This window comes from Halobacillus halophilus, assembly GCF_020171985.1.
GTDB lineage: Bacteria > Bacillota > Bacilli > Bacillales > Halobacillaceae > Halobacillus > Halobacillus halophilus_A.
Genome location: NZ_JAIVAL010000002.1, coordinates 344,097 through 401,767, shown reverse-complemented (window position 1 = coordinate 401,767; position 57,671 = coordinate 344,097). Strand labels below are relative to the sequence as shown.

51 protein-coding genes and 1 riboswitch (2 of these 52 cut by a window edge) are annotated in these 57,671 nt (G+C 42.3%); of the genes, 32 read left to right on the top strand and 19 right to left on the bottom strand.

The features are described from left to right. Positions 1–634, bottom strand: partial view of a recombinase family protein gene (locus LCM11_RS06595; RefSeq protein WP_224893451.1) — the 5' portion only. The gene continues 791 nt to the left of window position 1, outside the view; the window shows 634 of its 1,425 coding nt (coding positions 1–634); it begins with the start codon at positions 632–634; its stop codon lies beyond the left edge, outside the window. A 222-nt stretch (positions 635–856) separates the two neighbouring features. Beyond that, positions 857–997, bottom strand: a complete 141-nt coding sequence (locus tag LCM11_RS06590) for a hypothetical protein (protein WP_224893450.1) — start codon at positions 995–997, stop codon at positions 857–859. A gap of 383 nt (positions 998–1,380) precedes the next feature. Here LCM11_RS06590 and LCM11_RS06585 point away from each other — a divergent pair, with 383 nt between their 5' ends. From LCM11_RS06585 to LCM11_RS06545, 9 genes are all read left to right on the top strand, one after another. After that, the gene (locus tag LCM11_RS06585; RefSeq protein ID WP_224893449.1) at positions 1,381–4,089 is read left to right on the top strand and encodes a class I SAM-dependent DNA methyltransferase; all 2,709 of its coding nucleotides are present in this window, start codon (positions 1,381–1,383) and stop codon (positions 4,087–4,089) included. 1,050 nt (positions 4,090–5,139) lie between these two features. Continuing rightward, complete coding sequence (locus LCM11_RS06580) at positions 5,140–5,685, top strand: hypothetical protein (protein WP_224893448.1); 546 nt, start codon at positions 5,140–5,142, stop codon at positions 5,683–5,685. A gap of 20 nt (positions 5,686–5,705) precedes the next feature. Next, positions 5,706–6,167, top strand: coding sequence for a protein-export chaperone SecB (locus tag LCM11_RS06575; RefSeq protein ID WP_224893447.1), 462 nt, complete (start codon positions 5,706–5,708; stop codon positions 6,165–6,167). Beyond that, complete coding sequence (locus tag LCM11_RS06570; RefSeq protein ID WP_224893446.1) at positions 6,168–6,911, top strand: hypothetical protein; 744 nt, start codon at positions 6,168–6,170, stop codon at positions 6,909–6,911. It begins immediately after the preceding gene. Between the two features lie 197 nt (positions 6,912–7,108). Next, positions 7,109–7,483, top strand: coding sequence for a hypothetical protein (locus LCM11_RS06565; protein WP_224893445.1), 375 nt, complete (start codon positions 7,109–7,111; stop codon positions 7,481–7,483). 28 nt (positions 7,484–7,511) lie between these two features. Next, positions 7,512–7,961, top strand: coding sequence for a hypothetical protein (locus LCM11_RS06560; protein ID WP_224893444.1), 450 nt, complete (start codon positions 7,512–7,514; stop codon positions 7,959–7,961). Positions 7,962–8,165: 204 nt separating this feature from the next. After that, the gene (locus LCM11_RS06555; RefSeq protein ID WP_224893443.1) at positions 8,166–8,366 is read left to right on the top strand and encodes a hypothetical protein; all 201 of its coding nucleotides are present in this window, start codon (positions 8,166–8,168) and stop codon (positions 8,364–8,366) included. Positions 8,367–8,583: 217 nt separating this feature from the next. Next, complete coding sequence (locus LCM11_RS06550) at positions 8,584–8,871, top strand: YkvS family protein (protein WP_224893442.1); 288 nt, start codon at positions 8,584–8,586, stop codon at positions 8,869–8,871. Positions 8,872–9,175: 304 nt separating this feature from the next. After that, positions 9,176–9,799, top strand: a complete 624-nt coding sequence (locus LCM11_RS06545) for an RQC-minor-1 family DNA-binding protein (protein ID WP_224893441.1) — start codon at positions 9,176–9,178, stop codon at positions 9,797–9,799. Positions 9,800–10,042: 243 nt separating this feature from the next. On the opposite strand, the gene katG is transcribed toward LCM11_RS06545, so the two are convergent. Next, on the bottom strand, positions 10,043–12,283 hold the full coding sequence (katG, locus tag LCM11_RS06540) for a catalase/peroxidase HPI (protein ID WP_224893440.1): 2,241 nt from the start codon (positions 12,281–12,283) through the stop codon (positions 10,043–10,045). A 374-nt stretch (positions 12,284–12,657) separates the two neighbouring features. Between katG and LCM11_RS20375 the strand changes: the two genes are divergently transcribed. Next, complete coding sequence (locus tag LCM11_RS20375; protein WP_263622350.1) at positions 12,658–12,783, top strand: hypothetical protein; 126 nt, start codon at positions 12,658–12,660, stop codon at positions 12,781–12,783. 211 nt (positions 12,784–12,994) lie between these two features. Beyond that, complete coding sequence (locus LCM11_RS06535) at positions 12,995–13,594, top strand: class I SAM-dependent methyltransferase (RefSeq protein WP_224893439.1); 600 nt, start codon at positions 12,995–12,997, stop codon at positions 13,592–13,594. A 186-nt stretch (positions 13,595–13,780) separates the two neighbouring features. Here LCM11_RS06535 and LCM11_RS06530 read toward each other — a convergent pair whose 3' ends face one another. Both LCM11_RS06530 and LCM11_RS06525 read right to left on the bottom strand, forming a co-directional pair. Further along, the gene (locus LCM11_RS06530; RefSeq protein ID WP_224893438.1) at positions 13,781–14,947 is read right to left on the bottom strand and encodes a DUF4317 domain-containing protein; all 1,167 of its coding nucleotides are present in this window, start codon (positions 14,945–14,947) and stop codon (positions 13,781–13,783) included. Positions 14,948–15,109: 162 nt separating this feature from the next. Next, positions 15,110–15,283 (bottom strand): hypothetical protein, encoded by a 174-nt coding sequence (locus tag LCM11_RS06525; RefSeq protein ID WP_224893437.1) that lies wholly within the window; start codon positions 15,281–15,283, stop codon positions 15,110–15,112. Positions 15,284–15,612: 329 nt separating this feature from the next. Here LCM11_RS06525 and LCM11_RS06520 point away from each other — a divergent pair, with 329 nt between their 5' ends. The 8 genes from LCM11_RS06520 to LCM11_RS06485 all read left to right on the top strand — a co-directional run bounded on the left by LCM11_RS06520 (position 15,613) and on the right by LCM11_RS06485 (position 27,736). Continuing rightward, a complete protein-coding gene (locus LCM11_RS06520; RefSeq protein WP_224893436.1) occupies positions 15,613–17,808 on the top strand; it encodes an ATP-dependent helicase in 2,196 nt (731 codons plus the stop codon). Between the two features lie 138 nt (positions 17,809–17,946). Further along, positions 17,947–18,315 carry a hypothetical protein gene (locus LCM11_RS06515; RefSeq protein WP_224893435.1) on the top strand — a complete coding sequence of 123 codons (369 nt, stop codon included), beginning with the start codon at positions 17,947–17,949 and terminating at the stop codon, positions 18,313–18,315. A 251-nt stretch (positions 18,316–18,566) separates the two neighbouring features. Then, the gene (locus LCM11_RS06510) at positions 18,567–20,066 is read left to right on the top strand and encodes an FAD-binding domain-containing protein (RefSeq protein ID WP_224893434.1); all 1,500 of its coding nucleotides are present in this window, start codon (positions 18,567–18,569) and stop codon (positions 20,064–20,066) included. 119 nt (positions 20,067–20,185) lie between these two features. Beyond that, on the top strand, positions 20,186–20,659 hold the full coding sequence (locus tag LCM11_RS06505) for a divergent PAP2 family protein (RefSeq protein WP_224893433.1): 474 nt from the start codon (positions 20,186–20,188) through the stop codon (positions 20,657–20,659). Between the two features lie 81 nt (positions 20,660–20,740). After that, complete coding sequence (locus LCM11_RS06500; RefSeq protein WP_224893432.1) at positions 20,741–21,580, top strand: hypothetical protein; 840 nt, start codon at positions 20,741–20,743, stop codon at positions 21,578–21,580. A gap of 145 nt (positions 21,581–21,725) precedes the next feature. Continuing rightward, positions 21,726–25,502, top strand: coding sequence for an AAA domain-containing protein (locus tag LCM11_RS06495; RefSeq protein ID WP_224893431.1), 3,777 nt, complete (start codon positions 21,726–21,728; stop codon positions 25,500–25,502). A 92-nt stretch (positions 25,503–25,594) separates the two neighbouring features. Next, positions 25,595–26,206 (top strand): class I SAM-dependent methyltransferase, encoded by a 612-nt coding sequence (locus LCM11_RS06490; RefSeq protein ID WP_224893430.1) that lies wholly within the window; start codon positions 25,595–25,597, stop codon positions 26,204–26,206. 141 nt (positions 26,207–26,347) lie between these two features. Beyond that, positions 26,348–27,736: an MFS transporter gene (locus LCM11_RS06485; RefSeq protein ID WP_224893429.1), complete on the top strand. Its 1,389-nt coding sequence runs from the start codon at positions 26,348–26,350 to the stop codon at positions 27,734–27,736. 46 nt (positions 27,737–27,782) lie between these two features. Here LCM11_RS06485 and LCM11_RS06480 read toward each other — a convergent pair whose 3' ends face one another. From LCM11_RS06480 to LCM11_RS06470, 3 genes are all read right to left on the bottom strand, one after another. Beyond that, positions 27,783–28,349: a LysM peptidoglycan-binding domain-containing protein gene (locus tag LCM11_RS06480; protein ID WP_224893428.1), complete on the bottom strand. Its 567-nt coding sequence runs from the start codon at positions 28,347–28,349 to the stop codon at positions 27,783–27,785. Positions 28,350–28,643: 294 nt separating this feature from the next. Then, complete coding sequence (locus LCM11_RS06475; RefSeq protein ID WP_224893427.1) at positions 28,644–30,605, bottom strand: hypothetical protein; 1,962 nt, start codon at positions 30,603–30,605, stop codon at positions 28,644–28,646. Between the two features lie 33 nt (positions 30,606–30,638). After that, positions 30,639–31,898 (bottom strand): ATP-grasp domain-containing protein, encoded by a 1,260-nt coding sequence (locus LCM11_RS06470; RefSeq protein WP_224893426.1) that lies wholly within the window; start codon positions 31,896–31,898, stop codon positions 30,639–30,641. A 422-nt stretch (positions 31,899–32,320) separates the two neighbouring features. Between LCM11_RS06470 and LCM11_RS06465 the strand changes: the two genes are divergently transcribed. The 4 genes from LCM11_RS06465 to LCM11_RS06450 all read left to right on the top strand — a co-directional run bounded on the left by LCM11_RS06465 (position 32,321) and on the right by LCM11_RS06450 (position 35,653). Then, positions 32,321–32,932 (top strand): TetR/AcrR family transcriptional regulator, encoded by a 612-nt coding sequence (locus LCM11_RS06465; RefSeq protein ID WP_224893425.1) that lies wholly within the window; start codon positions 32,321–32,323, stop codon positions 32,930–32,932. A gap of 18 nt (positions 32,933–32,950) precedes the next feature. Then, positions 32,951–34,435 carry a DHA2 family efflux MFS transporter permease subunit gene (locus LCM11_RS06460; RefSeq protein ID WP_224893424.1) on the top strand — a complete coding sequence of 495 codons (1,485 nt, stop codon included), beginning with the start codon at positions 32,951–32,953 and terminating at the stop codon, positions 34,433–34,435. 278 nt (positions 34,436–34,713) lie between these two features. Beyond that, a complete protein-coding gene (locus LCM11_RS06455; protein ID WP_224893423.1) occupies positions 34,714–35,175 on the top strand; it encodes a YkvA family protein in 462 nt (153 codons plus the stop codon). A gap of 13 nt (positions 35,176–35,188) precedes the next feature. Beyond that, positions 35,189–35,653: a UPF0158 family protein gene (locus LCM11_RS06450; protein ID WP_224893422.1), complete on the top strand. Its 465-nt coding sequence runs from the start codon at positions 35,189–35,191 to the stop codon at positions 35,651–35,653. 878 nt (positions 35,654–36,531) lie between these two features. On the opposite strand, the gene LCM11_RS06445 is transcribed toward LCM11_RS06450, so the two are convergent. From LCM11_RS06445 to LCM11_RS06420, 6 genes are all read right to left on the bottom strand, one after another. After that, entirely contained in the window at positions 36,532–37,581 is a 1,050-nt protein-coding gene (locus LCM11_RS06445; RefSeq protein WP_224893421.1) for a homocysteine S-methyltransferase family protein, read from the bottom strand. 62 nt (positions 37,582–37,643) lie between these two features. Beyond that, entirely contained in the window at positions 37,644–38,843 is a 1,200-nt protein-coding gene (gene metC / locus LCM11_RS06440) for a cystathionine beta-lyase (RefSeq protein ID WP_224893420.1), read from the bottom strand. Beyond that, on the bottom strand, positions 38,840–39,949 hold the full coding sequence (locus LCM11_RS06435) for a methionine biosynthesis PLP-dependent protein (RefSeq protein ID WP_224893419.1): 1,110 nt from the start codon (positions 39,947–39,949) through the stop codon (positions 38,840–38,842). The genes metC and LCM11_RS06435 overlap by 4 nt, the downstream gene beginning before the upstream one ends. A gap of 79 nt (positions 39,950–40,028) precedes the next feature. Further along, positions 40,029–40,133, bottom strand: a riboswitch (SAM riboswitch). Positions 40,134–40,394: 261 nt separating this feature from the next. Next, positions 40,395–40,658, bottom strand: coding sequence for a hypothetical protein (locus LCM11_RS06430; protein WP_224893418.1), 264 nt, complete (start codon positions 40,656–40,658; stop codon positions 40,395–40,397). Positions 40,659–40,899: 241 nt separating this feature from the next. Further along, positions 40,900–41,478, bottom strand: a complete 579-nt coding sequence (locus LCM11_RS06425) for a YdhK family protein (RefSeq protein WP_224893417.1) — start codon at positions 41,476–41,478, stop codon at positions 40,900–40,902. A gap of 264 nt (positions 41,479–41,742) precedes the next feature. Continuing rightward, positions 41,743–42,525: a CAP domain-containing protein gene (locus LCM11_RS06420; protein ID WP_224893416.1), complete on the bottom strand. Its 783-nt coding sequence runs from the start codon at positions 42,523–42,525 to the stop codon at positions 41,743–41,745. 382 nt (positions 42,526–42,907) lie between these two features. Between LCM11_RS06420 and LCM11_RS06415 the strand changes: the two genes are divergently transcribed. Further along, complete coding sequence (locus tag LCM11_RS06415; protein WP_224893415.1) at positions 42,908–43,663, top strand: SDR family NAD(P)-dependent oxidoreductase; 756 nt, start codon at positions 42,908–42,910, stop codon at positions 43,661–43,663. A gap of 92 nt (positions 43,664–43,755) precedes the next feature. Continuing rightward, positions 43,756–44,103: a hypothetical protein gene (locus LCM11_RS06410; protein ID WP_224893414.1), complete on the top strand. Its 348-nt coding sequence runs from the start codon at positions 43,756–43,758 to the stop codon at positions 44,101–44,103. Positions 44,104–44,763: 660 nt separating this feature from the next. On the opposite strand, the gene LCM11_RS06405 is transcribed toward LCM11_RS06410, so the two are convergent. Then, complete coding sequence (locus tag LCM11_RS06405) at positions 44,764–46,431, bottom strand: DUF2207 domain-containing protein (protein WP_224893413.1); 1,668 nt, start codon at positions 46,429–46,431, stop codon at positions 44,764–44,766. Positions 46,432–46,580: 149 nt separating this feature from the next. Here LCM11_RS06405 and LCM11_RS06400 point away from each other — a divergent pair, with 149 nt between their 5' ends. From LCM11_RS06400 to LCM11_RS06385, 4 genes are read left to right on the top strand one after another with little or no spacing between them, the layout of a single operon-like run. Further along, a complete protein-coding gene (locus tag LCM11_RS06400; protein ID WP_224893412.1) occupies positions 46,581–46,967 on the top strand; it encodes a GntR family transcriptional regulator in 387 nt (128 codons plus the stop codon). Then, complete coding sequence (locus LCM11_RS06395) at positions 46,964–47,869, top strand: ATP-binding cassette domain-containing protein (RefSeq protein ID WP_224893411.1); 906 nt, start codon at positions 46,964–46,966, stop codon at positions 47,867–47,869. Before LCM11_RS06400 ends, LCM11_RS06395 begins: the two co-directional genes overlap by 4 nt. Further along, the gene (locus LCM11_RS06390; protein ID WP_224893410.1) at positions 47,853–48,605 is read left to right on the top strand and encodes a hypothetical protein; all 753 of its coding nucleotides are present in this window, start codon (positions 47,853–47,855) and stop codon (positions 48,603–48,605) included. The genes LCM11_RS06395 and LCM11_RS06390 overlap by 17 nt, the downstream gene beginning before the upstream one ends. Then, on the top strand, positions 48,602–49,309 hold the full coding sequence (locus tag LCM11_RS06385; RefSeq protein ID WP_224893409.1) for a hypothetical protein: 708 nt from the start codon (positions 48,602–48,604) through the stop codon (positions 49,307–49,309). Before LCM11_RS06390 ends, LCM11_RS06385 begins: the two co-directional genes overlap by 4 nt. Positions 49,310–49,886: 577 nt before the next feature. Here LCM11_RS06385 and LCM11_RS06380 read toward each other — a convergent pair. The 4 genes from LCM11_RS06380 to LCM11_RS06365 all read right to left on the bottom strand — a co-directional run bounded on the left by LCM11_RS06380 (position 49,887) and on the right by LCM11_RS06365 (position 54,173). Then, positions 49,887–50,117 carry a hypothetical protein gene (locus LCM11_RS06380; protein WP_224893408.1) on the bottom strand — a complete coding sequence of 77 codons (231 nt, stop codon included), beginning with the start codon at positions 50,115–50,117 and terminating at the stop codon, positions 49,887–49,889. A 101-nt stretch (positions 50,118–50,218) separates the two neighbouring features. Continuing rightward, on the bottom strand, positions 50,219–52,015 hold the full coding sequence (locus tag LCM11_RS06375) for an LTA synthase family protein (RefSeq protein ID WP_224893407.1): 1,797 nt from the start codon (positions 52,013–52,015) through the stop codon (positions 50,219–50,221). Next, complete coding sequence (locus tag LCM11_RS06370) at positions 52,012–53,613, bottom strand: GNAT family N-acetyltransferase (RefSeq protein WP_224893406.1); 1,602 nt, start codon at positions 53,611–53,613, stop codon at positions 52,012–52,014. Before LCM11_RS06370 ends, LCM11_RS06375 begins: the two co-directional genes overlap by 4 nt. Beyond that, positions 53,610–54,173, bottom strand: coding sequence for a glycerol-3-phosphate acyltransferase (locus tag LCM11_RS06365; protein WP_224893405.1), 564 nt, complete (start codon positions 54,171–54,173; stop codon positions 53,610–53,612). Before LCM11_RS06365 ends, LCM11_RS06370 begins: the two co-directional genes overlap by 4 nt. A 1,073-nt stretch (positions 54,174–55,246) precedes the next feature. Here LCM11_RS06365 and LCM11_RS06360 point away from each other — a divergent pair. The 3 genes in view from LCM11_RS06360 to LCM11_RS06350 are tightly spaced (at most 16 nt apart) and all read left to right on the top strand, a layout consistent with a single transcriptional unit that may run on beyond the window. Beyond that, entirely contained in the window at positions 55,247–56,068 is an 822-nt protein-coding gene (locus tag LCM11_RS06360) for an ABC transporter permease (protein WP_224893404.1), read from the top strand. A 16-nt stretch (positions 56,069–56,084) separates the two neighbouring features. Next, positions 56,085–56,864 carry an ABC transporter ATP-binding protein gene (locus LCM11_RS06355; protein WP_224893403.1) on the top strand — a complete coding sequence of 260 codons (780 nt, stop codon included), beginning with the start codon at positions 56,085–56,087 and terminating at the stop codon, positions 56,862–56,864. Between the two features lie 15 nt (positions 56,865–56,879). Beyond that, a protein-coding gene (locus tag LCM11_RS06350; protein WP_224893402.1) for an ABC transporter substrate-binding protein crosses the window boundary here: on the top strand, positions 56,880–57,671 show its 5' portion. 297 nt of this gene lie beyond the right edge of the window; 792 of the gene's 1,089 nt are visible here — the first part of the coding sequence; its start codon is at positions 56,880–56,882; its stop codon lies beyond the right edge, outside the window.

Below are 57,671 nucleotides of genomic sequence, written 5' to 3'. Positions count from 1 at the left end.
TGTTAATTAGACTCAACTCTGAGCTACAATTTAGATTCTTTTGATACTCTTTAACTACAGCTCGTAGTTCATCGATTGTATTTACATAAGTTAATGCAGTGAAATATTGATCGATATATTCTTTCTTATTTGGATCTTTACTGTATGTTTTTGTATCCTTATCTTTTTTATAGCCCATTATTTGAGGGGGATATCTTCTTCTAGTTTCTTCACTTCTACGGGCAATGTTTTTTCCTTCAATATCACTAAACATATTCAATAAGCCTTCCACGAATATATCGTTGCTGGCTTGGATGTGGCCGTTTCCTGTAGATGTGTAAATGAGTTTCACATTATATGCCAATCGTAAGTCATTAAATTCCATGCCTTCATAGTGGTCACGAAATAAGCGACTCCGGTCAAAAGCATATAAAGCAGAAACTTTATTTTTTGTGATTAATGAAATCAACTTCTGCATTTCAGGTCTTTCATTTATAGACTTTTTATTGGCTGAAATTGCATTTTCGTTAATGATCATAATGTTTTCTGATTGAAGCTTTTCTCTATAGTAAAGGTCTGCGGCTTCTTGAATGGTTATATCTTGTCCTTTAGTACTGACTCTTCTAAAGAACACATGGAGTTTAGCTTTTTCCATTATTTCACCTCATTTTTAATTTTGGGTAGTGTCTCGTGAAGCAGTTTTGCTTGTAATCGATGTGGCAGCTGTAGTTGTTCAATGACTAAACGTACAGTTAAATGCTGAACCCAGATAGTTGTAGTATTGTTATCTTCTGATATTGAACGTAGTTGAACACGTCTTCTCATACTTTCACCTCCATCTAATTATCATTGACCGATGGAGGTGTTCTTTATACTGCTATTCTTTTTCAGGGGGTTCTTCATCAAATAAATTCAGGCGTAATTGAACGGCTCCTTCTTCTTGTCCTTTTTTAATTAAGATACGAATTATTCCTCTTTCTTGACCTGGAAAAAGAGTATTATCTTTTTGCGGGGGCATGGTTGCTCTTCCTCTTTTTCTGATATTCTATGAAGCTATTAAATAAAAATGGTGATAGTGTACCTTTCTGTAAAGGTTGTTGCAGTTGCTGGGTAAGTTTAGATAGGGAATTATTCATGGTGTTTGCTTCCTCCAATTGTGATTTTGTTCGGTAGTTCATACACCGGCAGAAGAAACATAACCATTTCAGGAAAAAAGTCAATAACAAAATTTAAAACTCTAGTAACTAGTGGATATTAATTATGTAATATAATTACTCGATAGGACAAAATGACCATAGTCCCTGTTCTCAACCTGATTGCTTATGATAAGATTGGTTTATAAAATTTTCCAAAGGCTGATTTAATTCGGCAATGAACATACTAGGGGGAACAAATTAAATCATGTCTCTATTAAGTTGGAACGAAATTAGAGAAAGAGCAGTCAAATTTTCAAATGAATGGGAGGACGCATCTAATGAAAGTGCAGATGCAAAATCATTCTGGGACGCATTTTTTAATGTGTTTGGCATCTCGCGTAGGCGAGTAGCAACATTTGAAAAAAGCGTTAAAAAAGCCGGAGGAGAGCAAGGATTCGTTGACTTACTTTGGAAAGGCATTCTACTGGTTGAACATAAGTCCAGAGGACGTGATTTAGAAAAGGCGTACAACCAAGCAAAAGATTACTTTCCTGGTTTAAAAGAGTCAGAGCTACCTAGATACATATTAGTTTCAGATTTTGAGAACTTTGTGCTTTATGATTTGGAAGATGGCGGAGAACGTCGCATCAAATTAAGCCAGTTACCACAGAACATTGAGTTGTTTGGATTCATTGCAGGTTATCAAAAGCAGGAGATCAAAGAACAGGATCCAGTCAATATTGAAGCTGCAGAACAAATGGGAGAATTACACGACAAATTAAAGACCATTGGATATGACGGGCACAACTTAGAAGTGTTCCTGGTGCGGCTATTGTTTTGCTTATTTGCAGATGATACAGGGATTTTTGAAAAGAATATCTTCAAAGACTACATTGATCAAGAAACACGTGAAGATGGCAGTGATTTAGGGCTTCATTTGGCTGGAATCTTTGAAACATTAAACACACCAGTAAAGAATCGAACTAAAAACCTTGATGTAACACTTAACAACTTTCCTTATGTAAACGGGAAACTATTTGAAGATAGATTGCCTCCGGCTACATTTGACGCAGAAATGCGTGAGCTTTTGCTTGAAAGCTCTGCGTTGAACTGGGGGCAAATTTCTCCAGCAGTTTTCGGTTCTCTATTTCAAAGCGTCATGGATGCAGGGCAACGTAGAGAGCTGGGGGCTCACTACACAAGTGAAGAGAATATTTTAAAAGTGATCAAACCGCTATTCATGGATGAGTTATGGGAAGAATTCAATAAAATAAAAAATTTGAAAACGAATAGACGAAAGCGTTTAGAAGCTTTTCATAATAAAATTGGAGATTTGAAATTTCTTGATCCTGCTTGTGGATGTGGTAATTTTTTGATTATTGCTTATCGGGAGATACGATTGTTAGAAGTAGAAATTGTCAGAGAGTTTTTACGGGGAGAGTTTATTTTAGATATTGATCACTGGGTACGTGTGGATGTAGACCAGTTTTATGGTATAGAAATAGATGATTTCGCTTCTCAAATCGCACAGGTTGCTTTGTGGTTAATGGATCATCAAATGAATATGAAAATAAGTAATGAATTTGGTGAATATTTTGTGCGTTTGCCACTCACTAAACGACCGAATATAGTACATGGTAATGCTCTGAAATTGGATTGGGAAGAAGTAGTATCAAGTAATAAATTAAATTATATTTTAGGTAATCCTCCCTTTGTAGGCAACAGTATGTTGTCTCCTGAGCAAAAAGCTGATTTGAAAGATGTAACAAAAGTGTTGAAAAAATCTGGCCATCTCGACTTTGTCGCAGCGTGGTATTTGAAAGCTGCAAAATATATACGTTTTACATCCATTCAGGTTGGGTTGGTATCCACGAATTCGATTGTGCAAGGAGAGCAGGCGCTTAATATTTGGAAATATCTGATGTATCAAATGGACATAGAGATACATTTTGCTCATCAAACATTTCAATGGAATAGTGAAGCAAAAAAGAAGGCTGCAGTATATTGTGTAATTATTGGTTTCAGCTCAATTAAAGGATTACCTAAAAAGCTCTTTACTTATGCAGACATAAAGGGAGAGCCTACAGCAGTTTCAGTTAAGGAAATCAATCATTACTTATTAAATGCAGCAACTGTTTTTATAGAAAGTAGAAAGAAACCTATTAGTAGTACACCACCTATGATTTATGGAACAAAACCTACTGATGGAGGGTTTTTAATTTTTAATGAAGATGAGATGGAAGAATTTATAAAAAATGAACCATTATCAGAAAAATATTTTCGGCCATGGGTAGGAGCTCACGAGTTAGTAAATGGTTATCAACGTTATTGCTTATATTTGCCCAACTGTCCGCCAGCGGAACTTCGAAAGATGCCGTTGGTTAGGGAAAGAGTGGAATCCGTGAGAAAAATGCGATTAGATAGTGATGCACCTTCTACTCAAAAATGGGCAGAATATCCTGCACGTTTCAAACAAGATAATGCAGTCGATAGCGATATATTGATTATTCCAAGAGTAACTTCTGAAAATAGAAAATTTGTACCTATTGGGTATTTTGAATATCCAACAGTATGCAGTGATTCCGCATTTCAAGTGTTGGATGCAGATGAATACTTGTTCGGTATTTTAAACTCTTCGATGCATATGGCTTGGTTACGTACTGTAGCTGGGCGTTTAAAAGGTGATTATCGTTACTCTAATACCTTAGTTTATAATAATTTTGTGTTTCCTGAACCTACAGAAAAGTTAAGACATACGATTGAAAAGAAAGCACTTGAAATTATAGATATACGAGCAAGCTATCCTGATAGTTCACTAGCCGATCTTTATGATTTAGTTGCAACTCCTCCGGAATTATTAAGAGCACATCGTGAATTGGATAAAGCTGTTGAAAAAGCATATGGAAAGACGTTCAAATCAGATGAGGATAGAGTAGATTTCTTGTTCAAAAAATATAACGAAGCGACTATTTGAAAAGTTAAGAAGAGATATGGCGAATTGATAACTAGCAGGCAGGGATGTTGGGGATACATGCTTTTAGGTAATCGGGTTATTAACTATGATAATACCCCCCCTGTCTCTAGAATTAAAAAGATTTCTAGGACAGAGGAAGTGGTATTTGGATACAGTACTTTAGTACAAACTGGGAACCTGAATGATGCTGCTATTTAATACCTGAATTTCTTCAACTTGTCATGCGCTTAACAATAGCGTATATAGTTTCGCCCATATACATCATCACAAGTACCATTGACCATAATCAATCGAAACTCCACCGAACTGTTACTGCAAGAAGTCGTTCCCACTTCTTTGAGGCTAACAATCCGGTCTGAAAACAGCAGAAAAGACCTTGACTAATGATTGCTACGCTGACTTTCTGCATCGGCTCAGCTCACCTTACCTGTTTATTTATAGTCGCTTTCAGGGCGAATGCGACGTGTTACTTTATTGTTTTTAGTAGTCTTTTATTGTCAAACTACAAAACGACAGCGTTTTGACAGAGGTTTCATCTCTGACCCAATGAGGATTAATTTATGTATCTAATTAAACCCTTTAAATCAATTAATGCAATATTGTTCTTTGTATATTTTAGCTAAGAAGAATAGACGTTTTCTTTTTCTTAAAGATTGGATATAAAGCTTAAATTACGTTATAATTAATATTATAAAGAGCAGTGGCTTTTCATGGAGAAGTGATTAGCGACAAAAAAGTAACCTTACCCAGGTGAGGTTACTTTTTTTGCCCCCAAGTCAAAATTACATATGGAATTGAGTCTAAATATTTAAGGTGAAATTGACGATATTATATATGTAGTTAATATTTGCAGAAATTTAATGTAATGGGTAGAATAAGTTTATAAAGAAACAATGGGTTTTTAAACATTATCTTTTGCTTACTGCATATTCATATAACAATTGGGCAGAATTAATGAAAACATTGACCTATTGAGTACAATAGAAATGTTTGGTAATATTTTAATTCAGGAATACATAGTATTAGGGTGACCAAAAAGGAGGAACTACTATGACCAACACATTATTTAGTTTCATAGGGGTTCACAAGGATATTAACACTGAAGCTGATGAAAAATTTGTTGCAATCGTACAGCAAATAATGACATCAATAGAGAAGTTAACTGGATTTGAGTTAAATGATTACGATAGCCTTCAAGATTTGATAGACGATGCAAAGGTAAATGGAGGAAAACAACGTTATTTTTGGGACTGGTTAGATGAAAAAGGGCAAGGAAGTTTGAAAACTATTTTACGACATAGCCTTCCAGATAATGATGATGTCTTGGATTTACTTGAGTATCGTGAAATGTTATTAGAAATTGATGTACAGAATGGTATATTGAGTAGTTACTTTACTTCAGTTGCTGATACACTTTATGCGATTAGAGAGGTCACTCTGGCATATCTAGAAGAGTCTGCTGCTAGTGAAGGAAAAACCTCCTCCAAAGGTTATAAGGAACCTTTTCAACCAAAGTCAAAAACACGTAATGAAGGAAAATGGGAAATACACTTTGAAAAACCTGCTGAACATCAGCAGGTTTTTTGTTATTATTAGGAATAAAGGAGTTGAAAAAAATGGATAAAGAAAAACTGTTTGAAGATTATAAATATTCTCGTATGAAAATTCAAATGAAAAATACTTATCTAGAAGATGTAACAATAGAAAAAGAAAATGAAGAACTAGAAGGTGACTATATAAACGAAATCACTTTTCAAAAGAAAATCGAATTGAAAGAAGAAAGTTCTGCAAAGGGTTATCTAAGGACCCAAGTGAAAAGCAGAAATTTGGAAACTGATGAAGTTGACGTACATATAGAAGTTACTTATAGTGGGGTTTTTTATTCCGACGATTACATGGAACCCACAGCCTTAGAAAGATGGGTGGATATTCAATTGGTTCCGCAGTTACTTTCCTACAATAGATCCTTAATAACTTCTCTAACATCTCAGATGGATATAGAACCTATTAATCTTCCTACCGTAGATGTATTGGAATCTATAGGAAAAAATATGCCTGAAGAAACAGGAGAGAAGTAGATGAGTATGAAGAAAATATGTTTTGCAACTTCCGATTGGCCTACCCCTACTTTGGATCCTGTTGCAGAAAAGATTGCAGACTTATTGTATTCTTCTAGTTTTTTAGTTGAGAAATTTGCGGATTTAATGAGGATTAGTGAGCCCCGAAATTTACAAAATTATAAACCTGTATTGAAAATGTGGTCTGATAAAATGGTAGGAAGAAGGAAAAAAGCAGCTGCGGATGTCAAGAAGTTAGCTGCTTTAGCAGAAGATTTTTTTTCTGTGTGCTCCACAGATGATGAACTATTAAAAATGAGGGGGTTAGTACCAGAGAAGCTATTCGAAAAAATATTTGAAGAAAGACATAAAGATAAAATCTGCAAAACTGGTTACGGAGTGAAAGTAGTGCTAGATGGAAAAGAAATCAAATATCGACCAGCCAGTGTGATGATTGACAAAGAAAATAATGATGAAGACAAGCCAAAACAATCCGTGGATGCAGGTTTTTGGGATGGGGCAAATGGTGAATTTGTTGAGATTAAACTGAGTCCTAGAAGTTACCAAACAAAGGATGTAAAGTACCTGAAATTACTGGCTGCAGAACTTACCACTGGTAAAGTACCTTTTGTCATTTTTTTAGTTACTTTAGATAATAAAGATTTAACCGAATATCGCTTAAAAGAGCTAAGCCTGGATTTAAAAACTAGTGAATACTTGTTGGTGGGTAGGGACGAGCTATTCGAGTTGAAAAAGACGGGATAGAACTTTAATAGAATTAGACTGTCCATATCTTAGATCGTAATACGTCTTTCATTCAAGACTATTTCTTAATAAACTTAAGCCCTATAATCTAATAGGCTCTCTTCGACCTAAGCAAAAATGCTTAGGTTTTATACTTTAATAAAGGTTTTTTTTTCCTTTTGGCGAATTATTAAATATTCGGGAAAAGGAGGGAAGAAATGGGATACAATTACAGTATGCACGATAAAGATCCACAAGCCAAAGCAATTGTAAAGAAGAGAGAGGAGCGTGACAGGAAACTTAGAGAGAAATCAGAGAAAAAAAACAACGATATTAGTACTAAATCAAAACCTATCCATGAAACTAAATATTGTAAAATATGGAAGCGTGCTACTATCGTTATAGAAGAAGATAGAATAGCAGCTATTGAATTAATTACGGTCAAGGAATTAAATCAGGAAGAGGTTAGGTTTGCTTATTATAAACAAGAACCGAATGAGAAATTGAGATTAATTCTTAGACCGCTAGATGTTACCCCTGAACAATTAGAGAAGTTGTTTCTTAAGGCAAGAGAAGAAAATATTATTAAATAACTGATTCATATTACAATGGGGTGGTAAAATGGGAAAAGGTAAAGTCAAAATTCTTGGAAATATGCACTATGAGATAAATTTAGATAATGCTTTATTTGAAATGCATAAAGAAGATTCACAAGGATTTACAAGACGAGTGACAAATGTATATATGTACGAAGCAACCTTTGGTACTCCTAGCTTAGCTTGGTTAGCTTATCAAGTGTTTTTGAATTATCACGAACCAATTATTGAAACTATTATCGAAAAAAGCACGAAAACTCAAGGACCAATTGAATTAGACTTAATTCATAGCAAATCTAAAACACCTAAAGATCAACAATGCCACGATATGGATCTTATTAGAGAAGAATTAGAAGAACATGTTAGAAAGACTTATAAGGAGTTTGAATCGTCACTCTTACTAAAAGTGAAAAAAGTAATAGATGATTTAAACTTAAGCCATAAAGGGAAATATCCGATTGCAGAAGTTTGGTAGTACAATAAAATTAATTCAATATGATAGAGCAGAAAATTCAAGTTCTAAGCAGTTGGTATGAATTCAACTGTCTTTTTTTTTGAGTGTAAACTCACCAACATCCCATTGTATTGCCACATACACTCCGGACACGTGGAGTGTGTGACGTGGCTTGAGAAAAAAGATAAGTAAGACTTGATAGACATTCTTATAGGAGGTGCTTGAATGGAAGCAAACAAAAAATGGTTAGCCATACCTGAAGATCACAGAAAGCAACTCATAGCAAACGTTTTTTGCCGCTCCTGTATGGATGAAGTCACCATAACAGATTTTATCATCACGGATCATCCTATGGGTGTGATGCTGGAGGGGAAATGCAAAAACTGTGGAAGTAAGGCAGTAAGAGTAGTGGAAATGGATGAATGAAGGAAAGGCAGGGGGAATGCTCCTGCTTTTTTGTTATTTGTATTTGAAACCTGCTCCTTTAGTTGGAAGCGATATCCTCATGATTCTAAAAAAGAATCATGTTAACGTAATACTATAAGAAGAATGAGAGCCCTTAAATAAGGGTATAGATAAAGGAACTCATGGCCTGAATCATGACACAAATGAACATTTACATTCACTAGGAGGGGATTTTTTCATGGCTGATGAAAATGTAAGCAAGAGTTTAATGGATGCTGCGTTTAAAAAGAAAGAGGCAGAAGAAGAGCAAAAAGTAAAAGAGGAAGACAAAGCCACGGAAGGCGATATCATTACTTTCCAAATGGATGGCCAACAGATTGAGGCTGTCGTAACTTCTACTAGATTACAAAACTCTGTTGTTTGCGACATGACCATTATGGAAGATTTCCACGAGCGCAATTTAGAATTCGAAAAAACCGTTGTGGCTCATACAAACTACAGCATTAAAGAACGCCGCGACAGGTAAGTTTAACAATAATAATATATCAGAAAGAGGATCACGCTGATCAAGTGTGCTCCTCTTTTTGAGTGCGAGATTTTTCATTGATAGTTATTCTTAATAGGGTCGTGGGGATGAATGAAGGTAAAGCAGGGAAATTCCCCTGCTCTTTTTTGTATCTGGCTTTAATAAATAAACAAAATTTATTAGCGCAGTGAAAGATGGTTCTAGATTTTTCCGGAAAATAGAATAATAGGTCTGTAAAATCATTTCTTGACGGGGCAACTGAGCATGTAATAATAGGGTTAAAATCATAAGGAGATGAGTATTCATGCCTCCAACCCGACTTAGTCATGAAGAAATCAAAGCGATATTGAGAGCTGCAGATCCAATCATTGCTGAAGGAGGAAGGACACTTCTAGCTAAGATTTTAAAAGGTTCCAAAGAAAAGAAAGTTCTAGAATATAAATTAGATACTTGTCCTTCTTATGGATATTTTAAGAAGGAAAAACTCGAAGAAGTTAACAAGAAGATTAACTGGATGATTCGTTATGATTACCTCGAGTTAGAGAACTTTGGCAAGCTTCCATTGATTGTCTTCTCAGAGAGAGGGTGGTTGATTGAGTCTGATCAACGTGCGGACGAATTTATCAACCAATGGGAAGAGTGGCTTAGCAGCGGCAAGAAGACTCCGGATATGACCTATTTGAAGGATAGGAACAGGGGAATGATTCTATTAATGCTTGAAAAAATAAAAGCAACCGGAAAAAAAGATTTTATTCCTTATTTGCAGCTATGGGAAAAAGAAGATTACAGAAAAGTTCGTGCGGCTATCAAACAGACCATCCGAGTGCTGGAAGAAAAAGAACCTTTCGATCGGACCTGGTTAGAGGAGAGGAATGAGCAGGTTAGGAAAGCGATGGAAGGTTATTCTTGGTTTGATGTTTTTCTCTAGGTTTATGAATCATGCAGTGATCTTATGAGTGGATTAGCAAGACATAAAGCAATGTAAGTTCTTGCAACGGAGAACTAGCTGCGATCGGACTGACTTGCCTCCTATGTGGACTGGTTAGTGGAGCTCAATATCTTCCTATTAATATTGACTGCCAAATTTGTACTAGAGATTAAGTAGAAAATTTCATCTAAAAAGCCCCACACCGAATGCCATTACGGCATCCAAGTGTGGGGCTTATTTCAATTATGCGTTATGATACGCCAAAGAATCTTTATTTGCTTTCAAATCAAAACGATCTGCATTCATAACTTTCACCCAGGCATTTACGAAGTCACGCACAAATTTCTCTTGGTTGTCGTCTTGTGCATAAACTTCCCCGTAGGAACGCAGGATAGAGTTTGAACCGAAAACAAGATCAACACGTGTGGCTGTGCGCACGAGTTCGCCTGTCTGGCGATCGCGGCCTTCGTAGGTGTTGAATTCGGTTGGATGCCATTCGATTCCCATGTCGAGCAGATTTACGAAGAAGTCGTTCGTAAGTGTGCCGACGCGGTCAGTGAATACACCATGTTCCGTGTCGTTGTAGTTAGCGCCAAGTACACGCATACCGCCTACTAGAACGGTCATTTCTGGTGCCGAAAGGTCTAGTAGATGAGCTTTGTCTACTAATAGTTCCTCTGGACTCCACGCATATTTCTTCTTCTCATAGTTACGGAATCCATCGGCCATTGGCTCAAGGACTTCAAAGCTTTCTACATCGGTCTGTTCTTGAGTAGCATCGCCGCGTCCAGGTGCAAATGGAACGGTTACGTCAACACCTGCATCCTTGGCTGCTTTTTCGATGGCTGCACTACCGCCAAGTACAATCAAGTCAGCGAGACTCACGTTTTTATCAAGATCATTTTGGATGTCTTCATAAACAGAAATGACGTTGGCCAGCTGTTCCGGTTCGTTTACGTCCCAGTCTTTCTGTGGAGCTAGACGGATGCGGGCACCATTCGCGCCGCCGCGCATGTCGGATTTACGGAATGTGCTGGCAGAAGCCCATGCTGTTTTCACGAGTTCGCTCACAGTCAGTCCAGAGCTAAGAATTTTTTCCTTCAGGTCAGCGATTTCAGTGTCCGTTAAAGTGTAATTCACGTCTGGAACTGGATCCTGCCAGACTAAGTCTTCATCTGGAACTTCAGGGCCGAGATATCTCGCTTTTGGTCCCATGTCGCGGTGAAGTAGTTTGAACCAGGCACGAGCGAATTTGTCAGCGAATTCATCCGGATTCTCGTGGAAGCGGCGTGAAATCTTTTCATAAGTTGGATCTTCACGCAGCGCCATATCGGCTGTTGTCATAAAAGTAGGCACGCGTTCAGATGAATCTTCTGCATCTGGAGCAAGGTCTTCTTCTTTAGGGTTAACAGGAGCCCATTGGTTGGCCCCTGCGCGGCTCTTCGTAAGTTCCCACTCGTAGCCGAATAATAGATCATAGTAACCGTTGTCCCATACCGTTGGGTTAGGGGTCCAGGCACCATCTACGCCACTCGTGATCGTGTCACGGCCTTTACCGCTGCCATGACTGCTTTGCCAGCCTAATCCTTGCGCTTCAATATCCGCGGCCTCTGGTGCTGCGCCTACGTTGGCTTCCGCATCGCCAGCTCCGTGTGCTTTACCAAAGGTGTGACCGCCGGCGATGAGCGCAACAGTCTCTTCATCATTCATTCCCATCCTTGCAAAGGTTTCTCGGATATCGCGGGCACTTGCTTTTGGATCTGGATGTCCGTTTGGTCCTTCAGGGTTTACATAGATAAGTCCCATTTGAACGGCAGCAAGCGGATTTTCAAGCTCGCGGTCGCCTGAGTAACGGTTGTCACCAAGCCATTCTTTTTCATTCCCCCAGTAGATATCCTCTTCAGGGTGCCAGACGTCTTCACGGCCTCCGCCAAAGCCAAAGGTTTTTAAGCCCATGGATTCAAGCGCCACATTACCGGTAAGAACGAGTAAGTCGGCCCATGAAATCTTGTTACCGTATTTCTGTTTAATAGGCCATAATAGTCGGCGTGCTTTATCCAAGTTCGCATTATCCGGCCAGCTGTTAAGCGGTGCAAAACGCTGAGAGCCAGTGGCTCCTCCGCCTCGTCCATCACCTGTACGATACGTACCGGCTGCGTGCCATGACATACGGATGAAAAGCGGGCCGTAATGTCCATAATCAGCAGGCCACCAGTCCTGGCTCGTTGTCATAAGTTCTTCAAGATCCTGTTTCAGGGCGTTATAGTCCAGCTTTTTAAACTCTTCCGCGTAATCAAAATCTTCACCCATTGGGTTCGTCTTCTTATCGTGCTGATTTAATATGTGCAGGTTCAGCTGGTTTGGCCACCAGTCTTTATTGGTCGTACCAACTTTAGTTGTCGTAACGGCGTTCTCTTCCTCTGTTTTTCCGTGCATAACCGGACACTTCTCGGGCTGATTGTTATTCATTTCATTTTTATCCATGTATAAATTCTCCCTTCTTATGTTGGAAAAACTAATTATAATCTATCTTAGATTATAATTATAATAAATTACTACTTAAATGGAAAGCGAGATGCATAGATTCTGAAAAGATTTTTTTCAATTAAGCGAAAAATCAGGGGTGCGGGCACAGCGGAATGATAATAAACTGATGTTTATCATGGAGGATTTGAGATTCTCTTAACTCTTATTTTAACAAATTTACTGAATTGAAAGTAGATTTTATCGTTTTTAAATAGATAAGATTTTTTATCGCTATAGTGGTTTCATTAAAGGTTGCCTTTAAACAGCACATAAAAAAGTCTTGAAAGATCACACTAAGCTTGATCGATTATTTAAAACAGGAGTGAATGAATATGAGCAAAAAGTCCAAGTCGAAACGTAACATTCAAAAAGGTAGAGATGCTGTCCAGCCGAGTACAGGAGAAGAGAGAATCACGATAAACAAAACGAGTAAACAGATGGACGATCGCATCAAATAAAGGCTCGTCTATGCTTAATATGTTAAGACGGAAGCCAGATCTTGCGGTTTCCGTCTTTATATATGTTTACATATTTGAGAGTTTTATAAGGGTTTCAAGGGGATCGCATGTTCATAATGACTGGCAGAGGTTAATTTACATTCCTTTCCTATATGAAGGTAAATGAACGTGATATACTTGCCGTAGAACTATACAACAGGGGGTATGTAATATGTCGAAAGAAATGTGGGATCAAAGATTTTCCGAACCCAATTACGCGTATGGAAAGCAGCCCAATGCTTTTATTAAAGAGATGAGCGAACGGCTCCCTAAAGATAGCAAAATCGGATGCTTTGCTGAGGGAGAAGGGCGTAATGGCGTGTACTTAGCGAAAATGGGCCATGACGTGACGATACTGGACCAATCCGATCAAGGTCTGAAAAAAGCGCAACAGCTAGCAAAAGAAGAAGACGTCAGTATAGAAACGCTTCAAGGCGACTTAACCAAAATGGAAATGGAGCCCGAACAATTTAATGCTGCCGTTATGGTATTTGGTCACGTGCCTAAACAGGATCAATCGTTTCTGATGGAACAAATGATCCGTTCTGTAAAACCAGGAGGACATATCCTCTTTGAAGTTTATTCTGAAAACCAATTAACCTATGGGACAGGTGGACCTAAAACAACGGAAATGCTGTACGCCCCAGAAGATGTCCTAAGATGGATCAAAGATTATAAATGTCTTCATTTCTACTATGGAGAGGTTGAGCGAAACGAAGGGGAGCGGCATAACGGCCTCGGTCATGTGATACAAGGCTTGATCCAAAAATAATTGAGCTTAAATAGTGAGCAACTGGTCGTTGAAGCCCTTCACCTTCATCCAAATTGGTAAGGGTAGTATAGCCGGGAAGAATTTTTTACAGGAGATCCATTAGGTTTGCTTAAAAGTAAAAAACAACACGAAGATTGAGCGAAATCAATCTTCGTGTTGTTTTTTTATCTGGACCAGTAGTAGGTATTACTCTCCAAAAGCTTCTGGAAGCATCTTAAATCCATCAATCTCTGCATCTTCTTCTACTTCAATCATAATGCAGCGTTTCCCTTTATAGTTGACCTGTCTCACATATTCCAGATCCTGAGGGCTGATGGAAATGTTAGCGATCTTGGTGTTGATCTTGATCGATTTAGTTTTGTATTTAGGAACAATGCTGCTTGCTTTCAGCTCATACGTTTCATTATCCGTTACACGCTGGAAAGCAGTTTTCACTTTTTCAGAGTCGACCTGTTCTCCGCTCTGATTCAGCACGCGCTCCACATCTTTATAATCGAGTCTTGGCGGTTCATCTTCTTCATTTTCTTCCACGACGCGGTTGATTTCCCCGTATACACTGGCAAGAGTGGAAGGATTAAGCTGGTCGCCGACGACATCTTTAATGACCTCTTCGAACACCGCCTTGTCTTCTTTGGCCGTCATGATTTCTTCGCCGTTTAATACGTCTTCAATGAAGCGGTAGTCTGGTTCATTAGCTTTACCCGAAGCGTAAAGAACGTGGTTAACATCAGAAGCCCCGTCGGTCACGGTTGGGAAAAGAAATCCGGTCATCGGGTTTTTGAGGTCAATGACGGGATCTACCTCAATTTTATACTTGAATTCTTTCTCCACGTAGTCGAACTGGATCTCTTTTTTAGGCTCCTGTGTCTGATTAACACTACACAGTATAAAGGAATTGGAATAAACAGCGTCCCGTTCACTTTCTTCTGCTTCGTCATTACGGCGCTTCGCCGGCTTCAAATACTCGCCGCGGATGAAAGTGATGACCACATCCTTTTCATAAGGGTTGTCCCGAATCATCTTTTCGGTCATCGTAAGCATCTGTTCCTTCCAGTCCTCGAGATTCGTGCTCAATAGCCCTTTATGTAAAATAAGCTGACTATGGTCTTCGGCTTCGCGCACAAATTTCAATTCAAATAATTTTTCATCCAGCTGCCCAGTCAAAACCTTCTTGAAATTGTTCATAAACAGTTCCTGCTGGTCCTGGTCGAGCATTTCAAATGGCTGGCTCTGATGGTGATAAATATCTGTCGTTTCCTTCATAATATATACGTTAAAAATATCTGATATTTTCATCAGATCGTTATCCACTTTGAACTGTCTGCGGATATCTGCAATATCTTTTTTGTCCATCAATCGTCCACTCCTAAGCTTATAATCCTTCCTTATTATTTTAACATAGGGATCGTGGAAGCAAGCGTTAGAATTAATAGAGGAAAGATGGGAGTAGGGCGGTTTTTTCGAAACAGGGAAAGGAAAAGACTCCTCCCATAGGAAGGAGTCTATTGTATATCTTTAGTTAGCCTGGTTAGGACGATGTGATTTTCTAGCGCGTTTAGCTTCTTCTTTATGGATTCGATTGGCTTCTGCGCTCCCGAATCCTTCTGCAAATTCCGTGTCAGCTTTCTTAGGATCGAAGCTGTTTTTGTGCTTTTGCTCCGGGTCGTTCTTCTTCGTTCTTTTCGCCATGAGTATCGCCTCCTTTTCAGGTTTAGTATAAGATCCTGTGCAGAATTTATACGAATGAAGGAATACAGTAAGGATGGCCCAATCGCGAGAGAGGAAGGCCCCATCACAAGAGAGGATCGTCCAATCCTAGGAGGAAAAGTTACTGGCAGCCTCTTTTGATTAAATTTCACTCCTTAGAGGTGGAATCCAACTCCTATAGAAGATATAATGTGATAAGGATATTGGGTGGGCGATCACTCAATCGGTTGATAGGAATAGATGGAAGAGGGGTTTCTCCTTTCTTCCATCTATTTTTCTTTGTAGCAAGGATAGAAAGGAGGGACGTACCTATGACGAAGGACTTCTTTGCATTCATGGAAGAAACTACGGGTGTCCGTTTGAATGACGTGCAGCGACAAGCCGTTTTACACACGGATGGACCGCTTTTACTGCTTGCGTCCCCGGGATCAGGAAAAACGACTACACTTAATATGAAGATTGGCTATTTATTACTGGAGAAAAAGGTGAGAGCTGACAGAATTATGGCGATCACATTTAGTAAGGCGTCTGCCCGGGACATGTCGGACCGTTTCGATCGATTCTTTTTTGGATTAACGAATGAAAAAGTCCATTTTTCCACGATACACAGCTTTGCCTTCCAGGTCGTTCGGGAATATTTGAGAAAGAAAAATCAGGAGTTTCAGCTGATTGAAGGGCAGGTTCCACAGGACGAATGGAAAAAAGGCTGGGACGGTCCAGAGGTACCCCTGCATAAGAAATTTATTTTGAAAAAGATTTACGAAGATACAAACGGCACCCAAATGACAGATGACGAGATGGACGAATTGATGACGTATATCAGTTTTGTGAAAAACCGGATGGCTTCGGGGAAGGAATTGGACAAAATCACCTGCACCGTTAAAAATGCGGTCTCCATCTATCAAGCCTATGAACGCTTCAAGAGAAATCATACAGCTCAGCTGTTACTGGATTTCGACGATATGCTGACGTATGGCTATCAGTATTTATTAGATGATGCCGCCATTTTGTCTAAATATCAGAAGAAATTCGAGTATCTTCTAACAGATGAGAGCCAGGATAATTCCGTCGTTCAGCATGAGATTGTGAAGCTGTTATCCCAGCCTCAAAACAATCTTTGTGTGGTGGCAGATGATGACCAGTCCATCTTTATGTGGCGGGGATCGGATGTGACGAAGCTGCTGCAGTTCGAGAAGGAGTACCCTGGAGCCACGGTGATGACGATGTCGCAGAATTATCGCTCCTCCCAGGAGATCGTCCAGACTTCCAACCAGTTCATCAAACGTAACCAGAATCGCTATCCAAAGGAAATGTTCACGGCCAATTCATCCGATCAGCCAGTCGCTATCAAGACGATGAATCATTATGAGGATCAGTTGAAGTACGTGACAGAAGAGATAAAAAAGAGCGGAGTCAGTGAGGAAGTCGCTGTCCTCTATCGGAATAACGCTTCTGCGGTGCCGCTTGCGGATAAGCTGGACAAGGCGGGAGTCCATTTTTATATGAAAGATATTGATCCGAAGTTTTTCAAACACTGGATCGTTGAAGATATGCTGAATTTCATGCGCTTTTCTTATAATGACCGTAGAATTGATATCCTCGAAAGAATCCATATGAAATTCAATGCCTATATCTCGAAGCGGCAAATCGCCTATTTGAAAAAGCTGCCGATTGAAACCTCTGTCTTCGATACATTGCTTGAAAGCGAGCTGCCTTCCTACCAGAAGAAGGCCATTCCAAAAGCACAGAAGCTGTTCCAATCCATCAATCAAATGCCGCCGGACCAAGCTATTCGAACGATCCGTGAAAAGCTAGGGTACGACCACGCGATCAAGAAAATGTGTGAGAAATTTGGCTTTAACGCGGAGCATCTTTTCGGCATCATTGACACGTTGGAAAAGATCGCGGAAGGTCTGGGGACGTTAAAAGACTTTGCCCATCGCTTGAAGGAATTGGAGCATCTCGTGCAAACGTCTAAATTCAATAAGAATAAAAGTAATTTGACGCTCACCACTTTTCACAGTGCTAAAGGTTTAGAGTATGACAAGGTATATATGATTGATCTCATTAATGGAGTCGTTCCTTCCCAGAATGATATGGAGCGCTATCGTAATAAAGAGTACGGTCCCATGGAAGAAGCGGTACGACTGTTTTATGTAGGTATGACACGGGCTCGGACGAACCTGGAACTCCTGACGTACCACTATAAAGGCAGTGAGCGCGTGACAGAATCGATTTTTGTAACAAATGTGAAAAAGATTGTTCAGCCCGCAGTCGAAACCTCAGCCTCTAAGAAGATTAAGTATGCTGCATCAGATTTGTCGGATGAAAGTCTGCTTCAGTTCGATGATATTGATCTTGGGCTAGAGGTCGTTCACAGTAAGTTTGGGCCAGGTGTGATTAAAGAGTATGGTGGAGATCAAATTGGGATTCAGTTTGAAGAGGGTGGTTACAAGGAACTGCTTTTAGACGTTTGTTTGAGCAACGGTCTGCTTAAGAAGCTATAAAAAGGAAGACCCGCTATACAAACCAGGGGGATCTACCGAGTGGAGGAGTTTCTAAAAAAGGTCAGTGTCCATAAACTAATCATTCCTTTTCCCCTTCATTCTTCATAGGATATAAAAAGTGGATGAGAGGGGAGCTACATGTCTCAACGAGCTCAACGAGGAAATAACCTTCTTTTTATGACAGAACCAGCCGGGCAGGCGATTGAAGCAGGACAATCGATAGTAGTTACAGGAACGCAAACTGATGGAATACATGTTCAGCCATTTTATACGATACGGGTTATTGCAGGGAACCGGATTGTTTCAGAGGGAACTGTAACCCTGAAACTAATTACGAAAATTGATCAGGTTAACTTTTTAGTGATGGATCTACTTATCCTTGAGCCAGGTGAACATCTGACTCGAACTTACCATGCGCCTGGTCTTGACTTGGCAATCAAAGCAGAGGTACCGTCTGATTCCGGGGTGAGTGCAATTGATGTGGCTGTATTTGGTTACAAATTTTAAGGCTTTCGGCCCGAATCCGTGGGAAGCTGTTCTGATTGGCGGAGCAGCTTCCTTACTTATATATTTTTGTACGAGTCCTTGATACAGAATGGGTAGAGCACATTGGGGTACCATGATCAAACATCCATCTACTTAAAAAATTTTTGAAAAATATGAGACCGAAACGCTCCTCCAAATAGGGGAACATCAATTCGTGCAAAGCCTCCTCCCACATTATACAATGAATACACTACGAACAAGGAGTGGATGGTATGCTGCACGTGGTTTGGTTGAAGCGGGATTTACGTTTATATGATCATCAGCCTCTTTATGAAGCGGTTCAAAGTGGTGAACCGATTCTACCTATCTACGTAGCAGAACCTTCCATATGGCTGGAGCAGGAACTCTCGGCACGCCATTTTCAGTTTGTGAAAGAGAGCCTTATGGATCTTCAGAAAAGTTTTCGGCAAAAAGGCGGAAATCTGTTTATAGCGATTGGCGAGATGGAGGAAGTTTTAGTGGACATCCATCGTACCTTTGGTGAGTTCATTTTACATGCCCATGAAGAGAATGGGACACCTCATACGTATAAACGTGACCTGCGTGTGCATGATTGGATGAAGGAGCGAGGATTAGATTTCAAGGAGTACCAGCATTATGGTGTAGTACGAAGATTGAAGTCCAGGGATGATTTTCAAGCTTATTGGGAACAGTTTATGAATAAGCCACTAATTCCAGTCTCGGATCAAATTCCGTGTGTGGAAACCAATGAAGTGCCAGATTCGTTGACGGACCACCTTGATGTACTGAAAAAGTTTGAAGTCAAAGGGGAGCGGATTGCAACTGGTCAGGTGGGCGGGGAACGTCGTGCTCATCACACGTTTAATGATTTTTTAGACAATCGTTATGAGAGCTACCATTTTCATATTTCAAAACCAATGGCTTCAGCTGAATCGTGCAGCCGGCTTTCGCCATATCTTTCCTGGGGTAATTTATCGATGCGCTATGCGGTACAGAAAACGCGTGAAAAGATGGACGACTCTCCAAAGGGACGTAAGCATTTAAAGATGTTTATGTCTCGGCTTCATTGGCATTGTCATTTCATCCAGCGGCTGGAGGACGATCCAACCATTACAGAGCATGCCATTAACCCCGCATTTGATCAGATCCGAAACGAGTGGAATGAAGAAGCCTTTACGCGCTGGTACAACGGGCAGACGGGCATCCCGATGATCGATGCAGCCATGCGGGCTCTGCATGAAACCGGCTGGGTCAATTTCAGGTCGCGTGCGATGGTGGTATCGTTTGTCTGCAACACGTTACTGCTGGACTGGCGAAAACCGGGTCATGCACTTGCAGGACTTTTTCTGGATTACGAACCAGGCATTCACTACAGTCAGATTCAAATGCAGTCTGGAACGACCGGATTTAATACGATCCGTATTTATAATCCAGTCAAACAGGGTAGGGATCATGATCCGGATGGGGCGTTCATCAAGCGGTTCGTACCTGAACTTCGAGCTATTCCCGTATCCTTCATTCATCAGCCCTGGGAACTGCCGAACTTTAGTGAACTGGATTACCCGGCTCCTATTGTTGATATACCTTCTGCTAATAAAAAGGCCAGGGACTTGTTGTGGTCTGTCAAGCAGACCGATGAAGCAAAATCCAGGGCGCACAAGCAGCTGAAAAAGCATGGAAGCAGGAAGCGGAGAGAAAAGAAACGAAAGCAGCAGACAGAAGAGCAATTGTCCCTGGACCTGTTCGAATAATCGTGCAAGCGAAAGAAACCGTACCCCATAAAAAGAATTTAATGAATTAAAACACTACATTTAGGGTAATGAAATGAGTATAAGGAAGTAGAATGACTGTAAAATAAAGGGTGAACGAAATGCAGAAGATGAACCGAGGAATATTAACCGCATTAACCGCCATAGGGGTGGCCCAGGCACTCAAGATTGTCACTTACAAAAGAATGACAGGTAAATGGGATGTGAAACAGGTGGCGACAACCGGAGGCATGCCAAGTTCCCACTCGGCAGGAGTTGCGGCGTTAACGACCTACATAGCTTCCAATAAAGGATCCCGCCACACTGAAACAGCGCTGGCAACCGTATTTGGTGTGATTGTCATGTACGATGCGCAAGGGATTCGCCGTCATACAGGCGAAATTGCTAAGCTGGTGAATGACTTAGAGGATAGTTTCGCTGAAATTGCAGGCGATTTTCCAAGTTTTGAGTTTGTGGAGCGGGAGAAAGAGCTGAAAGAACTATTAGGCCATCAGCCAGTTGAAGTGCTCGGTGGTGCTCTGTTTGGGTCTGCTCTTGGTTTTATTTCAGCGAAATTTGAAAATAGAGAGAGGTAGTCGTACAAACCAAAAATCACAGGATGATTTTTGGTTTTTTTTTCAACATAATCATGAAGAATATAAGGGGGGCGGAGGAAATTGAGTCGAAAAGTAATTCTCAGTCGTAAGGCATTTGATGGCAGCGCGGGTGGTAAGCCCAGTCCCATTTACAACAATCGGCTTCTCCCTTTTCATATCCCGAGGGCGGATACCGGCATTTTTTATAAAGATCTGATGGTTACCAGCACAGAAAGCTACCTTAAAATGATGAAAGATCTAGGGATAAGGCAATACTCTGAGACGCATCTGGACCCGGATTTGGAGTCCACCATGATGAAGAATCGCCCGAAGGAATGGCGGGGCTTGTTCGGTCAGAGCGGCATTTCTCAGGGAACCTTGCACAATCGTGACGTTGGTCCGGGTGACCTGTTTCTTTTTTTCGGCTGGTTTAAAGAAGTTGAAAAAGTAAACGGGAAGTATCGTTATGTGCCGGACGCTCCTGATCTTCATGTGATTTTTGGCTATATGGAAGTAGAAGAGGTATGGGATGTGCATAAGGATAAGGTGCCGTCGTGGGCAGAATATCATCCGCATATCCAGGAAAAAGATGATAATAAGAGCAAACGTAATTGTATTTACGCAGCTGCTGCAGACTTTTCAAAGAATCCGGGTCAAAGAGGCTGGGGAACGTTCGGTTATGATAAAAGGTTAGTATTAACTGAAGAAGGAGCGAGAAATCGTACCCAATGGAAACTGCCTTCCTGTTTCAAAGGTGAACAGCAGCAGTTCACCCATAATATTAAAGTATGGAATGAAGGAGCTGACGGGATTGAAATGCAGACTTCTGGCAGAGGTGATCAGGAGATGTATGTGAGTAGTAATCGTAAGGTAGTGGAATGGGCGGAACGATTAATTGCAGAGGGACAAGTGTCTTCTTGATGGTAAAAGATCTGAATCACAGGCAGGTTTTGTGGTTCAGGTCTTTTTATGTAGAAAATTTTTATGGAATCAGAGGATATTTTAAGGGAATATGGTTTTTATTGTATAATAGAGGCAATAAATAATTAGAATTAGGGTGATCGTTGTGAAGGAAAAAATGGTTCTACTGAGGGATCGTTTAAACGACCTCAGCCGTCGGAACCGATCGATACGGATGCTTAAGGTATATGATAAATGGACTTTTGATATGAGTGAGTTAAAAAAGATAAATGTAAGCCCAGGAGATTACGTAAGAGACTTATTAAACAATAAAGAAAAAACGTTTGTTAAACAAAGTCACGACCAGGAAGAAGCGCAGATTCTTTCTAAAAAACTGACGACGTTGTTTAGGAATTTAAGTGCCATTGAAGAAGAAACAGGGCTGTACGATTTATATGCAGGCTACCCATTTATCGATGGAACCATGACAGATGGTACATATATAAGAGCACCTTTATTCCTGTACCCTGTTCGATTAAAAAAAGAAAAAAAGCATGGAATTGAATGGAAAGTCGAACCTATTCCTGAGGAAGCTCCCCAACTGAATCGTTCTTTATTCCTTGCCCTGCAAAAATTGAGTGATTTGCATGTGCCTGAACTTATTTATGAAGAAGCAGAAGAGAAGGCAGCTTCCATGGACTTAGAGAATCTGGCAGAGTGGCTGGAGGGCTACGGTATGAAAGTCGAACCTCTAGTTGGTGAAAGTATTAAGGAGGTTGGGAGTTATAAAAAAGAGGGTATCCCCGTAGTTCCTAAGGGACGTTTTAGATTGCATCATCAGGCGGTAATTGGTCATTTCCCACAAGGCAATTCAGCTATTTTGAAAGATTATGAACAATTTATGGAGAAGCTGGATAATGAGGATGAATCATTAGGACTGGTATCTGAATTACTGGATATTGGCAAAGATCAGGATGCTGAAGGTGTTGATCGTCTCCTGGCGGCTGCCCAGGATGTTTCCAAAGATAAAGTGAGTAAAGAGAAATCTAAATTCCTGGTTCTGGATACCGATGCCTCTCAAGAACATATTATTGATTCGCTGGAGCATGAAAAAGGAATCGTGGTACACGGGCCGCCTGGTACTGGAAAGTCACAGGTTATCGTTAATATGATTGCGAACGCTGTAGCGAATGAACAAAGAGTTATGCTAGTTACACAGAAGAGGGCAGCCCTGGATGTCGTTTATCAGCGGCTGGACAGTCTTGGGCTATCGGCAAACGCTGCTCTTCTTCACGATGAGAAGAATGATCGAAATGCACTCTATGGTAAATTAAATCAACAGCTATCCAATGAAGTAAGTTATAAAGATCTGGAAAATGAACTAGAAAACCTTTCAGCGAGGATTGTCCAAACAGAGGAGGAACTGGACAATATTGCCCAAGGACTCTATGAAGTTCAGCCTCATGGATACAGAGCATACGATCTGTATGCGATTGGAAAACCAGCAAAGGAACAAGAAGAAATTGTAGAACTCGACCAGGTGTTAGACGAATTAAACAAAGATAATTTAAATGATGTCTTGATCAAAATCTTCTCTTACGGCCGCTATTACAGCCGTTTTGGAGCAGGAGATTATCCTCTGAAAGACAGGAAGTCATTTGGCCGATTGGAAATGAAAGACCGGGTCAAAATTGTAGAACTATTAGACAGGGTTATTCAAGAAGCAGAAAATAGCATTGGATATTTAGAACATTTTGAAGAAAAAGACATTACTCCTGCCTATAGCTGGGAAGTCGATGACAAAATTGCTAAGATCTATGACGATTTAAATGAGGATGATAAGAAAACCCTGCAAAAGCTCAGGTTGTGGATGTGGACCACTTTCACGGGTAAAACCATCGTTGAAGACCTGCTAGGCGGAGATAAGTTTAGAGGGATGTCTTCCAAAGAATGGCCCAAGTTAAAGCAGAGTTTGAGCATTCTGTATGAATTAGCCAATGTTTCAGAAGATATGTCCAAGAACTTAAATGATATGAAAGATTATCTTTCGGAAAATACGATTGAACACTACAAAAATCGTATTTCTACAGGAGATATCCCTCTTTCTAGTATTCAAAGACAGCAAAATTTCTTGAAAGAAGATTTTGAAGACCTAAGAGAGATGGATCGCCTTTATGATGAAAGCTCTAAAACAATGAAAAAAATTATAGACCAATTAAAAGAAAAGAGCGATCCAGCGGTTGATAAAAATGTAGCGGAGCATTGGAAAGAAATTGCTGAGCAATCTACGTACATTTATTGGATCGATGAAGTAGAAAGAAAATATCCCGCTTTAACGAAAATAGGCACAGATGACTTTGACCATTTGCGTAATAAATTGAAGGATTTACTAGTTGAAAAGAAAGAACTTTCCATTCAAATGCTTCAAAATAAAAGAAAGAAAATCCTTTTAGATGCAAGAAGCACGTACCCTAAGGCTATAAAAGAAATCACCCACCAAACGGGCAAGAAACGAAAAATCTGGCCGGTCCGGAAATTAGTAAATGAATACGCTTTACACGGTCTTCTTGACGTAATGCCCGTATGGCTTGTCTCACCCGAAGTGGCTTCAGCTATCTTTCCGTTAGAGGAGGAAATGTTTGATCTTGTGATCTTTGATGAAGCTTCTCAGTGCACGGTGGAAAACGGGATCCCAGCCATTTACAGAGGTAAGAAAGTAGTAGTTGCTGGAGATGAGAAACAGCTTCCTCCATCTTCCTTATTTAAAGGAAGTGTGCAGGAGGATGAGGATGAAGAGCAGGAAGATTTCGAAGAGTCCGAGAGTTTACTAAATCTGGCGAAGCGGGTCCTGCCAAGCAGTCTGCTTGAATGGCATTACCGTTCCAAATCAGAAGAGTTAATCAACTTTTCCAATCACGCTTACTACAACGGAAATATTCAAATTGCACCGAACGTGAATCACTTACAATCCCCATCTTCCGTACAATGGCATAAAGTTGAAGGTCAGTGGGTCGACCAGCGCAACCGGGTAGAAGGTGAAGAAGTGGTCACTCTATTAAAACAAAAACTCATCGAGGATGCTTCCAAAACCATAGGAATCATCACCTTTAATTCAAAGCAGCAAGAAACCATCGAATCAATTATTGAGCGTCGTGCGGAAGAAGATAAAGAATTTGGTGTTCTTTACGAACAGGTGATGGGAAGAGAATTAGACGAAAGGATTTTCGTGAAAAACATTGAAAATGTTCAAGGGGACGAGCGCGATATTATTATCTTTTCAATCACCTATGCAAAAAACGAGGAAGGCCGCGTTCATAACAGATTTGGAACCTTAAATCAGCAGGGGGGAGAGAATCGTCTGAATGTAGCGATAACCCGGGCAAAAGAAGAGGTTCACCTTGTTTCCAGTATTGAGCCTTACGAATTAAATGTGGCAGGTACAAAAAATGATGGGCCTAAATATTTAAAGAGTTACATGGAATATGCCCAGGCTGTATCCGCTCTGCACAAAGAAAAATCGGAGTCAGTTTTACAGAGATTGAATGAAGAAATGAGCACCAAACGACAGGAAAAAAGTTTACACTTTGATTCTCCTTTTGAAGAAGAGGTTTATAATAAGTTAGTCGAAATTGGCTATGAAGTGGATACTCAAGTTGGAATGTCCGGTTATCGGATTGATATGGCAATTGTTCATCCGCATGAAAAAAATAGATATATTATAGGAATCGAATGTGATGGAGCAATGTATCACAGTTCCCTAACGGCCAGAGAACGGGACGTTTACAGGCAGAGATTTCTGGAAAGTAAAGGGTGGACACTTACGCGTATTTGGAGCAGGAACTGGTGGAAAGATTCCATCGCAGAAATCGAAAGAATTGATCAGCTGGTTCAGTCAATAGTGAATGAGGAAAAGATTCAAAAAGAAATGGTCAAGCAAGGGTAGATTGAGGAGAAAGGTTTCTGACGCTCTGTGGAATTTAGGAGGAGGTCAGAAACTTTTTTATTTTCTATTTTACTATAAAGGGGAGACCTTCATTGGAAATCAATCGACAGATTAAACTCTTTGAAAAGCAGGCCGGAAAATATGCCAAACGAGCAAGAAAACAAACCGTGGATCATAAATGGCGAAGAAAGTTGCTGCACTCAGCAGAAGGGAACATCCTGGAAATTTCGGTAGGAGCAGGAACAAATTTTCAATATTACCCTGAAGATGCTGAAATAACGGCAGTGGATTTTAGCCCGACCATGATTGAACAGGCCAAAGGAGTAGCGGCTGAACGGAATTTGAAGGTGGACTTTATGGTTGAAAATGTTGAGGAACTCGACTTGCCTGCCCGTTCTTTTGATACGGTCGTATCCACCCTGTCGATGTGCTCCTATCCTAATCCGGAAAAAGTACTCGATAAGCTCGGAACGTTATGTAAGGAAGAAGGGCAAATCCTTCTATTGGAACACGGCGTGAGTACAAACCGCCTGGTTTCCAGTTTTCAACACCTGATGGATCCATTGGTGAAAAATCGGATTGGATGCCATGTGAACAGGGATATGTTGAAGTTATTAAACGATTCAACCTTAGAAATAAAGCGGGTGGAAAGCTCGCTATTTAACTCCGTTCATCTCGTGTGGGCGAGACCTTTGCATGCTTGATTATAAAAAAAGCGACAGGTGTTTTAGCTGAAAAAAGAAATCCATTTAAAAAAGATTCGATTTCCAGTTCATTATCTTTGCAATGTGCTCTCTTATTCGTTAGGATTCATTTCGAGATACGAAACAAAAGGGGGCATTAGAATGGAGAAGCAACACGAATCGTCTGTACCTAATCCGACGAGACTATTAGTCTCATTATGTGCAGTTCTTATGCTTTCCGTGATGAACGGAACGATGTTTAATATTGCTGTGCCGGATATAGCGAAGACGTATCAGCTGATGCCTTCAGAAGTAAGCTGGGTCATGACCGGCTATATTATGGTATATGCGGTGGGGGCGCTAACGTATGGAAAGCTCGCGGACTTTTATCCCTTCCGTACTTTAATCACGGTTGGACTGACCATTTTTGCAGCGGGATCGTTATTTGGTTTCTTTGCTCAGAATTATGGGATGGTCCTTGTGGCCCGCGTGATTCAAGCCGTAGGAGGCGCCATGATTCCTGCGCTTGTATTTTTAGCACCCATACGTTACTTTCCTAAAACAAGAGGAAAAGTACTTGGGATTGTATCTTCAGTTATGGCGTTTGCCTCTGGCATAGGACCGATTGCAGGTGGGTTTATAGCCGGATTCCTGGATTGGCGCTACTTATTTTTGACGTCAGCCTTAATAATTGTCACACTGCCTTTTCTTAGAAGAAATCTGCCGCAGGAAGAGACGAATAAAGGATACATTGATTATATAGGAGCGGCTTTGATTGCTGGATTTATATCCACCTTGCTGCTTGGGATAACACTTGGAATACCATGGATCTTCGGATTAACGGCTCTGTTTTTCTTTTCAAACCTATGGCGAATGAAAGCCATCGACGAACCATTTATTCCTCCGCATTTATTTAAAAATATTAAATACAGATCTACCATTATAACAAGTTTTCTAAGTATTACCTGCTTATTCGGTATGATGTTCATGCTTCCGATCATGTTTCGGGATACGTACCAACTGGGTACGATGGCCATTGGGCTTGTGCTCTTCCCAGGAGCTTTGAGTGCAGCACTTATGGGGCAAAAAGGTGGGAATCTTGTAGATTCTAAAGGGAATACCTTTGTGCTTTATCTGGCGATGACGCTCCTTGCTACAGGATTCTTCCTGCTCTCCATGATTGTAGGAGCAAATCAGTATATCGTAAGTGCAACTATTATCGTTGCCTATATGAGCTTTCCACTTGTGCAGGCTTCTTCGGCTGATATTCTAGCCAATCTGCTTGATAAAAAAGAAACCGGAGTAGGCATGGGTGTGTTCAATCTGCTCAACTTTGTTTCCGGTGCGTTAAGCGGAGCCGTCATCGGTAAAACACTGGACCTGTTCGATCCTGACCGACCGCTCAATTGGCTGGGTTTCAATGGAGATACGGCGATTTACAGTAACATTTTCTTAGGTTTCTCTATTATTATTCTATTGTCGCTAGGGCAATTCTATTTATTTTACAATCGAAAGACCCTGACCTTAAAGAAAGCAGCATCTGACTATTAATAGAAAATCCCCCGCCACTTCAAAATGTGACGGGGGATTGTTTTGTTTATTTAACTCTGATTTCTGATCCGATCTGGAGATTGCGTGCATCAACGCCAGTGTTTAAGTCGTATAAGTCCTCAACCGTTACACCGGCGTGAAGGTTCGCGATACTTGTAAGTGTGCTTCCTGGGCGTACAGTGTGAAATTCTTTACTGTAGCCATCGCTGCGGCTGACTCTTACTTCCTGCCCGGGCTGTAAATTACGAGGTTCAATACCAGGGTTCAAATCATATAAGTCTTTCAGCGTGACGCCGGCATGCAAGTTTGCAATGCTCGTCAGTGTGCTGCCTGGGGTAACGGTGTGGAAGACTTCATTGGGCATGTCATCTGCTGTATCCTCACCTGTTTGGAAGCTAATCTCAGAACCTATCTGAATGTTATGCGCGTCTATACCAGGGTTCCATTCATATAAATCGTTCACCGAAACATCCTCATACTGCTGGGCAATGCTCCAAAGCGTATCTCCTTTATCAAAAGTAACAGTGGTCTTCTCAGCCGAAACACTGCCAGCGCCAAAGCCGAAGGTCATTCCTAAAGCTAATACCGGTGCAAGATATTTTGTTTTTTTCATACATTACCCCTCCTTTAGAGATATGAAATGGCTTACATTATATGTGTTTCGGAATTCTACGTTATTTAAACGTAAAATTTTTGTAATAATGGGTATATTTTGTTTGTGTATTTATTTCGACAAACTAATGATGAATTGCGGAAAATTACCTCTTTTTGCGGGCAGGGGAGGGTGGAGTGGTGGACGACCCGAATGAGGAGGAGCACGGCCCAATCGACCAATCATCAGCCAGCAGCATGCACCCCAAACTAAAAAAGCCAGACCCTCATCTAGAGAGTCTGGCTTCTATCAACCTTATACCCACGTATAATCCTTGCCCCAGCTTTCTTTCGCCAGCTGCTGAACGTTCTGAACAATGGAATCATCGACAGCGTAGGCTTCACCCTGTTCATAGGGATTGTAGTGAAAAGCATAAAGCCTGGACGCGAATTCATGAAATGGAAGGGAGCTTTCGCCTTCTTCTTCTCCATTTCCAGCTACGCTTGGTTCAATATTCTGCCCCCAGTTCTGGGAACCGTCGTTATTCGGGTTGTAAAAATAGATCCTGTCTTTCCCTTCAGGGTCTACGCCGATTCTTGTAATGGATACGGCATGAAGTCCCAGGAGCTTCCCGTGAACATTTGTTATAAAAATTCCAACGGGGTTTGGATAAATCATTTCGTAATCGTCATTGTACTCGGTATGGTGGGTAGCGTAAAACAGACGTACAAATCCTGGGTAGTCCTGTACATAACCCGTGAGCGGATCGATAATATTGGCGAAACCTTTTTGAACCCAGTTGCCGTAAAAGGCGGGGTTGACCCATCGGTGTCCGTCGTCTCCGCGTAAAGCAACACGCGACATCATTTCACTGTATATCCTGTCCAAATGCGGAACCAGAATGAGTGAGATCGGATCGAGTTCCTTATGCAGCTCGGGAGCGAGTCCGCCGCTTAGATCTTTCGAGTGAATGGCCTGCCCTTCGAACATAAAATCGATGTCTCCATCCCGCGCTGCGCGTGGGATAATCTCCAGTAAGAATCCCGGAGCATGCTGCGCCCATAAGCTGATACCTCTGGCAGCCTGGCAGGTTGGATTGAATCCCTGCCCGATGCCGAGCGGCTGGCCCAGCACCTGGATCGTCGCGGCAACGAGAATATTATTAGCCGTTAATCCTTCTCCAACGCTAGTGGTCTGCGCAAGAGCGTTCCGGACGTCAGGACGGATATCAAGCTCGATTAATCTCCGCAACCCTGGTGGAACAGGAGAGTGAGAAAGGACACCTCGCTCAAGCATAAGTGCGAGCCCATAAATCGCCTGACGGGTTGCTGGAAAAACGGACGCGCGAATCAATTGAATGACGAGCTCGTTATTTTCCTCGAGGTTGGCAACACCTTTGCTGCTCAAATCGAGTGCATGAGGCAGCAATTGAGGCATGCGTTTCGACAGGTAGCGGATTAATGTTGCATGGTGCGGTGCAACGAGCCCGGTGGAACGCATAGACTTAGCGAAAGAAACGCTTTCTGAAATCAGTTCCGACCGTGAAAGCCCTTTGAGCTGCGCGCGGTAAGCGTGCACATCCTTATAACGGTTACTTATCTCAGAAGGACCTTCGATCGCAGCGATAAAACGAATAAGTTCAGATTGATCGTTTTCTGCATGTTCTTTTTCCAACATTTCCTTAGCCATTCGAATCATAGATACAGTCCGCTTGATCATAATGGGGCGCTGTGCGGTAAGACGTTTGATTTCATCAATCAGCGTTTGAATGAGTGCGTCAGATGAAAGGTGGTTCGCTAAGAATTGAAAAAGTTCACTGGCTTTTTCATCATTCTCATGCTTTTCAATCCGGGCGCTTTCCGAAGCATCCGGGAATAGAAGATTCAAGTTGAGAACCATCACTTCATTTAGAAACTCTTCTGCCATCTGCGGTGTAACAGCTGGATTGACATACCGCTCTTTCGCAACAGCCAGCATGCGCAATTCACTTAAGATCTCGATGATCATCGGCAGTCCTTTTGCTTTTAAGGACCCGGCAACAAGAGGGGGCTGAAGCTTATTCGCTTCCTCCCATGGGCCATCCTGGAAGACTCCGGTTTGTTCAAATCGGTCGGCGTATCCATAAAGGTGCTCCAGTCCGTTTTCCGTTTCAATGAGGCGGTTTGCCTCTTGATAAACATCGGTCTGGTATCTTGATTTTGCAAAAGGTGGTGCTTCTTCTAAAGCAGCCAGGGCCTGAGAGAAACGTTCGATAATAACACCTGTAGGTTGAGGCATTTCACCTCTCCTTTCTATAGAAACTTCACTAATCTAGATATAGAAATCATGCTCCTCGTAACGTTTAAGAAGGTTCGTCATTTCCTCACTGTCTTTTCCATAGAAAAAGATGGTTCCATAATGGTTCCCAAAACCGACACGTTCTGCTACTTTACCTTGAGGTGGAGTAAACATATCATGCTTTTCGAAGTAGGCATGATGTTCCAGTTCCTCAGGTATTTCGAGGTCTTTTACATAATCGGTATTTGGATGGACCATCAGACAGCCTGCGTAAGCTTCATACTGGTACGGATCCGGGAAGAATTCCTCCAGTTCCTCTTCGGTCGTATTTGGATCACTGCATAGAATTTGGGCCTCATAAGCGCTGAATCCATAGGCACGTTCAATCAGTTCGAAGATGTGTCCGCCTGGCACACGGGCAGCCACTTCACCGAAATGAAGAGTTCCGTCTGGAGTGAGGAAATATTCAGGATGGATCACGCCGTATTCGATTTCGAAGGCATCCACCAGCTGCTGAACTGCTCGTTCAATCAGAGGTCTCTTTTCTTCCAGTAATGGCGAAGCGGGGACGAAATTGGAATAACCCAAACGGATATATTCCGTGATATTTAAAAAGCGGACTTTGCCCTTATGAACAAAGGCTTCACATGAAAATTCCTGTCCATCCAAATGACTTTCCATTAAGAGCGGGAAGTCTGTATCCTGGATTTGTTCAATTCCTTCTGCGGTATTAATAGCCAGGTGACCAACGGATCCAGCTTTGTCCAGTGGTTTTACATGGATGGGATCAAGATGATCGCCGTCTAATTTAAGCAGAGCTTCATTTACGCGCTTCAGAAAACGTTCCACATCGTCTTTACTGCGTGCCTCTTCAAATACGCCTACTTTAATACCGGATATTTGCGCTTTACGTTTCATCATTCCTTTATCACGTAACAATAAGGAACGGTTAAATACTCGCGGATCTTCGCGGAAGCGGGCATTTAAGGCTCCAGCCCACTCGACACACTCTTCATATAAAGGAACGGCTACTTCTGCGCCCATTTCTTTCAGCTGCATGTAGAGGTGATCAGAGCTTTCATTGATCTTGTTGAAATCCCATCCGACAAACGGAATTTCGTGTTTCTCAGCATAGGATTCAAAATCGGGCGGACCCACTACAATGAACGGCCGATTCATTTTCGCGGCAGCTTCTATGGCCTGCACGCTCCATCCAATTAAAGCCGTGTAATAAGGTTTTGTTTTCTCCGAATCCTCTACAGTTGCATTCAATTCAAGTTGATCAAGTTCCATCTCATCGCTCTCCTTTTAAAATGACTTTTCTGGAATATGAAACCGCATCATCCTGCCTTATGTTATGAACGGTCTCTATCATTTTAAAAGTATCAAAGTCTAGCAAAAACTGTAAGCATTATTATTGGATTCGACAATCAAAGTCAAAAGTCGTGCTTCTTCTACACTGCATGCTGGGGTACTTAAGTTTGTTCACGTAGATTGATAATGACCATCTATACCAACAATTTGAAAATAATAAACCTATTTACAAAATTTTAATGAATGATTATTTACGATGAAGATACATCAAATTAAATCTTGAAAAATATAATTATGACACAGTGTCACTTTTTTTATTGACTTTAACCGCTGGTTGAATTAAGATAGCAAAGTATTACCTGGATGTGACACCTTGTCATATTGGTGAGGAGGAGCATAGTATGCCAAAACAAACATTTTTCAATTTACCAGAAGATAAAAGACAAACCTTAATGGAATCAATTCGTGCAGAGTTTTCAAGAGCCCCTTTAAATGAAGCATCGATTTCTAACATTATTAAAATGTCAGGAATCTCCCGGGGAAGCTTTTATCAATATTTCGAAGATAAAGAAGATGCGTTTTATCACTTACTAAAAGAGCAGTCGAAGCGAAGGCAGGAGATGTTTATTTCTTTCTTAAAGGAAACGGAAGGAGACCTTTTCGAAGCAACTGCAAAATTGTTTCAGTCTACATTAGAGGAATTCAAGAACGACGAGAAGCGATCTTTTTTTAAGCATGTGTTCTTAAATATGAACCATAAAATTCAGAGCACCATTACGAACGGGGATACGGAGGATAAATTTCTGCAGCATTTGAACAAGATTAGAGAGTATATCGATCAAAGTCAATTAAACATTGAAGGTGAAGAAGAACTCTATCACGCTGTTCATCTCTTGAGAAATTTAATGTTGAATAATCTGGTTAGTCATTTCGCCAAAGGACTATCGAGAGAAAGAGCAATGAAGAATTTTACGATCGAAATGACTCTTATAAAAAGAGGCCTCTCTACGTAGAGGGAAGGAGGAATAGGAATGGCCGAAGTAAATCAACAGGCTAAAGTGGAAGGTGAGCAGCCCATAAATCGGATTGCCATTGTGTCTGTGCTTTTAGTCAGTGCATTTGTAGCCGTATTGAACCAAACACTCCTCAACACGGCGTTACCAAATATTATGGATAGTTTAAATGTCTCAGCCAGTACCTCACAGTGGTTGATGACTGGGTTCATGCTGGTAAATGGGGTTATGATCCCAATTACGGCCTTTTTAATCGGGAAGTTTACGACGAGACGTTTATTTTTCACAGCTATGACCTTGTTTACGATTGGTACAGTGGTTGCAGCTCTGGCACCTAACTTCCCAGTATTATTATCTGGGCGGTTAATTCAGGCGAGTGGAGCTGGAATTATGATGCCGCTTATGCAAACGGTTATGCTGATGATTTTTCCAATTGAAAAACGGGGGACGGTCATGGGAATGGCGGGGCTTGTTATTGCCTTTGGTCCAGCTATTGGTCCAACATTGTCAGGGTATCTTGTCGAAGAATATTCTTGGCGTGTGCCATTTATGGTGATTATTCCGATTGCAATCGCAGCACTTGTGTTTGGTGCATTTGCTCTTAAGAATGTGACAAAGCAAACCAATCCTAAGATTGATATTCTTTCTATTATTCTATCAACCTTTGGTTTTGGCGGACTGCTATATGGATTAAGCAGTGCGGGAAACGACGGTTGGGATAGTGCAAATGTATATGTGGCCGTAATCATCGGAGTCATCTCCTTGACGTCCTTTATATTAAGGCAGTTCAGGCTGGATAAACCGATTCTTGAATTTCGCGTATTTGGAAACAAAATTTATGCTTTAGCCGCTGTTATCAGTATGGTCGTGATGATGTCCATGCTTGGTGCGGAGCTTCTTATTCCTATATATATGCAGACCATGCGCGGATTCACCGCCTTTGAATCAGGATTACTGCTTCTTCCAGGGGCGATCGTTATGGGAGTCATGTCCCCGATTACCGGTAGAATCTTTGATAAGGTTGGGGCACGCTGGTTAGCTATTGTAGGCCTGAGTATCATTGCCGTAACTACTTTTGAATTATCGACTTTAACAGCGACTACGACTTATACGTTTATTCTGGTGATGTACGCTATTCGAATGATGGGGATCGCTATGGTCATGATGCCAGTATCTACAGCAGGATTGAACCAGTTGTCAACAGAATGGATTCCTCACGGTACTGCGATGAATAATACGCTGCGTACCATTGCAGGATCGATTGGTACAGCATTGCTGGTAACTGTTATGATGAACGCTTCCAAAGACTATGTACCTTCTTCTGGTGAAACCAGGCAACAGATTATGTCCAACGCCATGATCCATGGAATCAATGTTGCCTTCATGGTTGCTACCATTATTGCGATTCTAGGAATTGTGTTGTCCTTCTTTATTAAAGGGAAGCCAAAACCATCTCAAGACGAACGAGCAGCAAAAACAGAGGGGAATTTACAAACGAACTGATTGGGGCGCAGGTGGAATTCTTTAAGAAGGGATTGCACCTGCTTTCCTTTACATATTCATTTTAATATAGGTAAGGTGAAAAAACTGGGGACCGATAGCGGTATGGAGGTTATTGATCTCTCGAAGGTTTCACTGAAGGGAAAGAAGGCTCTGTCGAACCAGTTTGTAACGTGTCAGGGCTTGCCCACCTATATAAGCATGGCAAATCTACCATTTTTCTCAAAATAGGTTTAAGCAAGGGCTTTTTTGTCAAAAGTACCCCAAAAGGGTGATGAATAATGACTAGCGAACTTAAAGAAAAACAACGCTACCGAGACAGATTAAAAAAGCTGAATCCAGCTAAAGCTATAAAACGAAGCAGGAAGCATTTTTCGGAGAAAGAATATGGTGAAAAAATCCGAACGAATAGCAGCCGGATCGGATCGAAAATTGTGTACTATAGTCTCTTACTCTATTATGCATTTAAGAGTGAAAATACACCGAAGAAAGCTAAGCTCACAATAGCCGGTGCGCTTGGTTATTTAATCCTTCCGGTGGATTTAATTCCAGACTTTATTCCAGTCGTCGGATTCACGGATGATAGTGCTGTTATCGTGTATGCGGTCTATCAAGTGATTTCTCATATTGATGAGAATGTGAAAGAGCAGGCTCGTAATCGTGTGAGCAGTCTGTTTGGAGAGTCCGTACTGAATGATTTGGAAGACCCATCTAAAAATTCAGCGGAAGATCCGCATCAATAGTTGGAGGAAGATTATGAATCAAGTAAACATACGTGAAGTGGCTGAGGAAATTGAGTTGCAAACGGAAGATACGCGAGTCCTTGTTGATAAAATCGGTGGCAAGGTCTTTCAGGTAAGTGAGGAAGCGCTAGTTGACGTAGAAGATGGGGAGGACTTTTCTCATTTACTTGAATGGCAAAGGGAAGAACGCCATTTAGCGCAGCATATCTTAGAGAATGAGACTCGCTACATCCAATTGCCGGATTGTTCAGAAGTGAACGAGTATCAGATGATGGAAGCATTCATTAACTCTCTTGAGGACGAACAGATCCATAACGACTTACTGAGAGCCATCCGTGGAAAAGGAGCTTTTCGTAGATTTAAAGATCAAATTGTGACCTACGGGGTTCGTGATCAATGGTTTGAGTTCAAAGATGAGCAATACCGGTTGCTTGCCATCGAATGGTGCGAAGAAAACGACATTCCTTATAAAAAATAACGCTTTGTTAAATTTCCGTGTTGATTTTATGATAAAGCTCCCATTACTTGAAGACTCGATTTCGAGACTTTTGTGAGAGTTTGGTCCTGCGGGGGACGATTTCGCTTTTCGCGGGCATGTGCTGAGCTTCCTCGGGCTTAACAGCCCTGCGGGGTCTCACCGATCATGTTCATCCCGGTCTTACACTTTTTTAGTCTTACTTGAAAATCAGAACATAAACGACAAGAAGAGCTATCCAGCTCCAGCACCTAGCGGCTAGTGAGACTTCCCTCACTTCTGTACGATAAGGCAACATCGAATCGCTCCGCTCTTCGTGTTTTCTTTATCTCCGCCAACTCAGTCCAGTCCATACGCCGCTGACCGAGGTGCTTCCGCTTTTAACCTAGGAGTCTACATCGTCCCCCTCCGGACCTGGCCGAATGAGAGGCTCGAAATTACTCAAAAACGTATCAGCTTTACGAGGTGCGGTGGTAAGCCTTTAAAAGCAGATAATTTGGCTTAATCGCCTGGTATATAAGCATTCCACTCAGTTGATGGAAGCCAAGAACTTCTCTTCCCGAAGGGGCCGTTTCCCTTATTACGTGGGGCTGGTGGGAAATGGCGAGACTCCCATGGGAGAAGGAACTAGGTGAGATCCCGCCGGGAGTGAAACGAGCGAGGAAGCTCACCGTTCCCCCATAGGAAAGCGAGTTATTCCCCCACCAGCCCCTGACCTTATAACGTAACGGACCTTAGATATCTCGAAACTGAGTCTTCAACTAATCGGCCCTATTGCGTAATAAGACTCTTATAAATAATCAACAATAAACTTTAACAAAGCCAAAATTAAATAAAACTTTAAAAAACGCCTGTCCGGATTGACGGACAGGCGTTTTGAATTATGCTTTCGTTTTGTAGGATGTAATGTGGTCCTGCAATGAATCATCCTTGCCGAACAGGAAGTGTTTCTCCATATCCGGGGAGTACGTAGAGTTTACAGCTGTACGTCCTACGGTTTCTGCTACTTCACGAAGCATAGCGGGAGAAGCTCCGCAGCAGAGTCCCAGGTAGTTTACACCAATGCTGTGTGCTTCTTTAGCCCATTCTGCGAGCTCGTAGCGGTTGGTGTAAAGTGGATCAAGAGACGTCGGGAATGTCGTTTCTGTCGGCAGTGTACAAGCACAGCCGCCATCCGGCAGGTTGAAGAAGGTAGGGTGTTCTTCCGTCGTGCGGTAAGGAATCGGAAGGGCTCCTACGTATCCGTCCACCGTGTTACGGATTTTTTCCACATATGGCTGCATTGTAGCTGGCCCACGGAAGCAGTTCATGCCGACGACAAGAGCGCCTTTTTCTTTTAACAGACGGCAGGCTTCTTCTACCTCATAGCCGTCCCGGAGGATATTCTCGCCCATCAGGCCGAACGTGATCACAGCGGGGAGACCTTGTTTTTGGATTTCTTCAAGAGCAATGAGGGCCTCCTCATAGTAATAGAAGGTTTCACCGTTCACAAAGTCTACTCCTTCTTCCTTACACCAGCCGATCATCTCTGCAAACATGCTTCTTGTTTTTTCAATAGCTTCCGGGTCATCCGGGTTGAACAAGTTCGTGTTGGAAATATTTCCGGCTACGAGCGCTTCTTCTTCTGGATGTTCCTGGGCCACTTCTTTAGCTAGACGGATCGCCTGGCGGTTAAGCGGTTCTAATAACTCCTCTTTACCGATGATTCTCATTTTCTCGCGGTGACCGTTATAGGTAAAGGCTAAGACGACGTCGGAGCCTGCGAGCATGTAGTCACGATACGTTTGTTTTAGTGCCTGAGGGTTGTCGAGGGCGACTTCCGGTACAAAGGAGCCAGCCTGTAAATAGCCGCGACGCTCCAGTTCAAATAAATATCCTTCTCCACAAATAACGGGTCCATCCTGTAATCTCTGTTCTAATGATCGTTTCATTTCATTCAACAACCTTTCCATTCTGTAATCGAATTTATATTAGTTGAAAGCTAATGCCCTTTTTAAAGGGACACGCTGACTTTCTTTCTGGTACGGGCAACTGCCTGTAAAGCTTGTTCAATGTCTTCAATTAAATCACCAGGGTGTTCAAGTCCGACAGAGAGCCTGAGCAGACCATCGGTAATACCACGCTTCGTTCGTTCTTTTTCTGGCATAGCTGCATGGGACATAGTGGCTGGATAGGATAGAATCGATTCCACAGCCCCAAGGCTTACAGCAAAGACAGGGAGGCGAATCTGCTCCACAAATGCTTTGGCTGCTTCTTTATCCGCCAGCCGGAAAGAGAGCAAGGCCCCTGCTCCGGTAGATTGTCTCCGATGAATCGGATGACCGGCGTGGTGAGTGAGTCCCGGGTAGTAAACTTCTTCCACCAGGGAGTGTTCCTGCAGATGAGAGACAATTTTAAGTGCTGAGTCTGACGACTGCTTCAGCCGGGCTCCTAGTGTCTTGATCCCCTGAATAAGTTGATAAGAGTCTTGAGCGCCGAGAATGGAACCAAAGGAGTTCTGAATAAAAGCGAGTCTCTCTCCAAGTTCTTCATTTTTAGTTACGGCAAGACCTGCAATGATGTCACTGTGACCGGATAAAAACTTGGTGGCACTATGCAGAACGATATCGGCTCCAAGCTCAAGCGGGTTCTGATAAAGCGGCGTCATGAATGTATTATCCACGAAGGTTAAACAGCCATGGGCTTTAGCAAGCTTTGCTACTCCTTCAATATCTGTGATGTTTAAGCAAGGATTGGACGGTGTCTCTACATAGATAACTTTTGTATTGGATTGGATCGCCCGGCTGGTCTCGTTGAGATCGGTCATGTTAACGAATGTGTGATCGATGTTGTACTTGCCAAGCATTTCGGTGATCAACCGGAATGTCCCGCCATAGACATCTTTGGAAACGAGTACGTGGTCACCGGCGGAAAGCAGCATGAAAGCAGAAGAGATAGCTGCCATCCCAGATGAGAAAGCGAGTCCTCTTGCGCCGCCTTCCAAGTTAGCGATCGTCTCCTCAAGCACCTGTCTCGTTGGATTTCCGGATCTGCTGTAATCGTAAGGCCCCATCGTATCGAAGCTTTCCTGATGGAAGGTTGAGGATAAGTAGATTGGTACATTCACTGCACCCGTAGCCGGTTCGTGATGACTTCGATTATTCGCAGAGCCGTGGATGAAACGGGTTTCCAACTGATCGTTTTCTGGCCTCATTGTATTTCCTCCTTTTGAATAGCAGAGAGAGCGTGTTTCAAATCATCAATCAGATCGTCTTCATGTTCTGTTCCTACGGAGAAGCGAAGAAGCCGGTCGCAGATTCCGCGTTCTTCCCGTTCTTCTTTTGGAATATCCGCATGCGTCTGTGTTGCCGGGTACGTAATGAAGCTTTCGACTCCTCCCAGACTTTCGGCAAAAGAGATGACCGACAAATTCTCCAGAAAATCAGGGATGCTGGAAGGATCCTCCACACGGAATGAAATCATTCCTCCTTTTCCAGGGTAAAAGACTTCTCTTATGCCCGGGTCGTTGTTTAGAAACTCAACAATGGTCTTTGCATTCGCCTGCTGTTTATCGAAACGAAGCGGCAGGGTCTTTAATCCTCGGATTAACAGCCAACAGTCAAAAGGGGAGAGGACAGCACCTGATGAATTCTGGAAAAAGGCGAGTTTTTCACAAACCTCTTCTCCTTTCGCGACGACGACACCGGCTAATACATCGTTGTGCCCGCCAATATATTTGGTAGCGCTGTGGATCACGATATCTGCTCCTAAGTCCAGCGGCTGCTGAAGGTAAGGCGTTAAGAATGTGTTATCGACAATGAGCAGAAGGTTGTGCTTCTTAGCAATCTTTGAAACCTCTTCAATATCTACTTCCTGCAGCAGCGGATTGGTTGGCGTTTCAAGAAAGATGGCTTTCGTTTTCTCCGTAATGACACTCTCAACATCCGTGAAATCAGAATAGGTTGAATGAATTTGATAAGCATCAGCATAATGTTCGAGTAAACGGTACGTGCCGCCGTAGATATCTTCCGCAATGATCAATTCTTCATTTGCACGAAACAGGGAGAGGATCAACTGGATGGCTGCCATTCCTGAGCTGCAGGCGAAGGCTTGATCGCCGTTTTCAAGCTGGGCCATGCCTTCTTCGAGAAGGTGGCGTGTCGGGTTTTTGGTCCGGGTATAATCATATCCGGTGGATACTCCGAGTGATTTGTGCTGGTAAGCGGTAGATAAATAGATGGGCGGATTCACAGCCCCTGTCTTTTCATCACTGTTATTGCCTAGCTGGGCTAAAATTGTTTCAATCCTGTTCCGTGCCATGGTGATCATCTCCTTCGTAAAAAAATGGATATAAAAAAGGACCTCCTTGAAGAAGAAGGTCCTTTATGTATAAAGAGTCTCCTTATCTTCAAGGTATAACTACTACCTTCTGGATTTAGCACCGTGCCAATGGCTGGTTGCTGAGGTATCAAAGGGCCAGTCCCTACACCTCTCTGGATAAGTTTTATTATTATGTAATTTTTGGAAAAGCAACTGTTGAACACTTTACATGAAAGGTATGCTTAAATCAAGAATGATATTAAAAATTACTAAAAATTTCTTTCAAAAAATTAGGCGGTTATCATTTCGCTTGCGATTTACAATACAGGAAAATGATTAAAGAATCAATAGAGTTTTCAGAAAAAAATCATTTTTCTAAAACTACTAACTTAATCTGAGATCATTTAACCCCCCCAGTCACTTTAAACGACAGGGGGGATTGAACTTATGCATATTGCTGAAGCTGTTTATACATTCGTTCTCCTTCTTTGTTCAGGACGTTACCTTTCCCGTGACATTTCGAGCATTCCTTCACATAACTGGTTTCTTCGATGGCCATCTTCCAGGCTAGTGTTTCATTCGCATAATTTACACGCTGGTAATGGTCTACAATTAAATTGGCTTTTCCATCATCATATTCCTTATACTTTCCAGATCCGTGACAGAGAGGGCATACATTATATAGAGTACTCACCGATTGAGTCTGCATTACGCTCACTTCCTTATAGTTTATTAGTATAAATTATGATTGATTTTACGTAATATTCAGTCTATTTGCAAGGTAATTTTCTGTTTTTTCCAAATATAAAAAAGAAAAAAAGTCAGGAGATGCGCTAGTACAGGGGTTCAGATGATTTGTGAAGATATTGTGAACATGCATGGGAAAAGGGAGGGCACAGGGTTTAAAAGGGTGGAATAGTAAAAGAACCCCGAGTGTCGGGGTTCTTAAATTACGGTGTAGCTGATAATTCTGATTCTGTGACCCACTTATGATTGGTCACGTCTTCTCCGTTATCCGTGTCTGTATAATCCACCATATAAACCGTCGTTTCTTCGGAAAATTCCACTTGAGCTTTAGCGCCACTCATTCCATCACTATGGTCTGCATTCACGGTTACTTCTGAACCGGGTTTTACCCCTTTCTTAGGAGGATCTTTTAATTCTTCATAGATAACCCATTTATGATTCTGCACTTTTTCACCAGTGGTGGAGGATGTATAAGATAGGCTGTAAGCGGTGGTTTGATAGGCTCCAATTATCATTGCTTCTGCTCCGTTCATTCCAGGCATATGGTCAGCATTGATCTGGGCTTTACTCCCTGGAGGATAGGCTGGCTTTTCTGCTTCTCGTAAACCTTCAGGCACTTCAGCTGAACCAGAATGGTCCATGCCTTCATGTTCATTGTGGCTGGATTCTGAAGAAACACTTTCCGCATTTTTTGTTGAATCACTGTTCCCCTCACTGCAAGCTCCTAATAGTATAACTGATGCAAATATGAGACTCCCTAAAGCGAATGTTGAACGTTTCATATTTTTCCCCTTTCAAGAAAAAACGTTTAATAGATATAGATAGAATATACCCCGGGTGTGTATATGTAGTCAATCGCTTTATTCTATAAATTTACAAATGGATGTGGTAGCTATCCCTGTGTTTTACTTAGAGATAGCTGTAGCTAAAGAGGTGGATTGTTGAAGACTTTCTTTCGGAAGGCAGAACGCTCGATTGGCAGGTGAGTCCCCATCAAAAAAATCCACCGGGATAAGCAGCCCGGTGGATTTTATGCATAAATCTATTTATTTACCAATGAACATCTGAGTCCAGTAGTTTCCGTTTTCTACATAACCGACTCCAATATGAGTGAAGTCTGGATTCATAATGTTTTTACGGTGGCCTTCACTATTCATCCATCCTTCAACCACTTGTTCAGGAGAAGTCTGACCCATGGCAATATTTTCACCAGCGGTACGGTAATCAATACCATAGTCTTTCATCATATCAAACGGGGATCCGTACGTTGGGCTTGTATGAGAAAAGTAGTCATTTTTCTGCATATCAAGAGACTTGTCTCCCGCTACGCCACTTAACTCTGTATCAAGTGTAAGAGGTGCTAGTCCTTGTTTCGCACGTTCCTGATTAGTCAGTTCGACAACTTGACGTTCAAAAGCTGAGACTTCAGATTGGTCGGATTGATCCGCAGCATTTTCTTGAGGAGCGGCTTGTTCGGATGCCTGATCCTGTTTTTCCGGCTGAGCTTCAGGTGCTTGCTGCTTAGGTTCTGCCGTTTCTTCTTTTACTGGTTGTTCCTGAACGGGTTCAGTTGGCTGTTCATACTTTTGTTCCGGTGGAGCCTGAGTTTGGAATTGTTTTAGAAGAGACTGGATATCTACTTGCTGGAGACTTTGATTCTTTAAGGCCTCTTCATTTTGTTTAACCCAGTTCACAACACCTTCTACATGGATATTTCCTTGCTGGAATTTATAAAACTCGCTATCCCCTGAAGATGCGAGAGAAGTTGTTGGAGAAGCTAGTAATGATACTACGAGAGCTCCTGATAGAATTAGTGATTTTCCTTTCATGTTCGAATTCCTCCTTAGACGTTTTGTTTGGAACAACTTTATCCTATCATCCTGTTTTTGTAATAATTTTGGATCTATTTGGTAAACGAGAAAAGAGAGGAACACTGAAAACTCCTTAAGGGAAATTTTGTTTATGCGTCAGTAAATAAATCTCTAATTCTTGCGAAATTTATGTATTTTTATATTGCATAGTTAAATAAATCTTCTATTGGAATTTTTATCATCTTGTAGTATAAATTAGCGAAAATAGTAGGTTGACAGGGGTCTTAAATCCTTATTTTTTTTACAAATATGTCTGAGATGTTACAGCTCTTAAACTAATGAAATCTTAAGAATACCTGGCTGTATAAAAGGGAACGGAACAGGAGAAAGGATGAGGCAGATGAAATTAGAAGGAAAAATAGCACTAGTTACAGGCGGATCAAGAGGACTGGGTAAAGTCATCAGTAAACATCTTGCGGCTGAAGGAGCACGAGTGGTGGTGAACTACGGAAGAAGTCCGGATCCGGCCAATGAAACCGTGGAAGAAATAAGGGAAAAAGACGGGGAAGCCATCGCTGTGCAGGCTGATATAACCGTTGAGGACTCTGTGGACGAGCTAGTTCGTAAGGTTCAGGAATCATATGGTGAGAACATGGATATTGTGGTTAATAATGCTTCCGGTCCTCAGCCGGAGTACTCCCTTGAGGAAAATACATGGGAAACGTACATGGATCAGCTTCAGTTTTTTGTTAAAGCACCATTAATTCTAACAAAAGCAGTTATGCCAGGTATGAAGGAGAAGCAATACGGCCGTATTATTAATATTGGCAGTGAAGTTGTCCAGCTTGGAAACGCCAATTTCTCAAACTATGTAACAGCTAAATCAGCCATGATTGGCATGACCCGTTCCTGGGCAAATGAACTTGGACCGCACGGTATAAATGTGAACCTTGTCAATCCTGGTTTTATTCCAGTAGAGAGACACGGAGAAGTAGATCCGTCTACCCTGGAGAGTTACAGCAGCGAGCTGCCTCTTCGACGTATGGGGAAACCTGAAGACATCGCTAATTCAGTTGTTTTCTTGGCCTCTGACGATTCTCAATTTATTACTGGCCAATCCATCTCTGTTAATGGAGGCAACACATTTGGGGTTTAACTGAAGTTCAACTCTTTTCCGAGTAACCTTTTTCCAGACGAAACGTCTAATTCTATACAGGAGATCAAAATTCATGTACTGGAGGGCGTTCAATGATACATGGGAAGTTAAGGTTGCTGATGGTCGGAATCCTGCTCGGGGCTGGCAGTTACGGCTGCGAAAATAGACAGCCAATTGAGCCGCCTCAGGAGGAACCGGTAGAAAACATGGAAGAAGAGGTATTAGAGAATAAAGAATCTTCCACGAATCTACCAGGAGAAAATTCTCGAAAAAGTATGATAGCTAACGATGAGAAAATCATTGAAAAGCTGAAAGCTTCCGGTGAGCTTAAAGATAATGCCACTGCAGCTGAAATAGAGAAAGCTCTTCAGGACTACCTCCGAAGAAAAACTCAATCGAAAGAGAATAAGAATAAAAAAAGTGAACCAGAACTGCCCTAATGGCTACCCAGCCCCTTGGACAAGTATTGGTTCACTTTTTTTATTTTAACTGGTAGGGGGAGCACAGCGCCTATGGTTAAGTAGAATAGGGAAGTAGGAAGGACGTTCAGCTACTTAATTAATACTGGTTTATTAAATAGTCTTATCCGTTATCCCGTCATCGCAAAGCTGCGGCACTGCTGGGCACAGTGTAAACACATGCGTCCACATTGCTGTGATAATTCGTCGGAATGCTGTAGACAATGATTGCCGCAAATTTCACAAATATAGGCGCACAAGGCTGCCGTGGATGGGGCAAACATGCTGCAGCGAGCGATATACTTTGCAGTTAAGGTACAAATATCCGCGCAATCCCTAAGCAATCTCAGCTGTTCTTTCCGGCGAGTTGCTTGTTTCATTTGCAGCACACAGTGTTCCGTGTATTCACATAAAGCTTCACATTCTTGAACCGTGTTTAATACAGACATGGGCGACGATCCCTGGGTTTGCCCGCCGTAGTATGGTGTATTCGCGTGCATATACATAACCTCCAGAAGGTATAAATTTCATAACTTTTTTATCGTATGCAAGAGAAGGCGTCCATGTTTCTTATGGATCCATACATCCATAAGAAAAGCTCGGAGTAAAAAATACTCCGAGCTTATTTGGTGCTGCTACCATTTAAAATGCTCCTGATCCTCCGCCGCTGCCGCCGACACCGGCTCCACCTCCACCAGCATTTGCGCTGGCTGCAGCTGCGGCCGAGACAGTTTGCTCCGCCTCGCTGAAGTTTGATTGCAGGGAAGCAGCAAGAATAATAAAGAGCATCATATCGTTATGGGCAGTCGTTGTACCTGTGTCTGTACTGAAGGATGAACGGTTTCGAACCTCGGGCTCGTTTTCTACTTTTCTATGTCCAGTGCCAATCTCATAGAGAAAAAGGCGAAGTTGCTCATTATCTGTTAAAGAACCTGGGTCGCTGCCGGTGTGCAGCAGTTTTTTCCATTGAAGCTGAATCTTCTTCCCTTCAACCGTATGGGGATGATAAGCAAAGGCTGTTACAAGCACCAGGGATCCAAGAATGATATATAGGATCATCCAGGGAAACAGTTGATATATACCAAATAGAATGGCAAGCGTTCCAACAAGGGCGGTAAATCCTCTCCATTTGATCATGCTCTCATAAAGGTTATGAGTATCAACCTCCTGTTTGACAGCCTTTTTCCACAAGTTGAAATCTTTCTGGTACTGGCCGTGGTTGGACTTGTCAGCGGTGTACGTTTGGATATCCTCGAAATGGAATGTGCCGTTTCCGCCTACTTCATCAAACAGCCAGGAGAGCAGAATCACCTCGTGTTCATAGTCCGTATTCCGATGAATAATCAGGAATTCCTGATCTGATTTTTGCTTGACGTATCCTTTTCTGACAAGGTCAAGGATTGCAGCTGTGAGAGAACGGATCGTGAGGCGACGGTGGTTTTGGAAATACAGTGTGGCCGGCAGACTCATTTCTTCTTCAGGAATAAAGGAAAGTGAGTTCAGCTGGCGGTTCACTTCACGCTGGTTAGAACGGTACCGACGGACCGCATAGCCGGTAAGCAATAGTCCGGCAGCTACAAATAAACTCAGTGCATAAGGAGTGATACGATTTAACGTGTCTCTCCTTTGTTCTTTTGCATCGGCTTCAGCTGCCAACCTATCCTTTTCGGACAGAATTTCTCCGCTTATGTCTTTGTCCGAGATTGGTGCGACAGAAAACAGAGAAGAGGGATAAGCCACCCTTACCTTCATATTCTCTCCACTGGATATATAGCCCATATCAAACTGTACCACTCCTCCCTCCATAATAAGTTCGGTCCTATAAGCAGTCTGGTAGCCAAGTGCCAATACATCTTCTGTTTTGGATGGCGGATGGACGCTGACTGTGAAATTTTCATACGCGGACTCATTATTTTCGTCAAAGAAAGACCAGTAAAACTGAGCTCGATCACTATAAACTTCTACCCCATCTCCAATCAGATAGGTTAAGTCAACCGTAATGGTTTCATCCATACCGCTACGGTACATTTTATAAGTCTGATCTTCGCGATCCACTTTTAATTTCTGTTCATTCTCATATGCTTGCACATTTGTAATTCTGGTTCCTTCTTTTGCATATAAGGTGCGGGTTATGCCGTTAAACTCTCCGTCAAAAGCATACGTATGCTGTTCTTTTACTTTTACATCTCCATTTATCTGAAGCTTGGCCTCAATGATCGTCTGTGGAATAGAATACTCGATCGCAAGTGCCTGGTGAGGAAGCACAAGAAGAATAACTGCGGCAAATAGAATGGGGAGTAATTTTTTCATAATCATCCACCTTCTTTCCTCGTAGTAATACGTTGCTTCTAACGTATTGGTTTCATAAAAAATGTAAAAGGACAAGTTGATTTTTCTAACGGAAAGTAATATACTACATTACAACACTAATGCACCAATTCAGAGAGGAAGGGGAGCACGTGATCCTTAACACCGACGGAACGATGCCGATCTACTTACAGATAGCTGCTTGGATTGAAAATGAAATCCTGAACGGCGGTCTGGCGGCGGATGAGAAAGTATATTCTCAATATAAGCTTGCGGATATGTATAACATTAATCCGGCGACAGCCGCCAAAGGGCTCACGAAGCTTGCAGAAGAAGGAATTCTGTACGACAGGCGAGGAATTGGAAAGTTCGTCTCTTCTGAAGCGATAAAAATCATCAAAGATAAACGGAAAAATCATACACTTAAAAGTATGGTGGAGGACCTTGTTCAAGAGGCTGAACGGCTCGATATGTCAGAAGAAGAACTTATTTCACTGATAAAGGAAACGAAAAATAGAAACAAAGGGGGAGAAGAATGAACATCATTGAATGCAGGCAGTTAACGAAAGCTTATCGAGGTTTCAAGGCTCTCGATCAGTTTTCCTGCACAATTGAAGAGAATAAGCTTGTTGGACTGGTCGGAAGAAATGGTGCGGGGAAGACCACACTTATGAAGGTGTTAAGCGGCATGCTAAAGGAAACATCCGGAGAAGTGAAGGTGTTTTCTCACCGCCCGTTTAATAGTCTGCTCGTATCTGCTAATTCTATCTTTATTGATGACCAAATGAATTTTCCAACCGCCCTTTCCCTGGCAGAAATTCTCGAGGAATCCTCCAAGTTTTACGAGCATTGGAATGAGGAGCTGGCCTGGCATTTATTTGATTACTTCGGGTTTCATAAAAAGGAGTACCATAAAAATCTATCAAAAGGGAAAGAGAGTACCTTCAATATGATTGTCGGACTTGCGGCCCGCTGTCCGCTTACAATTTTCGATGAACCTACTACAGGTATGGATGCGGCCGTTCGCAAGGATTTTTATCGGATTCTGCTGAAAGATTATCTCGCTTATCCACGTACCATTCTTTTATCCACCCATCATTTAGAAGAAGTGGAGGATCAGTTGGAAGAGGTACTGCTGCTGAACCGGGGGAGGGAAGTACTTCATATGTCGATCGAAGAATTGAGAGAGTTTGCAATAGGATTAAAAGGAAAGCGTGAGGTGCTCGCACCGTATCTAGCTGACCGCCAGCCCATATATACAGAAGCTTTTGGTATGGATGAAGAGTATATCGTTACCAGGAATAACCTATCCCAGAAAGAGAAACAGGATATGAAGCGTGAAGGAATTCAATTTTCAGGGGTTTCTGCAAGCGACCTATGTATCTACTTAACTTCTTCGGGATCTCACAAAGGAGGGACTTTAGATGACATCCTTAACTGAAGTACGTACCAGTGAAATTATTGTTAAACAATATCAATATAAGCTGAAAGCCTATATGGGGGTTCTCACCTCTCTTGTCACTGTACAATTGCTAGGGCTGCTGTTTTCCTTAAATGGAGTCGGGTCACGGGGGACAGGAACTTTTGGTATTAACCTCGATATTAACTATTATTCCGCGGACATGATTATCATTTTTACTTTCTTCTGGGGATTTATGAGCGCTCTTCTTATGACCACAAAAGCTTATCGAGAAGATGATTTTGCTTTTATAACCAACCGCTTCAGCAGCAACATGTCTTCCGTTGCTTTTATCGCTACTGTAAGTGTTATTGGCGGCCTGACTGCAATTATGGCCGGTTTCTTACTTAAAGTAGTGGTCTATTTCATTTTAGGAAACAAAGAGATTATAGGAACAGGGCTCGCATCCGGACCTTTAATGTTTACGGAGGGTCTTTTGGCTATGATTCTACTCGTTTTCCTGTTCAGTTCTCTTGGCTATTTAGCCGGAATCATCGTTCAGGTTCACCGTGTGTTTGTGGTTTTACTTCCTGTCCTATTTTTTGGATGTCTGCAGTATTTATCCAGCACAGAAAACTGGAACCTTCCTGCGTTCATGTATGAATTCTATTTTCAAGAATCTTTTTTTCTACTATTTGCAGCTAAAGTAGTGGCAAGTGCAGCTCTTGTCTTTACCATTGCTCTCTGGATATCCGATCAACTGGAGGTGAAGAAATGACGACTGCTATGTTTATTGGATTCCTTCCGATTATTTTTATTGGGGTTTTAATCTGGCTGGTTTCGCAAATGAAACGAAAGAAAGCCGGGACTCGTCCCTATTATTTGCCTTCTAAAACTCCAGTGTGGGTGTTTGGGGGCTATGCGTGTCTCCTGCTCGTTAGCTTTATTCTCTACTTTTTTATCCCTGATCAGAGTGCAAGCTCGGGGAACGGAGAGGGAACGGTTATAGAAGAAGGACGGCAGCTTTACCAAAAAGCTATAGCCGGTGAAATAGTTGATATGGATAAGAAATACTTACGAGAAGAGTGGAGCTTTGACTATGATCAAGATCGGTTGGAAATTAGCGATGATATAGAAGTACCAAGCGCTCTCACAATTGTAATTGACCAAACAAACGATAGTGAGAAAGTTAAAGCTGCTTTCTATTCGACTCCTGCTTCACTTCAGGGACTCGAACTGAATCATGAAATTCCACTGAAACTTGGGATTGCAGATCAACGACTGAATCTTATGCTGACTGAAACAACGGATAGGACGTTCACTATGTTCAGCCCGTCGTTTCCATTTACGCAGTTTACAGAGGAAAAGGATGGGATGATGGAAGCTGATATGGAATGGGGAACCTACATCCTCTACGTAAGCGTTCCTTCATCGATTTCTGTATCTTCCGATTACTATTCTGTTGAATATGTAGAGCAATAAAGCCCCGGATTATCGGGGCTTTTTGTTATATAGGCTTTGTTAAACGGAAAAAGCCTTATTAAGTTATAGGGCCGGTTTGTTGAAGGCTCAGTTTCGAGATATTGTGTGGAGAAAGGGGCTCCAGGGAACGGCTCGCTTTCCGGCCCTGCACGACGCAGGGTCGTTCGACGTTGCCACAGGACGTGGCGATCTTAGTCGAACTTCTTATATGTGCTGAGCTTCCTCGGGCTTAACAGCCCTGCGGGATCTCACCGATCATGTTCATCTCGTTCTTATCTTTTTTTAGTCTTAATCAAATATTAGAACATAAACGACAAGGAGAGCTATCCAGCTCCAGCACCTAGCGGCTAGTGAGACTTCCCTCACTTCTGTACGATAAGGCAACATCGAATCGCTCCGCTCTTCGTGTTTTCTTTATCTCCGCCAGCTCAGTCCAGTCCATACGCCGCTGACCGAGGTGCTTCCGCTTCTAATCTAGGAGTCTTCACCGTTCCCTTCCGCCCCTTTACGATTATGGGGAGCACGAACCTTTACGTAATGGCCTTCATATGAGGAAGAATAACCTATATGATTAACGCTAAATACGGAGTCTATCAAAGGTATAAGCGGCGCTATAGAAGCGTTTAAGACGATTAAAGCTTCCTGCTTTTTCTACTGCCAGGGTCCGTTCATGTGAAATGGCTGGGGTGGCGGAGGAAACGACGAGACTCCCGCGGGAGAAGGAGCTAGGCGAGACCCCGCAGGGAGTGAAACGAGCGAGGAGACTTGCCAGTTCCCCCGCAGGAAAGCGAGCTGTTTCCGCAGCCATCCCTTCTCTATATTAAGTAACGGACCCGATTTATCTCGAAATCAAGTCTTCAACAAACGGGAGCTTAACTATAATATATTCGCTGGTCTTTTATAGAATCATTATTTAAAACGAAGCAGGTCTCCTTTTATTATATGATCGGACAATTTAAGCTTTTCCCGTGCCTTCTCCCGGCCTTCTTTACAATGGGAGCCATTTACCGGCTGGCTGGTGTCTGTTTTGTAACAAATGCCGTCTTGAAAGAGATAGGAAGGCGTTACAAAATCGCCATCACGGAAAGCTACAAATTCTTCTTTGTCCTCAGCCAGGAGATTCTCGCTAAAACTCATGTAATTCTCAGTTTCTTTGCCTAGTAGATGAAAAACAGTGGAGCGGATGTCAATTTGCCCACCTAACGTATCAAACGTTTTCCCTTCCATTCCTGGAATATGAATAAGCAGCGGGACGCGCTGGTTCGTTGTATGAGAAAGTGCCGTATCAGGCTGGTCGAGAAGCTCATGTACCCCGTCTTCATATTCTTTAGAGATACCGTAATGGTCCCCGAACAGCACAAACATTGTATCCTCATACATCCCTTCTTCTTTTAACGACTGAAACAGTTGACGAATCGCTTCATCCAAGTACCGGACCGTAGTTAAGTAGCGGTTGACCACCGGTTCCGAGGTTTCCGCAAGAGGAAGGCTGCGGTCTTTTTTATCCAATAAAAACGGAAAGTGATTTGTAAGGGTAATAAACTTCGCCATATAAGGCTCGTTTAACTGCTTCATATACGGGATTGATTGGCTGAAAAAGGATTTATCCTCTATTCCATAATTAATTCGGTTTTCTTTGTTAATCTCATAATCTTGTTTGGATATAAACTGGTCATATCCAAGGGACTCATACATTTGTTCCCGATTCCAAAACGTTCTTACGTTTCCGTGAAAAACGGTCGTCTGATAGTCTTCCAAAAGTTCTGGCAGCCCGTTGAACGTGTTATGGGGCCTGCGTACGAATACAGACCCACCGTCGAGCGGATACAATCCAGTATCCACCATGAACTCTGCGTCCGAGCTTTTGCCTTGAGAAGCCTGATCGTACAGGTTGGAGAAGTAAAGACTTTCCTTTTTCAATTGATTTAAAAATGGCGTCACCGGTTCGCCTTTTACTTCTGCACCAATGACGAAGTTTTGGACGGATTCCAGTGTAATGAAAACCACATTCTTTCCTTTTGCCTGACCGAACCACTTTGTCTTTACAGGATCTTTCTCTGCCACATATTTCTCTACAGGTGCAGCGGCGGATTGGTCTGCCATAGTTTTCTGGAGTGGTGCTGTTATGCTGTAGGCAATATCAAACCATTGATATGCATAGATGCTGATGGAAGTCACGACTTTATCACGGTTATAGTTTTCCTGGAAAAGGTGGGGAGAATGCCACCACGCAGCTGCCAGAATCACAAGTGAAATGCCCACTGCACTTCCTGCGTATTGCTTTTTTTCTCTGGGCGAAATTGTGAAGGATCCTCTCTTAATCAGCCACCAGCCAATTACCACTAAATCAATAAGGAATAACAAGTCCCATGGAGAAAGAAGCGTCCACGTACTTTGACTCAATCCTCCTACGTTTCCTACCTGAAGGAGAATAGGAAGAGTGAGAAAATCTTCATAAAAACGATAATAAATTAAATGAGCATAAAGAAAGAAGGTCGTTAAAAACATTAGAATAATTAATGCCCATGGTTGCAGGTGTTTAAAAAAGAAAAACGAGAACCCGAACCAGAGCAGCAGAGGTCCGAGCGAGCTGAAAATTAACAATAAGTGGTCGGTCACTCCGGGAGGTGACATTTGAAAAGAAACATACATAACGGCTGTGGTTTTCAGCCAGTAAAATAAAGCAATCCAGGAAACTTTTTTCACGACTGGTTCACCTTCGATAAGGTTTCAGAGCTCAAGACACGGTTGATAACTTCCCCGAGCCGAAGGAGATGGTTTGAATCTACATCACCCATAAGCGCAATCTGCACCCAGTTTCGTCTAGCCAAATAGCTGCTTTCATAGTTTATGAAAATCCCGTTTTTCTTTAATCTTTCTCCAAAACCCTTCTGGGAAATGTGATCCGGCAGGGCAATCGTAACAATCCCGTTTGAGTAGCTGTGATCACCAAGAACCTTCAACCCCTGGTTACCCAGCACATTTCTAAGTTCCATCATAAAAGCCCCAAGAGGCCGTTCATCAATGGAAGACAGAGATACCTCAAGAGCATGAACGAGGTTGGTAGAGTGTGTGTACGGGATGCTCTGATTAGAGTCATATACTCCAAGATCCAGGTATTTCGGAATATCAGGATCAGGTACCGGTACATAATTGTGAAAGATGATCGCTAGTCCAGGATAAGAGGCAAGCGCTTTACCGCTCACACTGGAGGCGATATGAACACCGGAAAGATCAAGCGGATCGGCACCGAGGGAACTGCAGGCATCCAGACAGAGTTTTACATTTTCAGAGTCTGCTATTTTTTTGAGTTCTTCGACGTCAAACAAATACCCGGTCGAAGTTTCGCAATGGACACACCATATCCATCCAATAGAAGGGTGTTCTTTCAGAAAGTCACGTACACGGTTTAAATTGATCGGTTCGTTCCAAGCTTTCTGCATTCTGTAAAAATCAAGCCCGGTCCGGTGGGCATGATCCATCAGCCGGTCACCGAATTCACCATTTGAGAGAATAAGACCTGTCCGGCCTAACTGTTTAATTTGCTGGGCGACCACGTCATTAGCAAGTGTTCCGGTTCCAACTAAGACCGAGGCGTATTTAGCCTTTGTGCGCTCCGTAAGCGAGTTGCGAACGGTATTCATTTGGTTGATAAAAGAGTCAGATCGATGAGACAGAGGAGAAGCTGCCAAGGCCTCTTTCACTTCATTTGTTACGGCTACAGGGCCGGATAAAAACGATATCGGTTCATATCGGGCCAAGATCCGGTGGAAGGCTTGAGTAGCCTTGACGAAGCGGTCCTTGGTCAGTTTCATCGGCTGAAACTTAGCCCCTTCCTGACCTGTCATGGGGCCAAAAGGTTCAAACCCTAGCTTCCGATACAGCCCCCATTCACGCTCCGTCCCTGAGATTAGTGCTGCATTATAATTTTCCTGAAGACAGTATCGAATCAATTGGTCAATTAGTCCAAAGAAAACCGAACCCTTTCGGTAATCCGGATGGATTGAAAGCAGACGAATTTCACAGGGAGAATCGATCTCATGTAAGTAGCTGTCAAGGTTAGGGAGTTTCTGATCAAGAGAAAACGGTCGCGTTGCACGGACAGCAATCATGCCGATAATTCTTTCGCTTTCTTTAGCGATGATATATGTATTTTCAGTGTGAAAACGATCCACCAGCTTGCGGGTATCGTTTTTTTTGTGCTGGGGGATTTCTTCTACAAATGTCTGATAGTTTAATTCATGTATTTGCCGATATTCTTCTTCCGAGTCAGCGTTTTTATAGTGAATAGACTGTTTTGTCATATCTGTTCCTCCTTTGTCAACAAACGGGGATGTATGGGAAAGGTGTGGGCAATAACGACCAGGAGATATCCAATCCCCAGGCATAGTCCAACCCCTAGGCTTTCCTGCCAGAGGGTTAAAAGAGGGGGGATTCCCATCGCAATCATCATTACTTTCGAAAAAGGTAAAGGTGAGACGTTTGCAATAAAGGCAATGAGACCGAATAGGAGCAGACCGATAGGTTCGAGCATGAGGAGGGCTGCCAGATAAACGACTACACCCTTGCCTCCTCTTCCTTTAAGGAAAAGCGGCCATATATGTCCTGCAATCAAAGCGATTGCTGAGAAACCTATGATGGTTGGAGCTACCGATAAGTAGAGGAGCAGGCTTAAAGCCAGGATTGCTTTTAGTGCATCGATAACCACGGTCATTACAAAAGCCGGCTTCCCCAAAATTCGACCTGCGTTTTTAGCCCCGCCCGTACCACTTCCAAGTGTACGGATATCCCCGCCTTTTCGCCATTTGGTCACCAAATAAGCTCCGTTTATATTCGCAATCAAATAGCAAATTACAATCCACACGTTACAACACCTTCCTATCTGATCATATTCTACCATTTTGAAGTTTCTGGTAAAGGGAGAAGGTGACGAAAATCCTCAGAATTTCTTCTTTTTTAGAAATTGCCGTTCTAAATCTTAATATAGCTTGTTAAAGATAAGCTCCCGTTTATTGAAGACTCAGTTTCGAGATGAATTTGGGTCCGTTACTTTAATTGGAAGAGGGCTGGTGGGGAAATAGCTCGTCTTGTTCTATCACCCAGACACTCGAGACATAAGCCATTCATCAACGGACGGAAAGACCACCGCCCTTTTGATGCTCGGCTTATGCTGGTCGTGTCTTTCGGGGTGATGCCACATTTGAACACTTTCCTATGGGGGAACGTTGAGCTTCCTCGCTCGTTTCACTCCCTGTGGGATCTCACCTAGTCCCTTCTCCCATGGGAGTCTCGCGATTTCCCCACCAACCCAACGATAGGAAGAAAAATGGACCTTTTGAAAAAGAGGAATTGTTCATAACTCATTTGCAGTAAACGCCTTTATATCAACGTTTTCCACTGTAAGGAAGGAGAAAGTAGGAAATAGTTCCCTGATATCATGATAACGAAGCAGGTAAGATTCAGAGTGATTTCGAGTTTCTGATCTGGCAAGGTCCGGAGGGGGACGATGAAGACTCCTGTGGGATGAACATGATCGGTAAGATCCCGGAAGGCGAAGCCTGAGGAAGCTTACCACATATAGGAAGTTCGACTAAGACCGCCACGTCCTGTGGCAACGTCGAACGACCCTGCGTCGTGCAGGGCCGGAAAGCGGAATCGTCCCCCGCAGGACCTTCACTCTAACCTAATATCTCGAAATCGAGTCTTACAGTAACCGGCCCTTTAGTTTAATAAGCTGTGAGAAAGGTGGTGAATTTGTTACCTATTATGTACCCCGGCTTTCTTTTGAGTAACCTACTGTGTGTCCACCATGGAGGTAGTTCAAAAGTGGTGGAGTGCCATTAAGATTATGAGAAGCAGAGATATTGCAGTGAATCTTTTCTCTTTTTTCACACATGTAGGCACAGGCACATATGATTGCCATAGAGGTGGTGAAGAATGAAGGAAAGAATGAACAATATAGAACACGATCCGCTCACGGTTGAAAAAGAAGAATGGAAAAGGCGGCAGCTGAAAAGCAGGTTAAAGCAGTTACTTACCATATCGTCCCCGATATTCATCCTGATTCTATGGGAATTTTTATCACGAACCGGCTTGGTAGATGCACGATTTTTCCCGCCTCCTACAGAAATCGTAGGCACGTTTATTACGATGGGGACAAGTGGTGAACTATTTGAACATATAGGCATATCGCTGTTTCGCATAATGGCAGGTTTTTTACTTGGCGTAATACCGGCTATCATTCTAGGACTGCTGATGGGGTTGTATTCTCCACTTAGACACTTTTTCTCCCCGTTAATTATGGCCCTGATGCCCATTCCAACGCTTGCCTTATTACCCATTATTTTAATTTTGTTCGGCATAGGAGAAGTATCAAAAATTGTTACCATCGCTGGAAGTGTATTTTTTCCGGTTATTATCAATACCGTAGCTGGGGTCATTACCATTGATCGTATTTATTTAGATGTAGCCCGGAACTATGGAGCAAATTCCCGCCAGTTCTTTTTTAAAATTGCCCTTCCCGGAGCTCTGCCTGTCATGATTGAAGGAATTCAGATGGGGCAGGCCATTGCCCTGCTTACGATTGTAGCTGCTGAAATGATGGGGGCAAATTCAGGGATTGGATATTTAATCTGGACGTCTTACAACGCTTTTCTATTAAAAGAAATGTATGTCGGGCTGGTTCTGATTTCATTCTTTGGCTACTTGTTCTCCTTAATCCTGAGAGGATTCCAAAATAAACTACTGCCATGGAGATAAATGAAGGAGGAGGTCTATGAATACCCCCGCAAAGATTTCAATTCGAGATTTAACGAAGGTATTTTATAAAAAAGGTTCTAGTGTTACTGCTTTAAAAGGGGTGAATCTGGATATCGAAGACGGGGAATTTGTCTGTCTTCTTGGTCCAAGTGGCTGTGGGAAAACGACCCTGCTCAGGATCCTCGCAGGACTGGAAACTCCAAGCACTGGGGAGTTTATCATTTCCCGGGAAAAAGAGGAGCGCCCGCTTCAGTCTATGGTTTTTCAGGAACGGGGCGTAATCCCCTGGCTGACTGTTAGAGAAAATGTAGCATTCGGTTTGAAAATGAGACATTTACCCAAAGCCTACGTGAAGGAGCGGACGGATTACTACTTAGAGAAAGTAGGGCTTGAGCAATTTTCTACTCTTTATCCAAAGGAACTTTCCGGTGGGATGAAGCAGCGGGTCAGTATTGCACGGGCGTTTGCTAATGATCCGGAAATTCTGCTGATGGATGAACCGTTCGCTGCCTTAGATGAACAAAACAAATTCATTTTGCAGGAAGAGCTTTTAAGTATTTGGAGTGAAACCAAAAAGACGGTCTTATTTATTACCCATAGCATTGACGAAGCTTTATTATTGAGCGATCGTATTGTGCTTATGAGTTCACAGCCCGGTACACTTGTGACGGAAAAAAGGATCGACATGCCGCGGCCTCGTACAATGGAAGAGGTGCGGGCAAACGCTGATCTTGCCTCAAGTTTTGTGGAAATCTGGACGCACCTTCAGGATGAAGTTCAAGGATCAAGAATGTAGGGAAGGGGAAACATCATGAAAAAGTTGGGCCTATTACTTATTCCAATTATGGTTTTTGTGTTATTGATCAGCGGGTGTGGTTCTGACACCACTCCAGAAAAACAGGAAGGCATTCCTGAAACTTCCGGTGACAATCCTTCTGGGGATATGGCTCCACTCGATAAGAAAGCCACGGTTATTATTGCGGAAGATGGAGCAGCGTCTGGGGCAGGGTTTTATATTGCTAAGGAAAAAGGTTACTTCGATGATTACAATATTGATGTAAAGTTCACCCAATTTGCGAACAGTGATGATATGCTGCCAGCTCTTGCTGCTGGTGAAATCGATATCGCAGGAGGCGTTTCCACAGCATCCTTTTTCAATGCGATCGCACAGGGGATTGATGTGAAGATTATTGCGGATAAAGGACACTACATCAAAGGAGATTCATATTTCTCGTTTGTGGTTCGGAAAGACTTAAAGGATGAAATCAAAACCTACAAGGATCTAAAAGGGAAAAGAGTAGCTGTTTCCTCTCAAAATGCTGTAGATGATTACATCTATCAATCTATGCTGAAGCATGCCGGTTTAAAAGAAAGTAATATAGAGTTCGTACTAATGTCTGACTTTGGAAATATGCTTGCCGCTATGGGGAATGGCTCTATTGACGCAGCGCTTCAAATTGAACCGCTGATTACGCAGGGAATTGAAAAGGGTCTCCATAAACGACTGGGGGATGCTACAGACTTTGCTCCGAACGCCCAGATTGCAATGGTGCTTGGTTCTCCAAAGTTTATCGAGCAGGAAACCGATGTTTCCCTTCGTTTT

What these genes read in the sequence shown, in the direction of transcription:
- LCM11_RS06590 (WP_224893450.1), bottom strand. Translation starts at nt 997, where the DNA reads ATGCCCCCGCAAAAAGATAATACTCTTTTTCCAGGTCAAGAAAGAGGA.
- LCM11_RS06585 (WP_224893449.1), top strand. Translation starts at nt 1,381, where the DNA reads ATGTCTCTATTAAGTTGGAACGAAATTAGAGAAAGAGCAGTCAAATTT.
- LCM11_RS06580 (WP_224893448.1), top strand. Translation starts at nt 5,140, where the DNA reads ATGACCAACACATTATTTAGTTTCATAGGGGTTCACAAGGATATTAAC.
- LCM11_RS06575 (WP_224893447.1), top strand. Translation starts at nt 5,706, where the DNA reads ATGGATAAAGAAAAACTGTTTGAAGATTATAAATATTCTCGTATGAAA.
- LCM11_RS06570 (WP_224893446.1), top strand. Translation starts at nt 6,168, where the DNA reads ATGAGTATGAAGAAAATATGTTTTGCAACTTCCGATTGGCCTACCCCT.
- LCM11_RS06565 (WP_224893445.1), top strand. Translation starts at nt 7,109, where the DNA reads ATGGGATACAATTACAGTATGCACGATAAAGATCCACAAGCCAAAGCA.
- LCM11_RS06560 (WP_224893444.1), top strand. Translation starts at nt 7,512, where the DNA reads ATGGGAAAAGGTAAAGTCAAAATTCTTGGAAATATGCACTATGAGATA.
- LCM11_RS06555 (WP_224893443.1), top strand. Translation starts at nt 8,166, where the DNA reads ATGGAAGCAAACAAAAAATGGTTAGCCATACCTGAAGATCACAGAAAG.
- LCM11_RS06550 (WP_224893442.1), top strand. Translation starts at nt 8,584, where the DNA reads ATGGCTGATGAAAATGTAAGCAAGAGTTTAATGGATGCTGCGTTTAAA.
- LCM11_RS06545 (WP_224893441.1), top strand. Translation starts at nt 9,176, where the DNA reads ATGCCTCCAACCCGACTTAGTCATGAAGAAATCAAAGCGATATTGAGA.
- katG (WP_224893440.1), bottom strand. Translation starts at nt 12,283, where the DNA reads ATGGATAAAAATGAAATGAATAACAATCAGCCCGAGAAGTGTCCGGTT.
- LCM11_RS20375 (WP_263622350.1), top strand. Translation starts at nt 12,658, where the DNA reads ATGAGCAAAAAGTCCAAGTCGAAACGTAACATTCAAAAAGGTAGAGAT.
- LCM11_RS06535 (WP_224893439.1), top strand. Translation starts at nt 12,995, where the DNA reads ATGTCGAAAGAAATGTGGGATCAAAGATTTTCCGAACCCAATTACGCG.
- LCM11_RS06530 (WP_224893438.1), bottom strand. Translation starts at nt 14,947, where the DNA reads ATGGACAAAAAAGATATTGCAGATATCCGCAGACAGTTCAAAGTGGAT.
- LCM11_RS06525 (WP_224893437.1), bottom strand. Translation starts at nt 15,283, where the DNA reads ATGGCGAAAAGAACGAAGAAGAACGACCCGGAGCAAAAGCACAAAAAC.
- LCM11_RS06520 (WP_224893436.1), top strand. Translation starts at nt 15,613, where the DNA reads ATGACGAAGGACTTCTTTGCATTCATGGAAGAAACTACGGGTGTCCGT.
- LCM11_RS06515 (WP_224893435.1), top strand. Translation starts at nt 17,947, where the DNA reads ATGTCTCAACGAGCTCAACGAGGAAATAACCTTCTTTTTATGACAGAA.
- LCM11_RS06510 (WP_224893434.1), top strand. Translation starts at nt 18,567, where the DNA reads ATGCTGCACGTGGTTTGGTTGAAGCGGGATTTACGTTTATATGATCAT.
- LCM11_RS06505 (WP_224893433.1), top strand. Translation starts at nt 20,186, where the DNA reads ATGCAGAAGATGAACCGAGGAATATTAACCGCATTAACCGCCATAGGG.
- LCM11_RS06485 (WP_224893429.1), top strand. Translation starts at nt 26,348, where the DNA reads ATGGAGAAGCAACACGAATCGTCTGTACCTAATCCGACGAGACTATTA.
- LCM11_RS06480 (WP_224893428.1), bottom strand. Translation starts at nt 28,349, where the DNA reads ATGAAAAAAACAAAATATCTTGCACCGGTATTAGCTTTAGGAATGACC.
- LCM11_RS06475 (WP_224893427.1), bottom strand. Translation starts at nt 30,605, where the DNA reads ATGCCTCAACCTACAGGTGTTATTATCGAACGTTTCTCTCAGGCCCTG.
- LCM11_RS06470 (WP_224893426.1), bottom strand. Translation starts at nt 31,898, where the DNA reads ATGGAACTTGATCAACTTGAATTGAATGCAACTGTAGAGGATTCGGAG.
- LCM11_RS06465 (WP_224893425.1), top strand. Translation starts at nt 32,321, where the DNA reads ATGCCAAAACAAACATTTTTCAATTTACCAGAAGATAAAAGACAAACC.
- LCM11_RS06460 (WP_224893424.1), top strand. Translation starts at nt 32,951, where the DNA reads ATGGCCGAAGTAAATCAACAGGCTAAAGTGGAAGGTGAGCAGCCCATA.
- LCM11_RS06455 (WP_224893423.1), top strand. Translation starts at nt 34,714, where the DNA reads ATGACTAGCGAACTTAAAGAAAAACAACGCTACCGAGACAGATTAAAA.
- LCM11_RS06450 (WP_224893422.1), top strand. Translation starts at nt 35,189, where the DNA reads ATGAATCAAGTAAACATACGTGAAGTGGCTGAGGAAATTGAGTTGCAA.
- LCM11_RS06445 (WP_224893421.1), bottom strand. Translation starts at nt 37,581, where the DNA reads ATGAAACGATCATTAGAACAGAGATTACAGGATGGACCCGTTATTTGT.
- metC (WP_224893420.1), bottom strand. Translation starts at nt 38,843, where the DNA reads ATGAGGCCAGAAAACGATCAGTTGGAAACCCGTTTCATCCACGGCTCT.
- LCM11_RS06435 (WP_224893419.1), bottom strand. Translation starts at nt 39,949, where the DNA reads ATGGCACGGAACAGGATTGAAACAATTTTAGCCCAGCTAGGCAATAAC.
- LCM11_RS06430 (WP_224893418.1), bottom strand. Translation starts at nt 40,658, where the DNA reads ATGCAGACTCAATCGGTGAGTACTCTATATAATGTATGCCCTCTCTGT.
- LCM11_RS06425 (WP_224893417.1), bottom strand. Translation starts at nt 41,478, where the DNA reads ATGAAACGTTCAACATTCGCTTTAGGGAGTCTCATATTTGCATCAGTT.
- LCM11_RS06420 (WP_224893416.1), bottom strand. Translation starts at nt 42,525, where the DNA reads ATGAAAGGAAAATCACTAATTCTATCAGGAGCTCTCGTAGTATCATTA.
- LCM11_RS06415 (WP_224893415.1), top strand. Translation starts at nt 42,908, where the DNA reads ATGAAATTAGAAGGAAAAATAGCACTAGTTACAGGCGGATCAAGAGGA.
- LCM11_RS06410 (WP_224893414.1), top strand. Translation starts at nt 43,756, where the DNA reads ATGATACATGGGAAGTTAAGGTTGCTGATGGTCGGAATCCTGCTCGGG.
- LCM11_RS06405 (WP_224893413.1), bottom strand. Translation starts at nt 46,431, where the DNA reads ATGAAAAAATTACTCCCCATTCTATTTGCCGCAGTTATTCTTCTTGTG.
- LCM11_RS06395 (WP_224893411.1), top strand. Translation starts at nt 46,964, where the DNA reads ATGAACATCATTGAATGCAGGCAGTTAACGAAAGCTTATCGAGGTTTC.
- LCM11_RS06390 (WP_224893410.1), top strand. Translation starts at nt 47,853, where the DNA reads ATGACATCCTTAACTGAAGTACGTACCAGTGAAATTATTGTTAAACAA.
- LCM11_RS06385 (WP_224893409.1), top strand. Translation starts at nt 48,602, where the DNA reads ATGACGACTGCTATGTTTATTGGATTCCTTCCGATTATTTTTATTGGG.
- LCM11_RS06380 (WP_224893408.1), bottom strand. Translation starts at nt 50,117, where the DNA reads ATGGCTGCGGAAACAGCTCGCTTTCCTGCGGGGGAACTGGCAAGTCTC.
- LCM11_RS06370 (WP_224893406.1), bottom strand. Translation starts at nt 53,613, where the DNA reads ATGACAAAACAGTCTATTCACTATAAAAACGCTGACTCGGAAGAAGAA.
- LCM11_RS06360 (WP_224893404.1), top strand. Translation starts at nt 55,247, where the DNA reads ATGAAGGAAAGAATGAACAATATAGAACACGATCCGCTCACGGTTGAA.
- LCM11_RS06355 (WP_224893403.1), top strand. Translation starts at nt 56,085, where the DNA reads ATGAATACCCCCGCAAAGATTTCAATTCGAGATTTAACGAAGGTATTT.